The organism is Marinicella rhabdoformis, from assembly GCF_009671245.1.
In the GTDB taxonomy this organism is placed as follows: Bacteria; Pseudomonadota; Gammaproteobacteria; order Xanthomonadales; family Marinicellaceae; genus Marinicella; species Marinicella rhabdoformis.
In genome coordinates, this window is record NZ_VTFS01000002.1 from 1 (window position 1) to 57,671 (window position 57,671).

Annotated in this window: 50 protein-coding genes, 1 rRNA gene and 1 other RNA gene; 31 read left to right on the top strand and 21 right to left on the bottom strand. The window is 42.3% G+C overall.

From position 1 onward, the window contains the following. Positions 1-114: ribosomal RNA gene (gene rrf, locus FET73_RS06265) — 5S ribosomal RNA — on the top strand. Between the two features lie 246 nt (positions 115-360). Here rrf and kdsB read toward each other — a convergent pair. The 6 genes from kdsB to FET73_RS06295 form a co-directional block, all read right to left on the bottom strand. Continuing rightward, the gene (kdsB, locus tag FET73_RS06270; RefSeq protein ID WP_154223100.1) at positions 361-1,125 is read right to left on the bottom strand and encodes a 3-deoxy-manno-octulosonate cytidylyltransferase; all 765 of its coding nucleotides are present in this window, start codon (positions 1,123-1,125) and stop codon (positions 361-363) included. Continuing rightward, positions 1,122-2,042: a tetraacyldisaccharide 4'-kinase gene (gene lpxK, locus FET73_RS06275; RefSeq protein WP_218944285.1), complete on the bottom strand. Its 921-nt coding sequence runs from the start codon at positions 2,040-2,042 to the stop codon at positions 1,122-1,124. Before lpxK ends, kdsB begins: the two co-directional genes overlap by 4 nt. Positions 2,043-2,110: 68 nt before the next feature. Beyond that, positions 2,111-3,901, bottom strand: coding sequence for a lipid A export permease/ATP-binding protein MsbA (gene msbA, locus FET73_RS06280; protein ID WP_154223102.1), 1,791 nt, complete (start codon positions 3,899-3,901; stop codon positions 2,111-2,113). Further along, positions 3,898-4,317 carry an ExbD/TolR family protein gene (locus FET73_RS06285; RefSeq protein WP_154223103.1) on the bottom strand — a complete coding sequence of 140 codons (420 nt, stop codon included), beginning with the start codon at positions 4,315-4,317 and terminating at the stop codon, positions 3,898-3,900. The genes msbA and FET73_RS06285 overlap by 4 nt, the downstream gene beginning before the upstream one ends. Continuing rightward, positions 4,314-4,919, bottom strand: a complete 606-nt coding sequence (locus FET73_RS15230) for a MotA/TolQ/ExbB proton channel family protein (protein WP_179952147.1) — start codon at positions 4,917-4,919, stop codon at positions 4,314-4,316. Before FET73_RS15230 ends, FET73_RS06285 begins: the two co-directional genes overlap by 4 nt. A 147-nt stretch (positions 4,920-5,066) precedes the next feature. Beyond that, entirely contained in the window at positions 5,067-7,052 is a 1,986-nt protein-coding gene (locus tag FET73_RS06295; RefSeq protein WP_154223104.1) for an SDR family oxidoreductase, read from the bottom strand. An 81-nt stretch (positions 7,053-7,133) separates the two neighbouring features. On the opposite strand from FET73_RS06295, the gene FET73_RS06300 reads away from it, so the two are divergent. Both FET73_RS06300 and FET73_RS06305 read left to right on the top strand, forming a co-directional pair. Then, the gene (locus FET73_RS06300) at positions 7,134-7,391 is read left to right on the top strand and encodes an acyl-CoA-binding protein (RefSeq protein WP_179952148.1); all 258 of its coding nucleotides are present in this window, start codon (positions 7,134-7,136) and stop codon (positions 7,389-7,391) included. Beyond that, positions 7,391-8,014: a TetR/AcrR family transcriptional regulator gene (locus FET73_RS06305; RefSeq protein ID WP_154223105.1), complete on the top strand. Its 624-nt coding sequence runs from the start codon at positions 7,391-7,393 to the stop codon at positions 8,012-8,014. Before FET73_RS06300 ends, FET73_RS06305 begins: the two co-directional genes overlap by 1 nt. Positions 8,015-8,126: 112 nt before the next feature. Here the strand turns inward: FET73_RS06305 and FET73_RS06310 are convergent, their stop codons facing one another. Next, positions 8,127-8,456 carry an ArsR/SmtB family transcription factor gene (locus tag FET73_RS06310; RefSeq protein WP_154223106.1) on the bottom strand — a complete coding sequence of 110 codons (330 nt, stop codon included), beginning with the start codon at positions 8,454-8,456 and terminating at the stop codon, positions 8,127-8,129. A 96-nt stretch (positions 8,457-8,552) separates the two neighbouring features. Here FET73_RS06310 and FET73_RS06315 point away from each other — a divergent pair, with 96 nt between their 5' ends. The 4 genes from FET73_RS06315 (at position 8,553) to FET73_RS06330 (ending at position 14,739) form a co-directional block, all read left to right on the top strand. Next, entirely contained in the window at positions 8,553-11,054 is a 2,502-nt protein-coding gene (locus tag FET73_RS06315) for an efflux RND transporter permease subunit (protein WP_154223107.1), read from the top strand. After that, positions 11,051-11,836, top strand: a complete 786-nt coding sequence (locus FET73_RS06320; RefSeq protein WP_154223108.1) for an outer membrane lipoprotein-sorting protein — start codon at positions 11,051-11,053, stop codon at positions 11,834-11,836. The genes FET73_RS06315 and FET73_RS06320 overlap by 4 nt, the downstream gene beginning before the upstream one ends. A gap of 8 nt (positions 11,837-11,844) precedes the next feature. Beyond that, complete coding sequence (locus tag FET73_RS06325) at positions 11,845-13,185, top strand: hypothetical protein (RefSeq protein WP_154223109.1); 1,341 nt, start codon at positions 11,845-11,847, stop codon at positions 13,183-13,185. A gap of 213 nt (positions 13,186-13,398) precedes the next feature. Further along, entirely contained in the window at positions 13,399-14,739 is a 1,341-nt protein-coding gene (locus tag FET73_RS06330) for an FG-GAP repeat protein (protein WP_154223110.1), read from the top strand. Positions 14,740-14,932: 193 nt separating this feature from the next. Here FET73_RS06330 and FET73_RS06335 read toward each other — a convergent pair whose 3' ends face one another. The 5 genes from FET73_RS06335 to FET73_RS06355 all read right to left on the bottom strand — a co-directional run bounded on the left by FET73_RS06335 (position 14,933) and on the right by FET73_RS06355 (position 23,598). Then, complete coding sequence (locus FET73_RS06335; RefSeq protein ID WP_154223111.1) at positions 14,933-16,666, bottom strand: DUF885 family protein; 1,734 nt, start codon at positions 16,664-16,666, stop codon at positions 14,933-14,935. Between the two features lie 412 nt (positions 16,667-17,078). Further along, a complete protein-coding gene (locus FET73_RS06340; RefSeq protein WP_154223112.1) occupies positions 17,079-18,269 on the bottom strand; it encodes an acetyl-CoA C-acyltransferase in 1,191 nt (396 codons plus the stop codon). Positions 18,270-18,296: 27 nt separating this feature from the next. Continuing rightward, complete coding sequence (locus FET73_RS06345; RefSeq protein WP_154223113.1) at positions 18,297-20,663, bottom strand: 3-hydroxyacyl-CoA dehydrogenase/enoyl-CoA hydratase family protein; 2,367 nt, start codon at positions 20,661-20,663, stop codon at positions 18,297-18,299. Beyond that, on the bottom strand, positions 20,644-22,977 hold the full coding sequence (locus tag FET73_RS06350) for an acyl-CoA dehydrogenase domain-containing protein (RefSeq protein ID WP_154223114.1): 2,334 nt from the start codon (positions 22,975-22,977) through the stop codon (positions 20,644-20,646). The genes FET73_RS06345 and FET73_RS06350 overlap by 20 nt, the downstream gene beginning before the upstream one ends. Continuing rightward, the gene (locus tag FET73_RS06355; protein WP_154223115.1) at positions 22,978-23,598 is read right to left on the bottom strand and encodes a TetR/AcrR family transcriptional regulator; all 621 of its coding nucleotides are present in this window, start codon (positions 23,596-23,598) and stop codon (positions 22,978-22,980) included. A gap of 338 nt (positions 23,599-23,936) precedes the next feature. Between FET73_RS06355 and ndk the strand changes: the two genes are divergently transcribed. The 10 genes from ndk to FET73_RS06405 all read left to right on the top strand — a co-directional run bounded on the left by ndk (position 23,937) and on the right by FET73_RS06405 (position 34,284). Continuing rightward, complete coding sequence (ndk, locus tag FET73_RS06360; RefSeq protein WP_154223116.1) at positions 23,937-24,356, top strand: nucleoside-diphosphate kinase; 420 nt, start codon at positions 23,937-23,939, stop codon at positions 24,354-24,356. A gap of 3 nt (positions 24,357-24,359) precedes the next feature. Next, positions 24,360-25,460 carry a dual-specificity RNA methyltransferase RlmN gene (rlmN, locus tag FET73_RS06365; protein ID WP_154223117.1) on the top strand — a complete coding sequence of 367 codons (1,101 nt, stop codon included), beginning with the start codon at positions 24,360-24,362 and terminating at the stop codon, positions 25,458-25,460. A 1-nt stretch (position 25,461) separates the two neighbouring features. Then, on the top strand, positions 25,462-26,199 hold the full coding sequence (pilW, locus tag FET73_RS06370; RefSeq protein WP_154223118.1) for a type IV pilus biogenesis/stability protein PilW: 738 nt from the start codon (positions 25,462-25,464) through the stop codon (positions 26,197-26,199). Between the two features lie 15 nt (positions 26,200-26,214). Then, a complete protein-coding gene (locus FET73_RS06375; RefSeq protein ID WP_154223119.1) occupies positions 26,215-27,123 on the top strand; it encodes a helix-turn-helix domain-containing protein in 909 nt (302 codons plus the stop codon). A 406-nt stretch (positions 27,124-27,529) separates the two neighbouring features. Beyond that, on the top strand, positions 27,530-28,807 hold the full coding sequence (gene hisS, locus FET73_RS06380) for a histidine--tRNA ligase (protein WP_154223120.1): 1,278 nt from the start codon (positions 27,530-27,532) through the stop codon (positions 28,805-28,807). Positions 28,808-28,810: 3 nt separating this feature from the next. After that, a complete protein-coding gene (locus FET73_RS06385; RefSeq protein ID WP_154223121.1) occupies positions 28,811-29,824 on the top strand; it encodes an SPOR domain-containing protein in 1,014 nt (337 codons plus the stop codon). After that, on the top strand, positions 29,821-30,447 hold the full coding sequence (locus tag FET73_RS06390) for a CvpA family protein (RefSeq protein WP_154223122.1): 627 nt from the start codon (positions 29,821-29,823) through the stop codon (positions 30,445-30,447). The genes FET73_RS06385 and FET73_RS06390 overlap by 4 nt, the downstream gene beginning before the upstream one ends. Positions 30,448-30,450: 3 nt before the next feature. Further along, positions 30,451-31,920, top strand: coding sequence for an amidophosphoribosyltransferase (gene purF, locus FET73_RS06395; RefSeq protein WP_154223123.1), 1,470 nt, complete (start codon positions 30,451-30,453; stop codon positions 31,918-31,920). Further along, the gene (locus FET73_RS06400) at positions 31,913-33,121 is read left to right on the top strand and encodes an FAD-dependent oxidoreductase (protein ID WP_154223124.1); all 1,209 of its coding nucleotides are present in this window, start codon (positions 31,913-31,915) and stop codon (positions 33,119-33,121) included. The genes purF and FET73_RS06400 overlap by 8 nt, the downstream gene beginning before the upstream one ends. Continuing rightward, the gene (locus FET73_RS06405) at positions 33,118-34,284 is read left to right on the top strand and encodes an FAD-dependent monooxygenase (protein WP_154223125.1); all 1,167 of its coding nucleotides are present in this window, start codon (positions 33,118-33,120) and stop codon (positions 34,282-34,284) included. Before FET73_RS06400 ends, FET73_RS06405 begins: the two co-directional genes overlap by 4 nt. Before the next feature lie 55 nt (positions 34,285-34,339). On the opposite strand, the gene rpiA is transcribed toward FET73_RS06405, so the two are convergent. From rpiA to FET73_RS06430, 5 genes are all read right to left on the bottom strand, one after another. Continuing rightward, positions 34,340-34,999 (bottom strand): ribose-5-phosphate isomerase RpiA, encoded by a 660-nt coding sequence (gene rpiA, locus FET73_RS06410; RefSeq protein WP_154223126.1) that lies wholly within the window; start codon positions 34,997-34,999, stop codon positions 34,340-34,342. A 12-nt stretch (positions 35,000-35,011) separates the two neighbouring features. After that, positions 35,012-35,563: a 5-formyltetrahydrofolate cyclo-ligase gene (locus FET73_RS06415; RefSeq protein ID WP_154223127.1), complete on the bottom strand. Its 552-nt coding sequence runs from the start codon at positions 35,561-35,563 to the stop codon at positions 35,012-35,014. An 18-nt stretch (positions 35,564-35,581) separates the two neighbouring features. Then, a non-coding RNA gene (gene ssrS, locus FET73_RS06420) (6S RNA) lies at positions 35,582-35,769 on the bottom strand. 12 nt (positions 35,770-35,781) lie between these two features. Further along, positions 35,782-36,078 (bottom strand): cell division protein ZapA, encoded by a 297-nt coding sequence (locus tag FET73_RS06425; protein WP_154223128.1) that lies wholly within the window; start codon positions 36,076-36,078, stop codon positions 35,782-35,784. Next, positions 36,075-36,278, bottom strand: a complete 204-nt coding sequence (locus FET73_RS06430) for a TIGR02449 family protein (protein WP_154223129.1) — start codon at positions 36,276-36,278, stop codon at positions 36,075-36,077. The genes FET73_RS06425 and FET73_RS06430 overlap by 4 nt, the downstream gene beginning before the upstream one ends. Positions 36,279-36,412: 134 nt before the next feature. Here FET73_RS06430 and FET73_RS06435 point away from each other — a divergent pair, with 134 nt between their 5' ends. The 4 genes from FET73_RS06435 (at position 36,413) to FET73_RS06450 (ending at position 38,807) form a co-directional block, all read left to right on the top strand. Next, on the top strand, positions 36,413-36,961 hold the full coding sequence (locus tag FET73_RS06435; RefSeq protein WP_179952149.1) for a UPF0149 family protein: 549 nt from the start codon (positions 36,413-36,415) through the stop codon (positions 36,959-36,961). 210 nt (positions 36,962-37,171) lie between these two features. Continuing rightward, positions 37,172-37,600: a 50S ribosomal protein L13 gene (gene rplM / locus FET73_RS06440; protein WP_154223131.1), complete on the top strand. Its 429-nt coding sequence runs from the start codon at positions 37,172-37,174 to the stop codon at positions 37,598-37,600. Between the two features lie 9 nt (positions 37,601-37,609). Further along, the gene (rpsI, locus tag FET73_RS06445; protein WP_154223132.1) at positions 37,610-38,002 is read left to right on the top strand and encodes a 30S ribosomal protein S9; all 393 of its coding nucleotides are present in this window, start codon (positions 37,610-37,612) and stop codon (positions 38,000-38,002) included. Positions 38,003-38,075: 73 nt separating this feature from the next. Next, positions 38,076-38,807: a DUF481 domain-containing protein gene (locus FET73_RS06450; RefSeq protein WP_179952150.1), complete on the top strand. Its 732-nt coding sequence runs from the start codon at positions 38,076-38,078 to the stop codon at positions 38,805-38,807. Between the two features lie 55 nt (positions 38,808-38,862). On the opposite strand, the gene tyrS is transcribed toward FET73_RS06450, so the two are convergent. Both tyrS and FET73_RS06460 read right to left on the bottom strand, forming a co-directional pair. Then, positions 38,863-40,059, bottom strand: a complete 1,197-nt coding sequence (gene tyrS, locus FET73_RS06455; protein WP_154223134.1) for a tyrosine--tRNA ligase — start codon at positions 40,057-40,059, stop codon at positions 38,863-38,865. A gap of 83 nt (positions 40,060-40,142) precedes the next feature. Further along, on the bottom strand, positions 40,143-40,355 hold the full coding sequence (locus tag FET73_RS06460; protein WP_154223135.1) for a hypothetical protein: 213 nt from the start codon (positions 40,353-40,355) through the stop codon (positions 40,143-40,145). On the opposite strand from FET73_RS06460, the gene FET73_RS06465 reads away from it, so the two are divergent. Beyond that, positions 40,354-41,562, top strand: coding sequence for a peptidoglycan DD-metalloendopeptidase family protein (locus FET73_RS06465; RefSeq protein WP_154223136.1), 1,209 nt, complete (start codon positions 40,354-40,356; stop codon positions 41,560-41,562). The two genes, FET73_RS06460 and FET73_RS06465, sit on opposite strands and share 2 nt — an antisense overlap. Further along, entirely contained in the window at positions 41,559-42,665 is a 1,107-nt protein-coding gene (locus FET73_RS06470) for an anhydro-N-acetylmuramic acid kinase (protein WP_281347600.1), read from the top strand. Before FET73_RS06465 ends, FET73_RS06470 begins: the two co-directional genes overlap by 4 nt. Here the strand turns inward: FET73_RS06470 and FET73_RS06475 are convergent. After that, positions 42,662-43,366, bottom strand: a complete 705-nt coding sequence (locus tag FET73_RS06475) for a PP2C family protein-serine/threonine phosphatase (protein WP_154223138.1) — start codon at positions 43,364-43,366, stop codon at positions 42,662-42,664. The genes FET73_RS06470 and FET73_RS06475 overlap by 4 nt on opposite strands. Before the next feature lie 86 nt (positions 43,367-43,452). Next, entirely contained in the window at positions 43,453-44,802 is a 1,350-nt protein-coding gene (mltF, locus tag FET73_RS06480; RefSeq protein WP_179952153.1) for a membrane-bound lytic murein transglycosylase MltF, read from the bottom strand. 119 nt (positions 44,803-44,921) lie between these two features. Between mltF and FET73_RS06485 the strand changes: the two genes are divergently transcribed. From FET73_RS06485 to FET73_RS06520, 8 genes are all read left to right on the top strand, one after another. Next, positions 44,922-45,326: a DUF6524 family protein gene (locus FET73_RS06485; RefSeq protein ID WP_154223140.1), complete on the top strand. Its 405-nt coding sequence runs from the start codon at positions 44,922-44,924 to the stop codon at positions 45,324-45,326. Positions 45,327-45,329: 3 nt separating this feature from the next. After that, the gene (locus FET73_RS06490; RefSeq protein WP_154223141.1) at positions 45,330-45,722 is read left to right on the top strand and encodes a DUF6165 family protein; all 393 of its coding nucleotides are present in this window, start codon (positions 45,330-45,332) and stop codon (positions 45,720-45,722) included. 50 nt (positions 45,723-45,772) lie between these two features. After that, positions 45,773-46,747, top strand: coding sequence for a diguanylate cyclase (locus tag FET73_RS15485; protein ID WP_154223142.1), 975 nt, complete (start codon positions 45,773-45,775; stop codon positions 46,745-46,747). An 81-nt stretch (positions 46,748-46,828) separates the two neighbouring features. Then, complete coding sequence (locus tag FET73_RS06500) at positions 46,829-50,644, top strand: exodeoxyribonuclease V subunit gamma (RefSeq protein ID WP_154223143.1); 3,816 nt, start codon at positions 46,829-46,831, stop codon at positions 50,642-50,644. Then, complete coding sequence (locus FET73_RS06505; protein ID WP_179952154.1) at positions 50,644-54,258, top strand: UvrD-helicase domain-containing protein; 3,615 nt, start codon at positions 50,644-50,646, stop codon at positions 54,256-54,258. The genes FET73_RS06500 and FET73_RS06505 overlap by 1 nt, the downstream gene beginning before the upstream one ends. Further along, positions 54,255-56,282 carry an exodeoxyribonuclease V subunit alpha gene (recD, locus tag FET73_RS06510; protein WP_154223145.1) on the top strand — a complete coding sequence of 676 codons (2,028 nt, stop codon included), beginning with the start codon at positions 54,255-54,257 and terminating at the stop codon, positions 56,280-56,282. Before FET73_RS06505 ends, recD begins: the two co-directional genes overlap by 4 nt. A 191-nt stretch (positions 56,283-56,473) precedes the next feature. Further along, entirely contained in the window at positions 56,474-56,746 is a 273-nt protein-coding gene (locus tag FET73_RS06515; protein WP_154223146.1) for an addiction module protein, read from the top strand. A 298-nt stretch (positions 56,747-57,044) separates the two neighbouring features. Then, entirely contained in the window at positions 57,045-57,581 is a 537-nt protein-coding gene (locus FET73_RS06520) for an REP-associated tyrosine transposase (RefSeq protein ID WP_154223147.1), read from the top strand. The last annotated feature ends 90 nt before the right edge of the window (positions 57,582-57,671 follow it).

Genomic DNA, 57,671 nt, shown 5'->3' on the forward strand with positions numbered 1-57,671 from the left:
CTGGTGAAAATAGAGCTATAGAACCACCTGAACCCATCTCGAACTCAGAAGTGAAATGTAGCATCGCCGATGGTAGTGTGGGAGTTCCCATGTGAGAGTAGGACATCGCCAGGATCTTATACTAAAAAAGCCTCAACATATGTTGGGGCTTTTTTTTGCCTTAAATTTATTGAACATCAACAAATGTAAAAAAAGCCTTAATAAAATGGTTAAGGCTTGAAAGGTAAATTCCTTATTTGAGTATGTTATTTTCAGCTGGGGGTATTACCGGGATCGCAGGTTGTAATGAGATGACATGCTGCTATCGTACCCGCCTATGTTGTTTCTAGGCGTTGTTTTAATGGTGATTAAGGCCTACATTTATTGTATTGTTTTCTCAAAAGTAACAATGTCTTCTGGCGTATCAATACCATGAGGCGTTGGTAAAAGTGCTTTTGCTGTGGCAATCTTATGGCCTGTAGAAAGTGCCCTAAGTTGTTCTAGAGATTCTACTCTTTCTAATTCGGTCTGAGGTAAAAGTGAAAAGTCTTTGAGGAATGACACCCTGTAAACATACAAACCAATGTGGTGTTTGTAAGAAACATGTTCTGGAAGTTCAGACGTACCAGTATGGTTGAAAAGATGTTGAGACCAGGGGATAGGGGCTCGCGAGAAAAACAAGGCCTTACCGTTGGTTTCAGTAACGATTTTAACCAAATTAGGGTTAAAAACATCTTCAATGGTTTTTATTTCTTGATACAAAGTTCCAATGCTGATGTCATCATGTTGTTCAAACAGTTGCAGTACCGCGTTGATATTTTCTTTGGGCACCAAAGGTTCATCACCTTGATAATTTAATACCAATGTCTCATCAGGCCAATTCATGATTTGCGCACATTCTGCAATTCGATCAGTTCCTGACTGGTGGTTATTTTGAGTCATTACAACTTTTTGTCCTAGTGATTCAACGAAATCGAAAATTCTTTTATCGTCAGTAGCAACTACCACTTCCAAAGCACCTAATTTGTTGGCGGACTCTATAGCCCATTGAATCAATGGTTTCCCTTTAATCTGAATTAATGGCTTTCCGGGTAGTCGTGTTGATTGATAGCGGGCAGGGATACAAATAACAAAATCTGTTTTCATTTTTTTAAGCCCTCAATCAATCCATTTATTTGGTGTATTGTATCTGGCTTCATTATAATTTTTAGCTGCACAACCCAGATGTTTTTGCTATCAAATTGATCACATTTTACGGCATCTTTTTCTGTAATCATTATAGGGTAATCATCATCAAAGCATAAGTCATCAAATGCTATTTCATGGTGATCTGGTAAAGGTTTTTTAATAATAGCCAAACCTTCTTTTGATAATAAATTGAAAAAACTGTTTGGGTTAGCAATACCAGCAACAGCATGAATTTTTTGGCTTCTGAAAGTTGTTATATCTATTTGTTTTGATGGGTGCCCTAAAGGGTAAATTGATTTAATACCGAGTTCGTAATGGTGTTTATCCGGAAAACTACCTTTGTAAATAACAATATCTGCTTCATCAAGCCGAGTTAAAGGTTCTCGTAATGGACCTGCTGGTAAAAACATGTTATTTCCAGTTTGCCACTTGGCATCTAACATGACTATTTCTATATCTCGCTTTAAGGCATAATGCTGCATACCATCATCTGAAACAATAACATTGACATTGTACTGGGCAATTAGTTGTTTACCAGCTTTAGCTCTGTCCTTTCCAACCATCACGGGTGCTTGTGTTTTTTGTGCCATTAACAGCGCTTCATCTCCTGAAGCATGTGCATCGGCATGTGGTGTTACAAACATTGGCTCGACTTTTCTCTTACCACCATAACCTCGTGAGATGATGCCTGGTTTATAACCCAATGTTTTCAAATGATTCACCAACCAAATGACCATCGGCGTTTTACCACCACCGCCCGCAGTTATATTACCAACTATGATTACAGGTACTTTTAATTGGGTGCTGCGAAGTAAGCCTAATCGATATACCTTCCTGCGAAGAGCAGCTATTTTTTGAAAAGCTTTAGACAACATACGTGCACCAAAGCTCGGTGATTGACCCCCATACCAAATGGCTCTGACTTTATCTTCATTGTGACTCATTAGTTTGTCAGTGCCTGTGCTTGTTGTAATTGGGCGTATAGACCTCGTTTGGCCATCAGTTCTTTGTGACTACCTTGCTCAGCAATTTGGCCATGATGCATCACAACAACAGTATCAGCATTTTCAATTGTTGATAAACGGTGAGCAATGACCAGTGTGGTCTTGTTTTCCATAACATGTTGTAAAGCTTGTTGAATGTGTTGTTCTGATTCTGTGTCCAGTGCTGATGTGGCTTCGTCCAGAATCAATATCGGCGAATCTTTAAGTATGGCTCTGGCTATGGCTATGCGTTGACGTTGTCCTCCGGACAGTCGCGTGCCATTGTCACCTAACATGGTATCAAAACCGTCAGGAAGTTCTTGTATGAATGATAAAGCATTGGCTTTGTGGGCTGCTTCAATGATCTCAGCTTCAGATTTAAGTTGGTTGCTGCCATAGGCAATGTTGTTTCGTACTGTGTCATTAAACAGCACAACTTCTTGGCTTACGGCCGCTATGTGGTCACGCAAGTTACTGAGGGTCAGTTCGTGAATATTTTTGCCGTTGATGTTTATACTGCCTTGGTTGATATCGTAAAATCGGGGTAATAAATTGGCGACAGTGGTTTTGCCACTTCCTGACGCGCCAACCAGTGCCACCACGTGTCCAGCTTTGACTTTCAGATTGAAATCTTTTATTGCCCAAATGGGTTTGCCTTTTTCATCATTTTCATAAGAAAAATATACCGAATCAAAACTCAGAGACATTGGTCCAGGTGCTAACTCTGATTGGCCATGGTCTTCTTCAATCGGTTGTTCAAGTATATACAAGACACTATCAGCTGCTGCCAACGTCGTTTGAATGGCAGCAAAAACTTGGGACAGACGCTTGATAGAAGGCATCAATGCGAGCATCGCTGTCATGAATGCCATGAAAGTACCTGGAGACATATTTGACTTGGCTGCCAAATACATGATGACCGATAATGCAATGGCAATCATCAGATGTATCGTAGAAGAAGTCACTTCTTGTGTGGCTACTATCTTGACTTGTAACTGCCTGTTTTGTTTGATGTTGTGGTTGAATCTTTTGTGTTCATCTGCTTCACCTTTGAAAATTTTGACAATTTTCTGTCCTTTGACGACTTCTTCAACAATTTGTGTGATGCGCGCTACAGACCCTTGTATGCTTCGACCAATTTTACGGAATCTTTTGTTAATTATTCGGATGATTATAGCAACCACAGGAAAAACGATAAAAGCAACGACAGCCAGTTTGGCTGAGTAATAAAACATGACACTGAGGAACATGACAATAGCCAAAGCTTCTCTGAGCATTTGAATTAAGCTTTTGGTGACTCCTGTTGCAATTTGTTCAATATCGTATGTGATGCGTGATATCAATCCGCCCGCGGCATGCTCATCGTAAAATTTTTGTGGTAGTTTTAGGTAACGACTGAATACTTGTCGTCTTAAATCATTGACTATCTTTCGTCCGGTCCAAGTAAAGCCATAAGCGGCAACGAAATTACCAAAAGCCCGAATGATGAATACGCCAATGATCAACACGGGAATCAAGCTGATCCATTTCGGATCTTGTTGGGCAAAACCATTGTCTAATATGGGTTTCAACATGGCAGCAAAAGATGCCTGCATGGCAGCATCAATCAAAGCACCCATGAAAGCCAAAAATAAAACCAGACGATAAGGCCTAGCATACATTAACAGTTGGCTGTAAGAAGCTTTGGGCTTGTTATCTTTGTTGGTGTGCTTCGAGTGTGCTTTTTTCAGCTTGTTACTGTTTTCGTTCACTGTTGTGTACTTTTAGTTGTGGCCATTGATACCGCAGAAAATCCCATGTTGCCCAGCACATCCATAGCGAGTACAACATGCTTGTGGGCCACATTGGCATCAGCTTTTAAGATAACTGGCATGTCTCTGTCGTCTTTTGCAATGGCACGCAAGGCTTTGGTTAAATTAGCTGTTTGTGCATTTGGTACTTCGTTGTTGTTGACATAAAAAGCACCATTTTTACTGATTGATATAACCAAGTCTTCTTGGACAGAAGCCACAGCATCAGCACTGGCTTCAGGCAGCTCAATTTTAAGTTTTGATTGTTTTTCAAATGTGGTGCTGACCATAAAGAAAATCAGCAGCAAAAAAACAACATCAATCAAAGGCGTCAGATTCAGGTTGCGCCTTTCTGATTCTGAACTCGAAATTTTCATTGTTTTTCGCTCATAGAATCAATTAATTGCATGACTTGTTGTTCCATGACTATGGTTTGGTCAGCAATTTTATTCTTAAAGTGCCTGTAAAAAAGAACGGTGGGTATGGCAACAATCAAGCCAGCTGCAGTAGTGGTCAGTGCTTGAGAAATACCGCCAGCCAATTGGTTGGCATCGCCGACACCGAATTCCATGATGTTGGCAAACACTTTCATCATACCAATTACTGTGCCCAACAGACCTAACAAAGGTGAAACTTCGCCTATGGCGCTGAGCCAGTTTAATGGTTTTTCTAATTGATGTGACACATGTCTTCCAGCATCTTCTACTGCTTCTACAATCTGTTCTCTAGGGGCGTGGCGTTTGTGTAAAGCCGCAGCCATTAAGTACCCTAAAGGTGAGTTTTCTGCTAATTGTTCAATGTGCTTGGCGTCTAAATTTTTCTTTTTGGACCAATCTATGACTTGCGCTGGCAAGTCACTTGGAATGATTTCTTTGTCTCGTAGGCTCCAAAAACGTTCGCCAATAATCATCATGGCCAAAGCCATTAAAATTAACAAGAAAATCATCACAACACCGCCACTGGCTACAATTTCAAACACAGGCCACTCCTTTTAAGTTGGGAATTAAAAAAACAGCTATTTTAATCAATTAAATAGAAAAATTCAGTAAAACCTGTAGATGTACTGAATGCTGAATTACAAAGCCCACGCTGAACGTGGTGTTCAGCGTGGGTAGGGCGTCACTGGTTACCAGTGAACACCACGCATTAAGCTGGCAAACGCCATCTGTTCAGGTGAAACTTCTTTAGGTGCAGCAGATTTATCACCTTTAGCTGCAGCAGAATCTGGGAACATGTTGAAAGCAGAATTCATAACAACCTCCATAGATTTAGGCATAACGGCATGCATCACTTGAGCAAATACTCCCAATTTTGTGGCGATTCTTTGAGGACGTCTGATGATGGCATCTTTAATAAACAAGGCCGCTTCTTCAGGAGAAATGGTTGGTACGTTGTTATACATTTTGGTCGGTGCGATCATGGGTGTACGAACCAATGGCATGTTAATTGTGGTGAACGCCACATTCAAATCGTTGTACTCAGCAGCGGCACACCTTGAAAAAGCATCCAATGCCGCTTTTGAAGCCACATAAGCTGAGAATCTTGGTGCATTGGTCAATACACCAATTGATGAAATGTTGATGATTTGACCAAACTTTCGTTCTGACATGCCAGGTAAGAATCCCATAATCAAACGCAAAGAACCGAAGTAGTTGAGGTCCATGGTGCGCTCAAAATCATGAAAACGGTCATATGATAATGCAATTGAGCGGCGAATGGATCGGCCTGCATTGTTCACCAAAATATCAACACCACCTAAATCATTGTTGACATCTTCAACTAACTTCAAAGCAGATTTTTCATCAGATAAATCTGCACTGTACATAGACACTTCTGCGCCTAATGCTTTCGCTTCTTTGGCTGTTTCTTCAAGTTTTTCTAAGCCTCTGGCCACGATGATCAAGTGTGCGCCTTTCTCCGCTAACATCATTGCCACGGCATGACCGATACCAGAAGATGCACCGGTAACCATCACTCGTTTGCCTGCCACACGGCCAGACAATGAACGATCAACAAACAAATCTGGATCGAGGTTACGTTCCCAGTAATCCCAAAGACGGAAAGCGTATTTTTTCAACTTAGGGAGTTTGATGCCAGAGCCTTTTAAAGCTTTCTGCGTTTCACGATCATCAAAGCGAGTAGGGTAATTAACAAACTTTAAAACGCCAGGAGGAATGCCGATGTCATTCATCAACTGCTTGCGAATGCGCCTTACTGGTGAGAGCATCATCAAGCCTTGTTTGACAGCGCCGGGTACAAAATTAAAAACACGTGCATCGATTCGCATGTTCATTTGTGGTGCATTGGCCGCATCTGCAAAAATATTCAAGACTGTCCCAATGCGTTTTGGATTTGAATCCGTGATGTGGAAGCAGCCACCATCCAAACCTTTTTGGTGTGCGATGTGGTCCATGACGTCAACAACATAATCGACTGGAACCATGTTTAAACGACCGCCTTCTAAGCCCATCATTGGCATCCATTGAGGGAAAATTTTTCGCATTTTCTGAATTAACTTGAAGAAATAATAAGGCCCATCAATTTTATCAATCACACCTGTTTTGGAATGGCCTAATACCATGGCAGGTCGATAAATACGAAACGGAATGTTGCAATCTTTGCGAACAATCGCCTCAGAATCGTGTTTGGTTTTGAAGTAAGGGTGGTCTAAACCTTCCGCTTCTTCAAACATGTCTTCTCGGAATACGCCAGGGTACATGCCCGCAGCAGCAATTGAAGATGTGTGGTGAAAACAGCCAGCCTTGATGGCTTCAGCCAGTTGTACGGCGTGTTTTGTACCATCAACATTGGCAGCCAACTGATCTTCCATGCTGGCACTCATGTCATATATCGCAGCCAAGTGGAAAAAGTGCTTGACCTTGCCTTTCATTGCATCGATGTTTTTCTTGCTTATGCCCAGGTTTTTTTCTGTTAAATCACCGGTAATTAGGTGAATTCTCTTGCTTGGTGCTACAATGCCATCCAGCATGTCTTGTAATTTCTTTTTTGACTCTTTTCTGACCAGTAAATAAATTTCACCTTTGCGGGCAAATAATTTTTCTAATAAATGCCTGCCTACGAAGCCAGATGCGCCTGTTAAGAAATACGACATAGAGTTTTCTCCTGTAATTAGATTGACCCGACCTCTAAAATCGTGTCAAATGAAGCGGAATAAATTTGCTAATATCTTACCATGACTGATTTGAATGATGCATTTGAGAATGCACAGAAAGAGATAAAAACTTTAAGCTCAAAACCTGACGATGGCACTTTGTTGAAGCTCTATGCTTTATACAAACAAGGGGCTGTTGGAGATGTTCAAGGTGACAAGCCTGGATTTTTTGACTTCGTTGGCGCAGCCAAATATGAAGCCTGGGAACAATTAAAAGGCACAACCAGCGAAGATGCACAGCAACAGTACATCGACCTAGTGAACAAACTGGTAGGCTGATGAAAACCAAAGACCGCATCATTGCCACTGCATTGCGGTTGTTCAATGAAGAGGGTGAGCCCAATGTCACCACGAACCACATTGCCGATGAAATGGACATCAGTCCAGGAAATTTGTATTACCACTTTAAAAGCAAGGACGACATCATTTGGCAGATTTTTCTTCAATATGAAGGAAAAATAAAGGAAGCTTTGGTGGTGCCAGAAATTCAAACCGCTAGCATGAAATCTATGTGGCTATATCTGAACATGGTTTTTGATGTCATCGTAGAATACCGTTTCCTTTATAGAAACTTGATTCAGTTGATGAACCGCATAGAGTTTCTTAAGCGTCATTTTCGTCACATTTTGGCACTTAAGTCACAAACTGCACTGGCCATATTGGAGCAACTTCAAGAGCTTGAAGTGGTTAAAGCTGATGACGCAACGGTGCGGAATTTGGCGGATCAAATTGCACTGACTTCAACTTTTTGGTTGAACTATTCTATCGCGATTTTTGATGATGAGTTTGATGAGCAAAAGAAATTATCTCACGGTATCTTTCACATTTTACAAATGATTGCACCTTTTCTTGATGACAAGCAAAAGGCTTTGCTTAACCAGTTGTCAGCTCAGTTTTTATAAGTATTAAGCTTTAATCTCTGAACGTCTTTTATCAAAGCTGTCTTTTTTCGAGGGTAGTTTTTCGTGAAGGTAACCTTCTTACGAAGGCAAGCTTTTTACGAAGGCAGGCTTTTTACGAAGGTATTTCGGCACCACAATACATGTCATGCAATAAGTGGATGATAGATACGGCTTTGCTGTCAGTCAAAGAGTAATAAATACTTTGTGAATCACGGCGGTTTTGTACCAAATCCGCTTCCCTGAGTTGGGCCAAGTGCTGAGATAAAGCAGATTGACTTAATTGAGGTATTAACTCATTGATGTCACTCACTGAAAGTTCTTGATCATGTAACATACACAAAATCATAAGCCTGTGCTGATTGGCCAGGATTTTCAGCAAAGAAGTGGCTTGTTGGGAGTGTTCCAACATGCGCTCTAATGGAATGTTACTGGTTACGTTCATGCGGGCATTATGCCTATTTTTTTGCTCATTACAAGTTTTTACTTGCCATATTAGAAAATTCTAATATAATGGCGTAAAACAACAAGTCGAGATTTTATGAAGTCATTTTTCTTATATTGGGCACTGAAAAGGCCAAAAGTGGTGTTTTGGGCGGTTGGTCTGGTGACTTTAATCACAGCTGCACTGATTCCCCTGATACAAATAGACACGGATCCTGAGAATATGTTGCCTGAATCGCAACTTGATCGGGTGTTTCACAACCAAATTAAGACAAAATTCCAGTTACATGACATGATTGTCATCGGTATGGTAAATGAACAAGGTGTGTTCAATCCGAAATCATTGGCAAATATGACCGAAGTGGCCAACAAAGCTGCAAACACAGCAGGTGTGATTGCTTATGACTTGATGGCCTTATCACATGTGGACAATGTCAGCCAAACGGAAACTGGCGCATTAAAGTTTGAGTGGTTGATGAAATCATCACCTGAAAATGAGATGCAAGCACAATGGGTCGCAACTCAAGTGGAACGCTTGCCTTTGTTGAAAAACACTTTGGTTTCTGAAGACGGTAAAGCAGCAGCCATTTATGTGCCAATAGAACGCAAAGATGAATCACACCGCATAGCCACGGAGATCCAACAAACCATAGATGCATTATCTGGTGATGACGTTTTTCACATCACGGGATTGCCGGTTGCTGAAGACACTTTTGGCTACCAGATGTTTGTACAAATGGGAATATCTGCACCCTTGGCGGCTTTGATGATTTGTATCATGATGTGGTGGTATTTCAGAAATTTAAAATTCATTGCTGCGCCCATGATGGTGGCGATGGCGACATGCATCATGATCATGGGTGTGATGATTGGTATGGGGTACACCGTTCACATCATGAGTTCAATGATCCCTATATTCCTGATGCCGATTGCTGTTGTTGACTCCATTCACATCATGTCGGACTTCACAGAACAGTATCAAAAAGGCAAAGACAAACGAGATGTGGTTGAACAAGTGATGAACCATTTGTTTAAGCCGATGTTGTTCACCTCTGTGACTTCAGCTGTTGGTTTTGCTTCCTTGATGCTGACACCGATTCCGCCTGTACAAGTTTTCGGAGCCTTTGTCGCTTCAGGTATTTTCTTGGCTTTTGCTTTGACCATGTTGTTTGTTCCTGCTTATTTAATCAGTTTAGATGAAGCGGCATTGAAAAACCTGCAAACACGTAAATCAACAGGTGTTGGCCTAAAACAATGGAACTTGAAAAAGTGGGGCATCTTTGCGCTTAATAAACGGATGTCCTTGCTGTTGTTTTTTGTGGTGCTCAGTGGTTTGAGTGCCTGGGGCGTGAGTAAAATCCAAATCAATGACAATCCCGTGCGTTGGTTCAAAGCAGACCACCCGATTCGAATTGCTGACGAGGTGTTAAATGAACATTTTGCGGGCACTTACGATGCTTATATTGTGTTGCAACACAGTGACCCTGATTTAATAGCACAAGTGAACGCGTCATTATTAGAAGTCAATGATGATGCCATTAAAGCTGCTGTCACCCAGTATTTAGCAGGTGATGAACCGGTCACTGTTCAGTGGCAAAACTTGCTGGCCTGGGCAGATGAAGCTGCTTTTGATGCAGAAGATACTGACGCATTGGATCGGGTCATTGACATTGTCAGCGAAGGCTTGAGCCAAAGTGGTTACTTTCAGAATCCAGAAGCATTAACATATATCGAGCAGTTACAAGAAGCCCTTAAACAAAGTGGTTTGGTTGGAAAAAGTAATGGTTTGCCAGAAGTGGTTAAAACCGTTTATAGGGAGTTGTTGACTGGAACAGCAAGTGATTACAGACTGCCTGATTCCAAAGCAGGGGTGGCACAAACTTTATTACAATACCAGTCATCACACAGACCACAAGACTTGTGGCATTTTGTCAGCACAGACTATAACCAAACCGTATTGTGGCTTCAGTTAACCAGTGGTGACAACCAAGACATGAGCCGTGTTATAGACGCTGTTGATGCTTTTGTTGCGACTCAGCCATTACCTGAAAACGTCAGTTTACAGTGGGCAGGTAAAACCTACCTTAACCAAGTCTGGCAACAAGAAATGGTGGCCGGCATGGCGATGAGTTTGGCCAGTGCCTTTGTGGTGGTTTTTGTCATGATGGTGTTGTTGTTCCGCAGTGTTATTTTTGGTGTGTTGGCCATGTTGCCTCTGACCATCACGATCACCTTTATATATGGATTGATTGGCTGGTTGGGTAAGGATTATGACATGCCCATTGCGGTGTTGTCTTCTTTGACCTTGGGCTTGTCGGTCGATTTTGCGATACATTTTTTGCAAAGGGCGCGAGATTTGTATGCTGAGCATCAAGATTTTGGTATCACCATGCGTTTGATGTTTGAAGAACCGGCCACTGCCATCAGCCGCAATGCGGTCGTTATTGCCTTAGGGTTTACGCCCTTATTGTTGGCGCCGCTGATGCCTTATGTAACGGTGGGTTTTGTTTTGGCCTTGATTATGGCCGTGTCGGCTTCGGTGACTTTGTTGTTGTTACCGGCGATGTTGATGTTTGTTAAAAAGTGGGTATTTAAATGATTAGATTGATATTAATGGTATTGAGTATTTCAATATGTGGGCAAGTGTATTCCAATGACTTGTCTGTAGAAGAAATCATTGCGCGTGCCAATCAGGCATCCTTTTATGCCGGTGATGATGGCCGCAGTGATGCGCGCATGATGATTGTTGATGCCCAAGGCAATAAACAAATGCGTCAATTTGTTATCTACAGAAAAGACATCATGAGTGGTGAAGTGGATAACGGTGATCAAAACTTTTTGGTGGTGTTTTCAAGACCCAGTGACGTCAATGGCACGGTTTTTTTAGTCCATAAAAAAGCCGAAGGCGATGACGACAGGTGGTTATATTTACCCGCATTGGATTTAGAAAAGCGCATTGCGGCCAGTGACAATCGCAGCAGTTTTGTTGGCAGTGACTTTTTCTATGAAGACGTTTCAGGCCGTCACCCTAAAGCAGATGTGCATGAAGTCACTTCACAGGATGGTGATTTTTATGCCATCAAAAGCACGCCAAAAGATGCGGATGCTGTTGAGTTTTCTTATTACACCATGAACATAGATAAGCAGACCTTTTTGCCGATAGAGGTCAGTTACTTCGATAAACAGGGTAAAAAATACCGCCAAGTCGAAGTGTTGAAGGTTGAAGAAGTGCAAGGCCATGCGACGGTGATGCAATCGAAAGTAAGCAACTTGAATACCGGCGGACACACACTCATGGCTTTTCGTAATCCACAATATGATGTGGGTTTGACTGAAGCAGACTTCACCAGCCGTGCTTTAAAAAATCCACCACGCAAATAAATATAATCATGGTTAAGATACAATCATTGGCTTTAGCACTGTTATTGTTCACCTCAATGGTTTTTGCCCAAGACAGCAAGGATGTTCAAGATAAGCAAGTTACTCAAGATAAACAGGTTGTTGAAGACGCACCTGTCATTCAAGAAAGCGAAGCTGACTTGTGGGGTGACGAGGCTTGGGCCGAAGTAAGTGATGAAACAAGTGGTGATGAAGCGACTTCTGACTTGCAATGGACGGGTTTTGTGGCATACGGCTTGGGCATGCGAACATCAGATGATGATTTGTTCAAGCGACAACAGACCTTGCATGACTGGCGTTTCCATGGAGAAATGTTATATCAAGTCGATGGCTATGACTTGAATGTCAAAGCCGATGTAATGTATGACGATGTGTTGAGTGAAGCCCTTGTGGATTGGCGTGATGTGTCGTTGTCGTTCAGTTTGGGCAAAAATACAGATGTCAGTCTGGGGCGACAAATCAGCACTTGGGGCACTGGCGATTTGTTGTTCTTGAATGATTTCTTCCCAAAAGATTGGCAATCTTTTTTCTCAGGCCGAGATGTGACCTATTTAAAAGCACCCGCCAATGCACTGCGAATGCAGCATTATTTCAAACCATTCAATGTCGATTGGGTCATCACACCAGAATTTGAACCAGACCGATACATCAATGGCGAACGCTTTGCCTTGTATTCACCAGCGGCTCAAAGCTTAATCGGTGGTCAAGAAGTAATCAAAGCCGACAAGCCCAACAAACCTGAATACGCATTGCGCCTGTTCAAGCAGCACAAAGGCATTGAGTATGCTGTTTATGCTTACCATGGTTTTGAAAAAACACCAGAAGGCAGTAATAACGAGGGCTTACCGACTTTTCACCGCAAGCAAAGTCTGGGCTTCAGTGTGCGTGGCAGCTTGTGGGGTGGATTGTTCAATATTGAAGCGGCACAACACAGAGCCCTAGACGACAAATTAGGCAAAATGCCCAATGTAAAAAACGGACAGAACCGTTGGTTGTTAGGCTATGAACATGAATTGGTAAAAAAGCTCAATTGGTCAACACAGTATTATGTCGAACAAACACATGATGTGACCAGTCGCGCGCACCGCGAAGTGTGGACGCAAAGATTAAACTACATGACACACCAAGACAAAACAACGTGGTCATTATTCGCTTTCTACTCACCCACAGACGAAGACAGCTACCTGCGCCCCAACATACAATACCGCCACAACGACCACTGGCGCTTTGATGTCGGTGCCAATTTATTCGATGACAAAAGAAACAACAGCTTTTTTGGTCAATTTGAAAAAAGCAGCAATGCCTATTTCAATGTGAAGTATCAGTTTTGAATGGCTTATTTGTTTCGTTATGAAATAAAGGGTACTGAACCCTTTTACTATTTCATCCCTTTACTATTTCAATATGTTGAACGGGATGCCTGTCCTGGTTTGTTCTCCCACTTGTAGTAAATTCACTACAATGTGTTTAAAGAGATGCATGTCCTTGGTTTCCCAGTGGCTTTTTGTAATATAATTTCTGTTCTATGAAATGTTTTTTTAGCGATGTTTGAATTTTTTATAATGACAGGTCTTGCAGTACTATTTTTTGGGAATCCTGTTTATTCAAATACAACAGACAAAAATGTAAGAGTTAATAAAACCCCAAGTTTTAATGTTTCAAACACACAGGACATATCACAAGCTGTCCCTATCGAAAAAAAGTTGGTACCTTCAGACCCTCAAAGCAATGCTCGATTTGGTTCTGCAGTTGGCGTTTGGGAAAACCGAGCTTTAATTTCAGCTAAAAACCGTAATAACCCAGAAGACCAATCAGGTGCAGTCTATGCCTATGAATTTGATGGTGCAAATTGGATACAGACACAAAAAATTAACGCCAGTGATGCAGCTGCCTTTGATGGTTTTGGTTACTCAATTAGTATGAATGCAAATAGAGCATTGATATCATCAGCAAGTCCGGTTAATGGTATACAGTCAGGTGCAGTTTATTATTATGAAAATGTTGATGGATTTTGGGAGGAAAAACAAAAGTTTTCATCATCTGATGGAGTACTGGGTGATAGGTTTGGAATATCAATGGAATTAGATGGAGATCGTGCGATATTTGGCGCAATTTACGACGATGAAAATGAAAATGACTCCGGGTCGGCATATATCTTTGAGTTTAATGGCAATCAATGGACCGAAGTCCAGCGGTTAAATGCAAATGATGCTTCTGACAATGATAGGTTTGGATATTCTGTGAGTTTGTCTGGAAATAATGCTTTAGTTTCTGCAATATTAGATGATGATAACGGTTCTGCTTCTGGTTCAGCATATGTTTTTAAGTTTAATGGCAAAGCCTGGGTTCAAGATCAAAAACTTACCCCAACTGATGGGAGTACTAACGATAGGTTTGGGATTTCATCAACAATAAATGGAAATAATATTTTAGTCGGTTCTTCTTTTAGCGATACAAGTGGGCTTGACTCTTCCGGCTCTGCATACATTTTTGAATTTGACGGTAAAAACTGGATAGAGAAACAGAAGCTTTTTTCAGGTGATCCATCCGCTGAAGACAATTTTGGAGATTCTGTAAGTTTAAATAAATCAAGAGCTTTGGTATCAGCACCAGGAACAAGTTATAATGTTGATCCATTACCTGGTTATGTGTATGTATATGATTTTAATGGGGTTAACTGGTACCTTTCACACATATTAACTGCATCTGATCGAGAAGAAGGTGACATGTATGGATCGGATACCAGCCTTTTTGGAAATACTGCTTTGATAGGTGATTTTCTTAATGAGGATGCTTATATAGATTCTGGATCATCATATATCTATTCATTACCAGTCAACCCCTTTGAAAGAATATACATGGATGGTTTTGAAGGTGAAAAATAGATCAAATTGGAAATAAAGGAGTCAGTATGTAGCTCCCCCAATTTACTGGACACTAGGTTCTATTAAAATACCTATTTTCAAAGTAAGTTGGTGATCCGTTTTTAAATAGTTGCAATTAATTTTAATGGCCGGAGCCCGATCTACGAACTGTTGAAATGGAGTATCCTGGTCTTATTTCGATACGTTTCATAGTTTAATTGGGTGTGGTTAATACAAAGATTTTGTAAAATTCATCAATTGGAATGGGGCCAGCTTTCATGATTGTATCCATGAAAAGCTTTAAACTAAATTGGCTTCCAAGGCGCTCTTTTTCAGCATGTAATAATTTTGTGAATTGGCTTCCACCTAAAAAGTAGGATGTTAATTGCATGGGTGAACTCATGATCCTACCCCAAAGGCTTTTTGCAAATTGTGGTGCCAGTAAAGATGTCTCGGTTGAAAATTTCATGACCTGATCTTGACTCCATCCATTGCAATGTACTTGCATTGAGGTGTATGCCCGGTTTGCATTTTCAAGCCGTTTGCGTAAATGTGCCAAATAGGTCAAGTGATTCTCTTTTTCCCAGCCAGCATCAAGCAGTACTTTTTCTGTGAATGTCGCCCAACCTTCTATGTAAGTACCATAAGGAAATAACAAACGAACTGGGTGCGCAGTTTCTCTGCTTATTTTGAGCTGCATGTAATGACCCGGAAATAATTCGTGGATGACGATCATTCGATTGAATGGCTTATTGAATGATGCCCAGAAGTCTATTTGCTCTTGCTTTGGCAGTGTTTCAGGAATAGACGGTAGGTTCAATGTGGTGATTGGGTTTGGGTCAAAAGGCGGTGCACTGGCTACCCAGCCAATTCTGGCGGCAGGACCCGCGCTTTCAAGAGCAGTTATGATGCGCAGGGTGTTGTTCTTTGGCAATGTAACGATTTCATTATTTTCGATGAATTGAACAGCCGCCGCCGAGAGTTGGTTCCAGAACTGAAGGTAATCTTCAGCGTTTAAAGGCGCATCCTTTTCCATGTCACCAAGTGCTTTGGCAGTAAGCTCATTGTAATTATCTGGTATAGGTTCGTCAGGGTAGGTCGCTTTTAAATACGTTTTTGAAACGTCACCCATTAAGGTTCTAACAAGTTCTATTTCTTCCAATGCCATTTGAGCAAGCGCTTCGGGTGTCAATTCGCTGTCTGTGTACAATTTAAGCCTTCTGGCATATTCATCGTAACCAATAATTTTCTTAGGTTTTAAAGCGTTTGTACTGAGTTTGCTTGTTGCAAATGAATGTAACTCATCCAAGCTCTTTATTGCATTTTGTCGTTTCAAGTTGAAGTCTTGACACTTTATTGTTGAAATTTCAGGTTTAAGAGATTGACTCAAGTTATTTTTGTAAAACGCCAAAGTGGCACTGAGACTTTTGATGCCTTTGGATAAATCATCTTCGGCAACCATTGTGAGGTTGCTTTTTGCAGCATGACTCAGTTTTGTTACTTGCTGAAGCCGATGACAAACCAAATCATTTTTTTCAGGTGCAATTAAATAATCTGCTTTTGATATGGGATTGAAAGCACGAGCAATTAGCCTTGTGTACAGCTGCAGAGAACTTTTGTGCAAAGACAACTTTTTCCACTGATCTATTTCTGACAGCACTTGAACACGCAGTAATCGGGCATCAATTGCATCAATATCAGCGTCTGTATCAGCATCGATTTCTGAAAGCTTTAATAAAACTTGTTCATTAAAACCAAGCCATTTTTCAATGTTGCTTTTGGAATAATCTTCAAACTGAAATATGGAAGCATGAATTCCTTTTGATAATGATTTTGATGGATAGAACTTTTTCCATTCACTGATGTATGTCTCATCAAGGCCATGCGACCACGATGTGGTGCTCAGGAAAAAGAGCAGTGTAAAGAGTGTTTTTTGTGCGGATTTCATTTTGATAGAATTTCTATTATTTAGAGAGTGGCTAAGGTATTTATTTCAATATCAATATCAATCTTACATCTGCGACTGAGTAAAATCCACGTCCAATAATTTTAATACTTCCAAGGAGTCAGCTTCAGCGGTGCGTTCATTAACAGGCAGTGGCAGCACTCAACATTTAATTTGCTTACAGTTTTTGGGAAAAATTATTGTTGGTATGTTTGCTTTGCAACAGTACGGTAGGTTGAGCCACCAACAGTAGGGGCTTTAGGCGAGCAACGCACAGGCCAACACTAAGTTTCGACTTAACCAAGTTGTTGGGATTAGCTTCGCTCAGAGCCAACCTACAGAATATTCACTGTTATTTTATTGTAAAATCAAAAAGGCCGCATCAGCGGCCTTTTTAGTTTCTGCTGAAGCCAACTTACAAGGCTTCGATGATGCCTGCGGCACCCATGCCGGTGCCGATACACATGGTGACCATGCCGTATTTACCTCCGGTTCTGCGCAAGCCGTGGATGGCTGTGGCTGCACGACAAGCACCTGTGGCACCCAGTGGATGGCCCAAGGCAATCGCGCCGCCGTTTGGATTGACTTTTTCTGGGTTCAAGTCTAACTCGCCCATGACCGCCAATGACTGTGCGGCGAAGGCTTCGTTCAACTCGATCCAATCCAAGTCGTCTTGTTTGATGCCTGTTAAGCTCAATACTTTAGGTATCGCTTTGATTGGGCCGATGCCCATGATTTCAGGTGGCACACCGGCCACTGAGAAACCGTGGAAGACGGCAATCGGTGTTAGGTTGTCGCGTTTCAATACTTCTTCGTTACATAACAACAATGCGCCCGCACCGTCTGACATTTGTGACGAGTTGGCTGCGGTGACTGAGCCACCCATGCGGAACACAGGGCGAAGTTTGGCCAAAGTTTCTGGTGTTGAACCGGGTCTTGGGCCTTCGTCTGTGTCAACCATGCGGCTTGATGTGATGATGCCACCGTCGCGACTGTTCAGGTCAGGTTTTGATGACTTGATTTCAAAGTCGATGATTTCTTCATCGAAGTAACCATTTTCAATCGCGTGAATGGCTTTTTCGTGTGACTTGGCAGCAAAGGTGTCTTGTGCTTCACGGCTCACTTCCCACTGTTCGGCCACTTTTTCTGCTGTGATGCCCATGCCGTAGGCTATAGCCACTTGGTCATCTTCGAATACGGCCGGGTTCATGGCAATTTTGTGCCCCATCATGGGTACCATGCTCATGCTTTCAGTACCGCCGGCTATTGCTGCGTCCATTTGGCCCGTGGCAATTTGTTGAGCGGCAATCGCCACTGCTTGGATGCCGGATGAACAAAAGCGGTTGATGGTCATGGCAGGTACACTTTCTGGTAAGCCGGCCAACAAGGCGGCAATTCGAGCCACGTTCATGCCTTGTTCTGCTTCTGGCATGGCACAACCGATAACGATGTCGCCAATGCTTTGTGGGTCGAAAGATGGGTTGCGACCAATGATGGTTGACAAACAACGTGCCAACAAGTCATCTGGACGGGTTTTGTTGAACATGCCACGTGGCGCTTTACCAATCGGCGTTCTGACAGCTTCTACTATATATACTGGTTTCATTTTGATTCTCCTATCAATTACGCACTATTAGTTACGTAATGGTTTGCCGGTGGTTAAAGTGTGTTCAATTCGTGCCAATGTTTTCGGCATTTGAATCAGCTCCATAAAGTATTTGCGCTCAAGATCGAGTAAATACTGTTCAGATACCATCGAATCGGCATCGACATAACCGCCAGCAATCACAATCGCGATGCGTTTGGCAATTTGGTAATCATGTGGAGAAATCATGTGGCCTTCTAACATGTTGGCCAAAATCATTTCCATATTGGCAATCGCCGGTTTACCCGCGACGCGGATGTTTTGTTCTTCAGCTGGTGATACATACCCTTTGTCTGCCAAGTAAGTCACTTTGGCTTTGGCCACATGTAACAACTCATGCGCATTGAATACGATGTCAGTACATGGTTTCAAAAAGCCCCAAGCTTTGGCTTCTGTACCGCTGCCTGCCACTGCGGCCATGGCCACTTTCTTGAAGTAATGTTCAAGCATGGGGTAGAGGTCTTTACCAAATGATTCAGCAGCTGTACGGCGTGCAATTTCTTTTAAACCACCCCCGGCTGGTAACAAGCCCACGCCTGCTTCAACCAGGCCAATGTAGGTTTCAAATGCCGCGACAACAGATGACACCTGCATTGAGAATTCACAACCGCCGCCCAAAGCCATGCCCCGAACAGCGATGACTGTTGGCACCGATGAGAAGCGTAATGATTGTGATGTTTGTTGGAACACGTCGACCAATTCATCAACTTGTGCCACTTGGCCTGAAGCAATCGCTTGTGCTGCAGGAGCCAAATTAGCACCCAGAGTGAACGGCTCTTCTGTTTGCCAAATGATCAGGCCTTTGTAGTCTTGTTCTGCAATTGATACCGCTTTTCTGATGCCATCTAAGACGTCACGAGAAATGATGTGTTTCTTGGTTTTGAATGAAGCAATAGCGATGCCATCACCTTGGTGCCACATCCTGAAATCATCATTTTCAAAAATGGTTTCGCCATAATTGGCTTGTTCAGAGATCAAGCGATCTGGGAACAGCTGACGCGAATACACTTCAGCGTTTGAGCGTGGTATGAATGTGTTTTCGGCTGCAGAATATGAACCTGCTGCCATGTGAGCGCCTTCAACTTCATTAACCCAAGCCGGCAGGTCAGTGTTCGCCATGGCCAATCCATTGCTGATGTCTTGTTGAATCAAGGCGGCGATGTCATTCCAGCCTGAAGCTTGCCATGTTTCAAAGGGGCCTTGCGCATAACCGAAGCCCCAACGAATAGCAAAATCGATGTCGCGCGCCGAGTCGGCGATGTCTTCTAATTGTGTTGCACAGTAATGAAACAGGTCGCGGTAAATAGACCACAAGAACTGTGCTTGCGGTGAATCTTTCAATGCCTGTAATTTAAGCAAACGTTCTTGTGGTTTGCCTTTTTTTAGAATTTCTAAAACTTGTGGGTCGATTTCGGCATTTTGCGGTCGGTATTCACCTTGCTCTGTGTCCATGACCAAAATGTCTTTGCCTTTCTTCATGTAAACACCTGCACGTGTTTTTTGACCCAAAGCGCCTTTTTCAATCAGGGCTGTCATCCAAGCAGGGTGTTCAAAATGTGGCTGCCAAGCATCATCAGGCAAACCATTTTTCATTGTTGTTATGGTATGCGCCAAGGTGTCTAAACCCACCACATCAGCCGTTCTGAAAGTGGCCGATTTGGGTCGTCCAATTAAGACACCAGTCAATGCGTCAATGGTTTCAAAAGGGATGCCAAAGGCCGCGCCATGGTGCATGGTTGAAACGATTGAGAACACGCCTATTCTGTTGGCAATGAAGTTGGGTGTGTCTTTGGCAATGATGACGCCTTTGCCCACAACCATGGTCAACACGGCTTCTAAGTCTGATATGACTTGTGGGTTGGTGTTGTTTGTCGGAATGATTTCAACCAAGTGCATGTAACGCGGTGGGTTGAAAAAATGAACGCCACAGAATTTACTTTGTAATGAGGCGGGAAGTACTGAGGCCAATTCATTGATGCTCAGTCCTGATGTGTTGGTGGTGAAGATGGCATCTTCAGCGATGTAATCTTCGACCATGTCATAGACTGATTTTTTGATGTCCATCCGCTCTGCAACGGCTTCAATAATCAAATCAGCTGATTTTAATTTAGCCAAATCTTCTTCATAATTAGCCGCTTCTATCAAGCCTAAAACTGAAGCGTCACCTAAGGGTGCAGGCTTGAGTTTTTTTAATCCTGCCAAGGCTTTGTTGACAATGCCGTTTTTAGGACCTTTCGTTGCTGCGAGGTCAAACAATAATGTGGGTATGCCGGCGTTTGAGAAATGGGCTGCAATCTGCGCGCCCATCACGCCTGCGCCTAAGATGGCGACTTTTTTAATTTTCTTGAGTTTCATCTTTATTTCCAAAATGGTTAATCAGTTGAATATTTAATATGGCGTCATATGCGGCCCTGATTTGTTCCGCTTGTTCGACGCTGATGATGCCTGCGGCTAAGGTGCGGTTAATCAGCACCTGGTGATTCTTTGTTGTTAACGCCGTGCCAGTGGCATTGCTCACGGCGTGTTCTATGCTTTGTACTGCAGACAATTGCTTTGAGGCATCGGCGATTTGTTGCAATATGCTGTGTGGCTTGTTGCCATTGGCTTCTACTTGTGACAGGTCATAATCACCCTTGGGTGAAAAGCTGGCCTGATGAAAGGGTTTGCCAAAAGGGAATATCATGACTTTGAGGGCCAAGGCACCAAAGCGAGAAAAAGCACTGTTTATGCACTGGTTAAGTGCCCTTTGACTGAGGTAGAAACTGTCTTTTAATGATTGTTTAAGCAGCCATTTTTCAGCTGGGTTATCACTTTGTTGTTCGTAAGCTTGGATCAAGACCATCAACATCAATAAGTGTTGGTTGCATGTCGCTAAATACCCTGTGAATTCGGTGTTGCTGTCTTTTTTTAATGACCACTTAATCAATGCCAAGTCGGCAATGAAAGCATAACTGGCACTGATGCGTTTGATGAAGTTTTGGCGTTTTTTCCTGCGCCAAAACAAACGACCAAACCATGATGTGCGGACGGCATAAACCCAGACCTTAGCCAATTGGTGCATAACCCATCCCATGTGTTTGAACAGGTAACGGTCTAATAGTTTGGGGTCAACCTTAGGTTCCGACATCAATGCAATTTCCTTGGCATACCAAGGATGTGAAGAGAGTGCCACTTTTTTCATCAATGGCAATTGGTTGATCTCATGGCTGTCACCATCCAGCTCCATACTTAAATGCTTGATGCGGAAGTATTGGTTGAGGTTATTTTCACCTTTGATGTTATGTGCGTGTGATCCCAATATGGTGCGCAACCACGTCAACTGGTCTAAAGAGGCATCAAGGATAGAGTTTTTAAACAGTATGTGACTGTAACTCATGTTTTTGTTGTTGCCGGACATGGCCATTTGGTTGAGTAATTTGAGTCTTTGACTGTGGCTGAATTGTCGGATTAATTGTTTCTTCACCAAACGGTAATCGAGCAAGGCACGGCTGTTTTGTTTTTTGATGTGAGAAAAGTGCCACGAAATTAACGTACCACTTCGATGTATCGGCAATGATACTGCAGCGGGCCAAATACCTGCTGCAAATGATTGTAACTGGTAGAGTTGTTTGATGCCTTGGTTAACCGCACCAAAGCCCCCAATGATTTGGCTTAGGGGTATGAAAATGTTATCTGCTGACAGGTGGTAGTACTGAAACAAACCTTTGAAAGTGGGGTTGCCGTGGCGCACTTTAATGTCATCTCTTTCAGTATCAAAGAGGCACAAGGCGGTGCCGAGTTTGGTTTTTTTACTTAATTCATTGGTGAAATCTGTGACATGAATGGCCAAGTAAAACACCGATGATTTGTTTGTACCCATGACAATAACATCATCAAAACTCAGCCTGATGCCATGAATGGTTTTGTTGTCGTGAACTTCGCTGTCTATTCGACCTTCAATTGAAGACTGGTTGTTTTCCAGTAGTTCATATAAAAAAGTTGGATTCAGAAAAACTTGTTTTTCAGCTTGAGCAAATGCTGGTAAATATTGTCTTTTTTGTTCTTTTGAACCATGGTGGTTAATCAAAGTAATGGCAGACTCGCAGCTTAAAATGCCCACAGCTGCACCCAGTAAAGGCTCATGACTGGCAATGCGTTCAATGACTTGTGTGCATTCATATGGAGTCAATCCCAGTCCATCGTATTGTTCAGGAGTTAAAATTCCCTGCAATCCAAGTGATGCCAAATATTCTGGAAAAGCAGAAGCAGTCGTTGTGGTTTGTTTTTCTATGGCATTGAACAGTTGTTTTACTTTTTGAGATGTCGCAGGAGAGTGGAGCAGTGCTGTTTTGAAGTCAGGATTGCCATTGAACAAGTTCTTCTCAAACTTTGTAGTTAACCAACCGTCATCAATGCGACTGAATTTACGCCAGGCATTTTGATCTTTGTTATTGAGTCCATGAAGCATAGGGATGGTGACTAACCATCGCCGAATGGGGCGAATGTTAATCAAAGCCATCGCATTGAGCAGCAAGAACAAGGTAATGATGCCTTGTGTATTGGTGATGAACTTGAGTTTGTAAAAGACAAAAGGCGTTAAAAACCACAACACAGAAAGCAGCCAAAAAGGCAGGCGATAATAAGCCGCTGTGACTGATAGGGTAAAGAGTGCGAAGAAGTAGCTTAACATTTAAGCCTGAAGTGATTGCAGAGCGAACTTAATCAATTCCTCAACAGATTTGTTGAAATACTCAGACTCTGTCATTTGTTTTGACATGCTGGAGGCGCCAAAATCGCTCATCGCATAGGTCAGAGAGCCAATGATGAAGTGAAACCGCCAAAAGACAGTTTCTTTATCCAAATGTGGTGCCGATTGATGAATTGCGTCGGCAAAAGCCTTGATGGTGTCGGTGTATTTGGTCGTCATCAATTGATGCAAATGCTCACCTTGTTCAGCATAGGCGCGAGCCAAAACAATCATGAACGTTTTTCCGCCTTGGTTTTTGTCATTGATCATAAACAAGGCGGGTGCAATAAAAGCATGCAGCACTTGTTCAAGAACACAGGCTTGTTTTTCACCCTGATTTAATTCATCTAACATGCTTTGCCTGATGGCAAAGAGGTTATTCAAGCGGCGTTCTAATACTTCGTTTATCAACTGTTGTTTGTTACCAAAGTGGTAGTTGATGGCAGCCAAATTACTTTGTGCTGCTTGGCTGATTTTTCTGATTGAAATGCCGGAAAATCCATGTTCTGCTATCAGTTGCTCGGTGGTGTTTAGGATGCGGTCTTTGGTAGATAAAGTGGTCATGCTAACAAGCGCTTTTTGAAATTGATGGCATTGTATCGAATGGTCGCATCAAAGGCAATTCAAACGTTCGTTTAATACGTTTGAATTGTTTGGTGATTTTAACCTCAATTTCCGGAAGTTTGGTGCAATAAAAGAGTGGCTTAAACTCAAGCATTTCAAGCATTAGCGGTTTATTTTGGACGGCTTTGTTGTTATACTGCGCGGGTTTTTTAACGTGGGGTTTGTTAATTGCGGCTTAATAGCACATAACAAATCCTTATAAGTAATATTGACTTTTCTTTGTAAATCACAGATTTTAAAGAAAAAACCTTGAATAAATATCCAGTTTGGAGTAAAAAATGTCACAAGAAAGAACTTTATCAATCATTAAGCCCGATGCGGTTGCGAAAAACGTCATTGGTCAAATCATTCAACGTTTTGAAAATGCAGGCTTAAAAGTCGTTGCAGCTAAAATGAAACAATTGAGTACTGCTGAAGCTGAAGGCTTTTATGCGGTCCATAAAGAAAGACCTTTTTTCAATGATTTGGTTTCTTTCATGACTTCAGGCCCTGTGTTTGTTCAAGTTTTAGAAGGCGAAGGTGCCATCTTGAAAAATCGCGACATCATGGGCGCAACAAATCCTAAAGAAGCTGCTGCTGGTACCATTCGAGCTGACTTCGCTGACAGCATTGACGCCAATGCGGTTCACGGATCTGATGCACCTGAAACAGCAGCCGTTGAGATTGCATACTTTTTCTCAACAACAGAATTGAGTTAATACTTGAAAAAAAGATCCACGCATTTGCTCGATTATGATAGAGCCGGATTAGAAGCGTTGTTCCTTCATTTGGGGGAGCAACGTTTTCGCGCGTCTCAAGCCATGAAATGGATTTATGGTGAGCGAGAAATGAATTTGGATGCATTCAGTAATTTCAGCAAAACATTGCGTGAAAAGTTGAAAGCGGTATTTACATTGGATGTACCAGAATTGGTCAGTGAACAAAAATCAGTTGATGGCACCATCAAGTGGCTGTTGAAAGTTGATGAAGTGAATGCTGTAGAGGTTGTTTACATTCCTGAAAAAAATCGAGGTACTTTATGCGTGTCTTCTCAGGTAGGTTGTTCATTAAACTGTACTTTTTGTGCCACCGGTGCGCAAGGGTTTAACAGACATTTGACCACGGCTGAGATCATTGCTCAAGTTTGGGTGGCTGCCAAGCAGTTAGACCATCATCCTGTAAAAAATCGACGCATCACTAACATTGTTATGATGGGCATGGGTGAGCCATTGGCCAATTACAGCAATGTTTTACCTGCTTTGAATATCATGAGGGATGATTTTGGTTTTGGGTTTGCTAATCGACGTGTGACAGTGAGCACTGCTGGTATGGTCTCAAAAATTGATCAGCTTAATTTGGATGCTGATGTGTCTTTGGCGATATCTTTGCATTCACCTTTTGATGACTTGCGCGATAAACTGGTACCATTGAATAAAAAATACAACATTGAAACACTCTTGGCGTCCTGTCGTCGATTTATCAAAGACAAGAAAAAAGCCAGAATCACATGGGAATACACTTTAATTGACGGTGTAAACGACCAACCTGAGCATGCACGAGCTTTGACCAAGTTGCTGTCAAAAATTCCCAGTAAAATCAATTTAATACCTTTTAACCCGTTTCCAGGCACCCTGTTTAAGCAGTCAAAACCTGAAAACATCGAACGGTTCAAAGAAATATGTATGAAAGCTGGCTACATTACGACTGTACGCAAGACCAGAGGTGATGACATTGCCGCAGCTTGTGGGCAATTGGCTGGTGAGTTTATGGACCGAACCCGACGATCGGGTCAGGTGAACAAGTTGGCATTGGAGTTAGTGTAATATGAAATACAGTTGGATTTTGGTTGTTGTTCTTTTGTCTGCTTGTGGGTCAAACCCCAGTAAGCCGAGCGGGCATTTATACCAAGAAAATGACAGTCAAAACATTCCAGCTGACAGCAAAGAGATGCTGAATGTTCGTATGGGTGTGGCTTATTTTGAGCGAGGTGATTACGACACTGCCTTGGAAAAATTAAAGCGGGCATTGTCATATAATTCGAAGCTTGCGATTGCCCACTCGGCTATTGCAACAGTTTATGCCACATTGAATGCTCAGTTGGATGCTGAAAGGCATTACAAACTGTCTGTGAAATACGGACCCAAAGACCCAACAATTTTAAATAATTACGGTACTTATTTATGCCAAAAAGGTGAATATGAGTTGGCTTTAAGTTATTACGAAAAAACTTTGGCTAATCCTTTTTACAAAACGCCAGAAACGGTACACGAAAATATGGGTGTGTGTTTGGTGCAGTCAAATCAACACAGCAAAGCGGAACCTCATTTCAGAAAAGCTTTGCAGTACAATTCGAAACTGCCTGTGTCTTTGTACAACATGGTGGTTGTGTCATCTGCTAAAGGTGACTATATGAAGGCCAGGGCTTTTTTACAAAGATTACAAAACGTTGCAGCATTGGATGAGCGAATTTTAAAAATAGGATATGAAGTTGAAACCGAGATGGGTAACAAGCGTGCAGCTAACCGATACTTGGGTATGATAAAGCAAATAAAAAGAAACTAACCAGACCCCAAAACAATGAAAACCATAGAACCTAATAAAATAACCCTTTCTGAATTGGCCGGTTACAGAAGCCAAGCTGGGTTTTCAGCAAAACAACTGGCTGACAATATGCGTGTCAGCTTACCCATCGTAGAGCACATTGAATCTGGTGCCTTTGAAAAAATTGGAGCAGCACCATTTATACGTGGGCATGTGGTCAATTATTGCAAAGCATTAAAATTGGATTCTGATTTGGTTTTGGGTCAAATTCCAGGTCAATTACTCACTCATAAAAATGTCCAGCGGCCTGATGCATTTTTACCTGCTTCGGTTTCAAAAGTCAGGTTGAGGACGAACCATTATGGGCGTTATGCTTTTGGTACGACTTTATTAGCAGTTCTTAGCTTGAGTGCCTACTTTGTATGGGACAAGTGGGGTGTTATACCTGGGCAAAACGATTCATTGCAGTTGTTGAGCTCTGATAAAGAATCGGTGACTTACTCTTCGATCATTCCACCGGTTCACAAAGTGGGCAAGGGTGTGGTGACAGAGCAAGCAACACCTGTTGATTTGCTTGAGAGCGAAAGTGAAAAAACGCAAGGTCTTACTGAAAATGTGGGTTCAACAGTAGAGAGCTTAACGGCAGCAGATCAAGCTGATGACACTGAAGTGGATAACGCAGAAGCACCTGAAGTACAGTTGGCTTATGTTCTTGAGTTTGATTTACAAGAAGCTGCTTGGGTTTCAATCAAAACTGAGGCAGGTGAAAAAGTGGTTCATGATTTAATTGGTCCTGGTTTGCGACGTTATGAGTCTGATCAGCCGATGTCTTTACGGATTGGAAACGCTGAAAAATTGTCATTGTCTATCAATGGAGAATCCGTCGACGTGGTTCAGTTTGCGGATAAAAATTTAGCTAAATTCTCTTGGCCTTTAGACTCTTAAGGTCATCAATTTAAAATGAAAAATTTCTTAAAAATCATCAACATATTGTTGGTGATTTTTTCGTTTGCGCTATTGCTTACGCCCTGGTTTGTCGCTAGCTCTAAAGGTTTTGATTGGGGTTTTTCTGCTTTTATGGGTGTCACAGTCCCGTTGATTTATTGTATGCCTCTGTTGTTGCTTGTTCAGATGGTATTACTGGTAAAGGCTCAAGGTAAAAAATTGTATTGGTGGGTTTTAAGTGTGTCAGTGCTGATTTATTTATCTATCTTGTGGTATGTGTTGGCTTGGGCTTGATTAAGTTTTAGCCAATTGTTATTGTCCAAATATATTGAAAAAGAATTCTAATCTGGGTTTATGTGTGGCCTAACGTCATATAAAATACACACTTTTTCTAAGGCGCAGTATTTTGGCTAATAAAGTTACCCGTTTACGTGGCATGTACGATGTCACTCCCGAAGAAGTTTGGATTTGGCAACGATTAGAGCAAACCATCACTGGCCTATTACACCAGTACGGCTATCAAGAAATCAGATTCCCTGTATTAGAAAAAACGGCTTTGTTCCATTCTGCCATTGGTGAAGTTACGGATGTGGTCGAAAAAGAAATGTTTACCTTCGAGACACGCAAAGGTGAATCCATCAGCATGCGTCCAGAAGGCACAGCGTCTACTGTTCGTACGGTTTTACAAAATGGCATGATTTTCAATGACCCACAAAAACTGTGGTATTTGGGACCCATGTTCCGATATGAGAAGCCTCAAAAAGGGCGCAACCGCCAATTCACTCAAGTAGGTGCAGAGGTGTTTGGCTTTGAGGGGCCGGATGTCGATGCGGAATTGCTGCTGATGACCAGTCGCATGTGGGAAGCTTTGGGTTTAAAAAATGTGCGTTTGGAATTGAATACTTTAGGAACACAGACTTGTCGTGAAGCGTACAGGAATGTGTTGATTGAGTTTTTTGAGCAACACATTGATGTGCTGGATGATGAGGCAAAAAATAGATTGCACAGCAATCCGTTGCGAATACTGGATTCTAAAAACCCTGCCATCAAGGCCATCATCAAAGATGCACCACAGATTGCTGATTATTTAAGTGATGAGGCCAAATCACATTTTCAAGGGTTGCTTGATGCATTAGATGCTTGTGGTCTCGATTATGTGATTAACCGCAATTTGGTTCGTGGCTTAGATTATTACAGTCACAATGTTTTTGAGTGGATTACTGAAGATTTAGGTGCACAAGGCACGATTTGTGCTGGTGGCCGCTATGATAAGTTGGTTGAAATGCAAGGCGGTAAACCGACACCTGCGACAGGTTTTGCTATGGGTGTTGATCGACTGGTTGAGTTGATTAAAGACCTCAACCTATGGCAGGCTGATCGACTTGCCGATGTGTATTTAATTCGAGACAAGGCAGTCAGTGCACAACATGGGCTGAAGTTGTCTGAAGTTATCAGGAAAGCATTGCCGAATGTTCGCTTAGTCTGCAACATGGGGGAAGCGTCTTTTAAATCACAATTCAAAAAAGCCGATAAATCAGGTGCCAGGTTCGCTATAATATTGGGTGAAGCAGAGCAGAATGAAGGTGTCGTTTCAGTGAAATCTATGGTTGACCGTGAATTTCAACAGCAAACCATGGCGCCAGACGCTTTGATTGATTTTTTATCAAAACAATTTGAAAGGTGATTCATGGATCAAGAGCTGAAACAACGGTTAATTGGCGCGTCAGTTATCATCGCATTGGCGATTATATTTGTCCCGATGCTATTTGATGGTGACGGGGTCAAGCAACAAAACCAAAACATCAGCATTGAGATTCCAGACTCGCCGAGTGATTTAGAGGTTAAAACCTTTGAAATCGATAAGCCTGTTACAGATCAGAAGCTTAACTTGCCAGAAGGTGATGTAACGCTGGCACAGCAAAACGTGTCAACGGCTGAAAACCAAAAGCAACAATCAGTAGTTCAACCTGTTTTGATTGACAAGGCTGAGGAAGAAAAGCAAGCTGAAGAGCAAACGGCACGAGCGGTGGTAGAAGCTGAACCAGATCCAGTTGTTGAGGTTGAGGCCAAACCTGACACCAAGGTGACTCAAAAAAATAAACAAAATGAAACCACAGTAAAGCCAGCAGCTGAGGATAAGCCGAAACGTTCTGCGCCTGTTGAGGCCATTGGTTTGGCATATCGAGTAAAATTAGGCAGCTTTTCAAAGCAAGCCAATGCACAAAAAGTCAAAACACAGTTATTGCAAAAGAAAATCAGGTCATTGGTAGAAAAAGATGCGACCAGAAACTTATATCACGTTTGGTCTGCAGACATGTATCAAAGCAAATCCAAGGCTGAGGTGTATGTGAAAGCGGTTAATGCTTTGAAGCTCAATATTGGTCAACCCTCTGTGCAAAGTATGGATGCCAAGCAAGTCGATGCATTGGCGCAAACTGGGCAGTTGGGCTGGGTGGTTCAACTGGGAAGTTTTTCTGCCAAGGACAATGCCATTGAATTACGGAATAAAGTCAAAGCCGCAGGCTTTTCGGGCTTTGTAGACAGAATCAAAAACAGCAAAGGTGAAAACCGTTTCAGGTTGCGAGTGGGTCCTTTGATGGAAAAAGCGGATGCCCAAAAAGCCCAAGCTGACATCAGCAATCGATTGAGAATCACTGGATTGATTAAAACCCATGAGCCTGGTCTGCCTGTTGAATCATGAATTGGTTTGATATAACCATCATTGGCATCCTGACACTCTCAGTCATTGTCAGTATGTTCAGGGGGTTGATTAGAGAAGTGTTGTCACTTTTGATTTGGGTAGGTGCATTTTGGGTTGCCTGGACCTTTGTTGACAATGGAGCTACCGCTTTAACACCCTATATAGAATTGCCTTCAGCGCGACATTTGATCGCTTTTATTGCTTTATTTTTGGTCGCATTGATTATTGGTGGTTTGATAAATTATTTGGTCGGCACGATGGTGAAAAAAACCGGATTAGGTGCCAGTGACCGTTTTTTTGGTATGTTCTTTGGCTTGGGTAGGGGTGTGGTTGCAGTGACTGCACTGGTGCTGTTTTTAAAAGCAACGCCATTTTCACAAGACCCTTGGTGGACTGAAGCCAAATTACAACCACATTTTTCTAAGTTGGCCGATTGGGTCAAACAAAAAATGCCAGATGAAATGTCAGAATATTTTAATTTCATCAGTCCAGAAGCATTACAAAAAACATTGACTCCAGGATTTCCTGAGTCTACAGAACCAGAAGCCGCTGAGCCGCCTGTACAGAGCGACCCAGAAGATACAGAAACAACCAAACCAGAGCAAACTTCACAGGACATTTAAACTATGTGCGGAATCGTAGGAATAATCAGTAACAATGATGTGGCGTCAACCATTTATGAATGTTTGACCATACTACAGCACCGCGGCCAAGATGCTGCCGGTATGGCGACTTGTGACCAAGGCAAGTTAGAGTTGGTCAAGAACAACGGTTTGGTCAGCGATGTTTTCAGTTCTGAGGCAGCACAAAAACTGAAAGGAAAGTCAGGCATTGGTCATGTTCGCTATCCAACCGCGGGTTCGAGTAATTTTGAAGAAGCACAGCCTTTTTATGTGAACTCACCTTTTGGTATTGCCTTGGCACACAATGGTAATTTACATAATGCCGAACAATTGAAAGAAGAGCTGTTTGTTGAAGACCGCAGGCACATCAATACGCAGTCTGACTCAGAAGTATTACTCAATGTGTTTGCCCATGAATTACAAAATGCATCAGGCTTACACATCACGCCTGAAGCGATATTCCATGCCGTATCTCGCGTTCATAAGCGCTGTCAAGGCGCCTATGCCAATGTGGCGATTATCCCGGGCTACGGGATCGTGGCTTTTCGTGATCCAAATGGCATCAGGCCATTGGTTTATGGCGTGCGTAAAAGCGAAGCGGGTGATGAATACATGGTGGCTTCTGAGAGTATTGCTTTAGATTCTCATAATTTTGAGTTGATTGATGATGTGGCGCCAGGTGAGGCCATTATCATCACCGAAGACCGCCAGTTGATAACCAAAGTGTGTGCCACAAAAACACAACTTTCTCCCTGCGTTTTTGAATACGTTTATTTCGCCAGGCCAGACTCAATGATTGATGATGTCTCGGTGTATAAAGCCCGGTTGCGAATGGGTGAAAAACTGGCAGAAAGAATTTTAGAACGCTGGCCTGATCATGACATTGATGTGGTGATTCCAATTCCTGAATCTTCACGTGTTAGCGCCATTCCATTGGCCTACCATTTGGATGTGAAGTTCAGAGAAGGGTTTATTAAAAATCGATACATAGGCCGCACCTTCATCATGCCAGGGCAAGAGCAAAGAATTCAATCCGTTCGCCGCAAATTAAATGCGGTACCCTTGGAGTTCAAAGGAAAGAATGTGTTGTTGATTGATGACTCCATCGTACGCGGTACAACGTCACAGCAAATCATACAAATGGCCAGACAAGCCGGCGCCAATAAAGTGTATTTTGCATCAGCTGCGCCACCAGTCCGCTACCCCAATGTTTATGGTATAGATATGCCGATTTCAGAAGAGTTGATCGCACATAACCGAACGGAAGAAGAAATCTGTGAATTGTTGGGTGCCGATGGTTTGATATACCAAACTTTGGAAGATTTGGAGGCGGCTTGCAAAGAAGGTAATCAAGAGATCGATCGCTTTGATTCGTCATGTTTCTCTAATGAGTATGTTACGGGTGTCGATTCTGAGTATTTCAATCAAGTGAGTGACAAGCGAAACGACCAAGCCAAAAAAGGAAATGGCTGAACCTGAAAACGATATTTGGTTTGACTTCGCCATAGTTGGCGGCGGTATGGTGGGCATGGGCTGTGCTTTGGCTATGGCTCAGGCTGGATTGAGCGTGTTGTTATTAGAAGCACAGGCAGAAGATGCCTTTGCAGTATCGGCGGCTTCTTTTGATGACAGAACTTTGGTTGTCAACCCTGCCAGTATGTCTTTTTGGCGTGATTTAGGGATTTGGCAAAAGCTTGAAGATCAAGTGGTACCTATTGAATATGTTCATGTCAGCAACCAAGGTCATTTCGGTGTGGTTAATTTTTCAGCGTCTTCCTTTGGTCTGTCTGAGTTAGGTGCTGTTGTTGGTGCAAAAGATTTAGCTCAAGTGCTGTGGCAAGCAGTCAATGCACATGAAAGCATCACCACAAAAACATCTGCACAACTCAACAATTTTGAAACCAATCAAAACGGCGTTCAATTATCAGTCCAACATAACAATCAAGCTTTAACCTTCAATGCAGCTGTTATGGTTGCAGCAGATGGCGCACGATCTGCAGTGCGTGAACAATTGAGTTTAACCAGTGAAGTCAAGTCTTACAAAAGAACAGCATTGGTTTGTAATGTACTGTTTGATAAGCGCCATCAAGGTTGTGCTTTTGAACGATTGACACAAAGTGGTCCATTGGCATTGTTGCCTTTCCATCAGGGTCGTTGTGGACTGGTGTGGTCAGTAGAAAGTGATCAAGCACAGCAGTTGCTTGAGTTGGATGAACAGGATTTTATATCGGCGCTTCAGCAACAATTGTCTTTTCGAATGGGGCGGTTGACTCAATTAGGGCGTCGCAGCAGTTACCCTATTTACCAAGTGAAGGTGCCTAATCAAATTGCTCAATCTGTTGTGTTAATGGGGAATGCAGCTCATGCGGTCAGTCCAGTTTCAGCGCAAGGATTGAATTTGGCGGTGCGAGGCATCAGACGTTTGGTTAACATCATGGGGGAGGCGCACCTAAAAGGTCAGTGTTTGAGCGATATGAAATTGTTAATGCGCTACCAATCAGACTCTGAAGAAGATCAAAAGGCCACATTGAATTATACCGATGACTTGATGACATGGTTTCAAATCAATTCGCCATTGGTCAATGGCATGCGTTCCGTTGGTTTGTTAACGGCTGACGCTGTGCCAGCAATTAAAAACTATTTATTTGAAAGGGCAGGAGGGCTGAAAACATGAGTCAAACTTATGATGTGGTCATCTCTGGTGGTGGCATGGTTGGTTTGGTTGCCGCATTGGCCTTGTCTCAACAATTTGACCGTGTTTTGTTGGTTGAGCGAGGTACTAAGCCAGTATGGGATGGTTCCCAAGAAAAACAGCTTCGGGTGTCTGCCATGGCTGAAAAGCATTGGCAGTGGTTTGATGCTTTGGGGATGGGGGCGCATTTCAATCAAAGTCGCTTAGGTCCTTATCGCCACATGTCAGTTTGGGATAACCGATCCGATGCGGCTTTGAAGTTCACGCAGGAAGGTGGTAAAAAGTTGGGCTCGATTGTTGAAAATAATCATGTGGTTGCAGCTGCTACAGCCGCTTTGGCTACTCAAAATGGGGTGACAATTTGCTATCAAACTGAAGTTTTAGCGTTTGAAGATTTAGGCCGTAAAGTGCGGGTAAATTTGTCTAATGACACACACATTAATGCAGGTCTTTTGCTTGCAGCAGAGGGTGCCGGTTCACCCATCAGAAACAAAGCGGGTATTGACATAAACCAATCTGATTATGGGCAGCAGGGTATTGTTTGTTATATCAAATTAGACAAGGCTACAGCTGAAACGGCTTTTCAGGCATTTAACCCCACAGGTCCTGTTGGGATTTTGCCTGTTGGTAACGGTGTGTTTTCGATTGTTTGGAGTCTGGCGAATGATGCGGTGGACACATGGTTGACTTGTGATGATCAAAAGTTTTGTCATGGACTCAAGGCGCACATTAACCGTGACATGGGTATGCCTGAGTTAATCTCAAAACGTGCGGCATTTCCGTTGCGCAAACAACAGGCCGCTCAATATGTCAAAGGCCGCGTGGTTTTACTTGGTGATGCGGCGCATGTGGTTCACCCGCTGGCTGGTCAGGGTGTGAATCTGGGGTTGTCCGATGTGGCTTGGTTAACAGAACAATTGTCGAAGACATCCCTTAAAGATACAGATGCATTGAACCTTGTGCTGAAAAAATACCAAAGGGTGAGAAAGTCGAAAGTCACTGAAAGTATGTTGATGATCGATGCGGTACATCATCTGTTTACTCAGCAGAAAGCGCCTTTGCCTTGGATTCGTGCCATGGGTATGAACACCATCGACAGAATCAAGCCGTTGAAAAATTGGTTGATGTCACAAGCAGGCAGCTAACTTGTGAAGTGCCTGCGAATTCATGGTATTTGAATCGCAGGCATCAGTTTGATGTTTATTGTTGTTTGATTTCGCCGTCTTTCATTGCGATTAAAGTGGTATTGGCGCCGCGAAGTGCAAACAAACCATTACATACCACACCTGGAATTTGATTGATTTTAGTTTCAAGTTCAACAGGGTCTATAATTTTTAAATTGTGTACATCGAGTATCCAATTACCGTTGTCGGTAACGAAGCCTTCTCTGTATATGGGTTGACCGCCTAGCGCCACCATTTTTCTGGCCACCATGCTTCTGGCCATGGGAATGATTTCTATGGGTAAAGGAAATGAACCAAGTAAATCAACCATTTTGCTTTCATCAACGATACAAATGTATTTTTGAGAAGCTGCTGCGATGATTTTTTCACGTGTTAATGCGCCGCCGCCGCCTTTGATTAAGCGGTTGTGTGCATCACATTCGTCTGCACCGTCAATATACAAAGACAAGCCGCCGGATTGATTCAGTTCTATCACTTCAAAGCCCAGTGCTTTTAAGCGCTCAGTTGAGGCTTCAGAGCTTGATACACAAGCGCGGATGTTATCTCGGACTTGTGGTAACAGGTCAATAAAAGCATTAACAGTTGAGCCAGTCCCAATGCCCAAAGTCATGTCATCTTCATTGATGTATTTTATGGCAGCTTGTGCCACTTTCTTTTTCAGTTCGTCTTGATTCATGTGGTGGTTGGTTTATTTTTGAAAAATGAGGTGTTGTGACTCAGTCACTATACCGTCCAGTGTAACATCCCAGTCATCATGGGGCAATGATGGCCAAAACTGACAATCATGCGCGACACCAATGAGCTTTGTGTTGTGTCTGTTGTTTTCAAAGTAACGGTCATAGAAGCCGCCACCCATGCCGAGTCGATTGCTCTGTTTGTCATAACCTAAAAGGGGCATGAAGCAAATGTCTAACTCTGCTTCAGGTAAGTTGTCGATAAACAACGGTTGTTTCATGCCAAGTGAATGCGGTTGTATCTTTAAGCTTTCAGTCCATAATTGAAACTGCATGTTGAGCTTGTTGATGCTGGGGATGTAACAGCTGGAATCTGTTGATAACAAGGGTTGTAAGTTCACTTCATTGCCAAAAGGGAGGTAAATGCCAATGTGTTTGTGTGTACCATCTAAATAAGTATTAATGATTTTTTGACAGATAGAATGGCTGTGTTGAGTGACTTGGTCAGCGGTCAAGGCTTGTCTCTTGGATTTGAGTTGTTGCCTGATGCTGTTTTTGTCATTCATGGTTTAAAAGGGGTAGAGATGTTAACCACTTGTGCCGTATTGAGCCCGCGTCCCTGGAACCAAAGGTTCAAGGCGGATGCCCTTCAAATTCTAAGGCTTCTCACTGCAATGGTGAGCATGCACACTGAAGTTTGAAAAAGACACCCTGTTAAGTATAATTAGGGCCAAGGCATATGCAAACACAACCTCGAACACTGCAGTTAACATCTGTGCTCAAATTATACGCCTTGGCTTAAAGCTTGTTCAAGTTTCTCATTCAGTTTTTTGATGGGATTCACGATTTCACTGTTATGTTGCTCTAACAGTTGCTGGGCTTTAATTAACTCATGAGCTATATTCATGGCAGCCATTAATGTGACTTTGTCATTACTCATGGTGCTGTTCATGGATTTAATGCTTCGCATGGCATTGTCTAAACAGTCGGCCGCAGCAATCAATGAAGCCCTTTCGTGATCTTCACAGGCGAACTGGTATTCTTTATTAAGTATACGTACACTGATTTTTTGTTGACTCATGCGCTTTGCTCTAAAGTTTTTAATCGTGAAATCATTGACTCTAAGCGATTTTTTGCTTGGTCATTTTTTAATAATAACTGGGATTTTTCAGTATTTATGGTCAATAGTTTTTCTTTCAACAGGTTATTCTCTGTCTGGCATTTTTGAAATGCTTCAATTAATTGACTGACTGATGCTTCTAATAGTTCAATGTCTTTCATGACGTCCAAAATTAACAAATACGGGCTCAAATACTATAGGGTTTTATGAAATCAAGGTCAACAAATAGATGAGAAATAATGCCCAAGTTTTTGAAAAATATCATAAAATATGGCCATTTGTTAAGAGAGTGTACATGATACCTTATCAACCTTTTGCAGAACACCTTAAAAAGTTACAAGTTTTGGCCTCGCCAAGTGAATTACAAGCGCATGCTACAGGAATGTTATGTGTCAATCAGTCGATGGATTACAAAATGTGGTCTAAATGGGTGATTAATGAATATTGTGTAGATGGTCAGGCTGGTGAGGGGTTGGACATGGTTTTATCTGCAGTGTTTGATCATACAAAAGACATGTTAAATAAAGAGGACTATTCGTATTCTTTGCTTTTACCCGAGGATGAGCCCAGTATATCAGCCCGTTTAGGGGTTTTGTCTGAGTGGGTAACGACTTTTTTGTCGGCTTTGGGTTTGGCAGGTTATTCAGGAAAAGAGCATGTTTCGAAAGAAGTAGTGGAATTTGTTGAAGATTTGGATAAAATTGCGCGGGTTGAACAGACAGCAGAAGATACCGAGGGTGAAGAATTAGACCTCATGGAGATAGTTGAATATGTCCGAACCGGTGTGATGATGTTAAGCGCGGAGTTGAATCAATTGAAACCCGCCAATAACACCATAAATTAAGACTGTAGATACTGTTTCAATTGGATGTTCAGATTTGTTGTAAAGAAGACCTCAGGAAAAAGCTTTGGCAACCAGTCTCAGGACGAAAATAATTATCAAATCGCTTGCATCTGAAGACGGAATTAAGTACCATTCCCGCTCTTTGTAAATGGCGGTGCTTCAAAACATGATTTTTGGGGCCAAAACCACGGGTAAAAACAACAGAATAATATGAAAACATTTAGCGCAAAAGCAGAAGAAATCAACCGCGAATGGTTTTTGATTGACGCAGAAGGAAAAACATTGGGTCGCATGGCATCTGAGATTGCCTTGAGATTGCGTGGCAAACATAAACCTGAATTCACACCTCATGTAGACACAGGTGATTACATTGTTGTCGTGAATGCGGAAAAATTGCATGTCACTGGTAACAAATTAAATGACAAAATGTACCATCACCACACAGGTTATGTAGGTAACTTAAAATCTATCGCATTGAAAGATTTGTTAGCCAAACACCCTGAAAGAGTGATTGAGAAAGCAGTCAAAGGCATGTTGCCAAAAAATAGCTTGGGTCGCCAAATGTACCGCAAGTTGAAAGTTTATTCAGGTTCTGAGCATCCACATGCTGCACAAGAACCTAAAGTATTAGATATTTAAAGGTTTATTATGGCTAATCAACAGTATTACGGAACAGGCAGAAGAAAATCTTCATCAGCTCGTGTTTTCATCACTCCAGGCAGTGGTAAGATTGTCATTAATGACAAAGACATCAGCGAATATTTCAGCAGAGAAACTGCGCGCATGGTTGCAAGACAGCCTTTAGAAGTGCTTGGTATGGCTGATCAATTTGATATTAAATGTACAGTTGTCGGTGGTGGAACTACTGGCCAAGCTGGCGCCATCAGATTAGGTCTTTCTCGTGCATTATTGGAGACTGATGAAACATTACGTCCTCAATTGAAAGAATACTCATTCTTGACACGTGATGCGAGAAAAGTGGAAAGAAAGAAAGTCGGTTTGCGAAAAGCCCGTCGTTCTGTACAGTTCTCGAAACGTTAATTCGTCGAGTACATGTATTCAAAAGGCCGGTATTTACCGGCCTTTTTTGTATTTAAAATTTGAGGTAATGAGTATGACTAATAATAAATTAATTTGGATAGCAGGCGCGTTGTTGATTAATGGGTCTGTGCATGCAGCAGATAATGACGCAGAAGGAAAAGGTACTGTTTGGTCTGGTAAAGGGCAGCTTGGCTTTTCAATGGCTTCAGGGAATTCAGATTCAGACAATTTGAACGGCTCTGTTGAATTAAAAATTGAAAGTGAAAAGTGGGTGAATCAATCGAAATTAGAAGCCCAGTATGCTTCATCTGATGGTGAAACGACAACTGATCGCTTTGTCTTCAGTGGTAAGACAGGTTATAAGTGGAGAGATGCTGATCATTTCTTCTATGCTTCTCGTTATGAAAATGATGATTTTTCTGGCTACGATTACACCATGTCAGCTTCTGTTGGCTGGGGACATAAGTTTTTTGAGTCTGATAAAAGTAAATTATTAACTGAGTTGGCTTTGGGTTATAAGGTGCAAGCGGTTGATGCTGATCGCTCAGAGGTCAGTGGGGCAATCTTGGTGGGTAAGATGGATTACATGCGTCAATTAACTGAAACAACCAAATTTGAAGATGTGCTGTTGATTGAGTCGGGCTCTGATAACACTTACATTCAAAATGACATGGGCGTGGCCTTGAAAGTTAATGAAGCCTTTGCGGTCAAATTAAACTACCAGTACAGGCACAACACAGATGTTCCTGCAGGTAAAGAAAAGACAGATGAGTTGATTTCAGCGAATTTGGTTTATGACTTTTGAAAATTAAAGTTTAAAACAAGCCCGCATAAAAGCGGGCTTTTTTTGTCCTGGAAAATTATGACAGTGTGATTTTAGCAAATTTTCTTTTGCCTACTTGGAATACACCTTCAGTACCAGCAGGAAAAGATTGTTTGGGGTCGGTTAATTTTTCACCGTTCAATTTAACAGCACCTTGTTTGGTCATGCGCATGGCATCAGAAGTACTTGAACATAACCCTGAGTTTTTAAGTATGTGTGCCAAACCCATTTCTCCACCTTCTGTGGTTAATGTGATTTCGTCAATGTCATCGGGTAAAGCACCTTTTTGAAACTGTGCTTTGAAACCTGCCAGTGCTTGTTCTGCAGCTTCTTTGCTGTGGAACCGTTCAATGATTTCTAAAGCCAATTCAAATTTGGCATCTCGTGGGTTCTTTCCAGCTTCAACCTCAGCTTTGAGTTGGGCTAAATGTTCATTAGATTTAAAGCTTAACAAGTCAAAGTAACGCCACATCAAGTCATCAGAAATGGACATGATTTTGCCAAACATTTCTTGTGGCGCTTCATCAATACCAATATAGTTACCCAGTGATTTAGACATTTTCTGTATGCCATCTAAGCCTTCTAATAAAGGCATAGTGATAACAATTTGAGGGTCCTGTCCTGCTTGGTTTTGCAAATGCCTGCCCATCAATAAATTGAACTTTTGATCTGTGCCACCGAGCTCCACATCAGCCTCAAGTGCCACAGAATCATAGCCTTGAACTAACGGGTACATGAATTCGTGGATGGCAATCGGTTGACCCGATTTGTAGCGTTTATCGAAGTCATCACGTTCTAGCATGCGTGCAACAGTGTATTGAGACGTTAATTGAATCATGTCTGCAGCGGTCATTTTGCCAAACCAATTTGAATTGAATTCAATGATGGTTTTGTCTTTATCTAAGACTTTGTAAATTTGTTCTTGATATGTTTCGGCATTTTCTAAAACTTGTTCGCGGGTCAAAGGCTTTCTGGTGACATTTTTCCCTGTAGGGTCTCCAATCATTCCAGTAAAGTCTCCAATCAAAAATATCACATCATGTCCTAAGTCTTGGAATTGACGCATTTTATTTATGAGAACCGTATGACCAATATGCAAATCGGGTGCTGTTGGATCAAAGCCTGCTTTGATTCTGAGCTTTTTGCCGGTCTTGAGTTTCTTTTCCAGTTCTTCTAGTTTGATGACTTCATCTGCGCCACGGCAAATCAAATCCAGTGCATCTTGTACTGACATGTTGTTAAAATCGTTAAAAAGGGGTTAATTCTACTCAAATTAGCATGAATTTAGAACCACAATTGATTCACAGAGGCAAAAAATCATCTATAATTCGTTTCAGTTAATTGTTGAGAAAGAACCATTAAAACGCATGCCATCCGTAAAAGTGCTTCAAAAAGCCAATCTTTCACGTTGTCTGCTGTTCCTGCAAAGAAAATAGCAGGCCAGGCTTTTTCGTTGATAAAAAAAATCACAAATAAAAAAGCTGTGGTGGTAGCCGCTGCCATATTTTCATTTGTTGCCATCAATGACATGTTAACTGTCGAAGCAGAAGCAAAAGTGCCAAAGGCTGATGTTTCAGCGCAAATTGAATTGCCTTCTATGCCTTTATTGAGTTTTTCTGAAGCTGGACTGATTGGTCAAGAGCAATTTGAAACACTGAATCATAAAGTTAAAAAAGGCCAAACCATGTCTGGTATCTTTACTGACTTAGGGTTGTCTCAAGCGTTGTTGTTAAAAATCATTAAACACAATGAAGACGGTAAAAGGTTGACTAAGGTTATGCCTGGCACGGTTCTTAATTTTAAGATTGATGCACAAAAACAACTCAAATCTTTACAGTTTGACCCATCCGATAAAGAAACATTGTCGATTGTTGTTAATGAAGGTGAAGTTTCCACAGAATTAGTTGCCCATGAATTACAAACCCAGTTGGTTACTGCCAAGGGCAGCATCACGCACTCTCTGTTTGGCGCAGGGAAACAAGCTGGATTAACTGACAAGATGGTCATGCAATTGGCCCATATTTTCAGTTGGGATATTGATTTTGTTTTGGAAATCCGTCAGGGTGACAGTTTCAGTTTGATTTACGAAAAAGTTTATAAAAACGGCGAATACATCACCGATGGCAAGATCTTAGCCGCAAGCTTTACTAATCAAGGTAAAGCGTATGAGGCGGTATATTTTGAATCGGAAGAAGGTGATGGTGCTTATTATGCGCCGAATGGTCGCAGCATGAAAAAGGCTTTTTTACGTGCGCCGTTAAATTTTTCTTACATCAGTTCAAACTTCAATCCCAGACGCAAGCACCCGATTACCAAGCGAATCAAGGCCCATCGAGGTATCGACTATCGAGCGCCTAAAGGCACGCCCGTTTTTGCTGCAGGTAACGGTAAAGTGATTCAATCTTCATATAATAAATTCAACGGTAATTATGTGTTTGTTCAACATCCGAATGGGATTGTGACTAAATACTTGCACTTCAGTAAGCGTGCAGTTAAGAAAGGTGCGCGTGTCAAGCAAGGTCAAACCATTGGGTATGTGGGATCGACAGGTATGTCAACAGCATCACACCTGCATTATGAGTTTGTTTATAACGGGGTACACAGAAACCCACGAACAGTTTCACTTCCAAAAGCAGAGCCTTTAGCCAAGAACAAAATGCCAGCGTTTGAACGCATGGCTTCACCGCTGTTGGCGGAATTGTCTGGCTTGAATCAACGATTGGTGGTTGCCAATTGATCTACCTGGGACTGATGTCAGGAACATCATGTGACGGCATTGATGCAGCTCTGGTTAACATTGACGACTCAGGTATTGAATGTTTGGCGACTTACCATGAAGTCTATCCGAACAAGTTAAAAACAATTTTGTTGTCAGTCATTGCTGGCAAGGCTGCATCAGCACGTCTGTTTTCGAACTTAGATTGTCAGTTGGCGACCTGCTATGCACAAGTTGTCAAATCCATCCTGAGTCAAGCCAATGTCAGGCCTGAACAAGTACAAGCCATAGGGTTACATGGTCAAACCATTGATCATAATCCTCCAGTCAATACTTGGCAGTTAGGGTCGGCGGCTCATGTGGCTGCACTGACAGGCATTGATGTGATTGCAGATTTTCGCAGTTTAGATGTTGCTTACGGTGGACAGGGCGCACCTTTGGCGCCAGCATTGCATAAAGAAGTTTTCTATCAAGGAAAGCCTTTGGCGGTGCTTAATTTAGGTGGTATAGCCAACCTGTCTTACATAACTGAGCAAAGGGTGATTGGGTTTGATACGGGGCCTGCCAACTGTTTGATGGACTTGTGGGCCAATAAACACCTGCAAATTGATTACGACCAATCTGGCCTGTGGGCAGCAAAAGGTGTTGTTTGTGATGATTTGCTACAAGCTTTATTAAGTGAACCCTATTTTTCCAATAGACCACCTAAAAGCACAGGTCGAGAACTGTTTCATTTAAAGTGGTTGGAAAAGCATTTGGCCGATTTAGAAACCTTATCGCCACAAGACATTCAGGCCACACTGTTGGCCTTGACAGTGATGACCATCTCCAATGATGTTGATACATATGCAGCGGATGCATCCCAATTGATTGTTTGTGGAGGCGGAGTCCATAACACCACGTTGATGTCTCAATTAGAAAAGCAGCTCCATATGCCTGTTATAAGCAGCCAAAGCGTAGGCGTGAACCCAGATCATGTGGAGTCAGTGTTGATGGCTTGGCTGGCTTCAAAATACCAAGATCCTTTGGATTTGATACAAATTACTGGAAGCAAGGTTGCTCACAGGTTTGGGGTGTTATACAAAGGTAAGGTTGAGACTAAGTCAAAGGAAGCGGACAGTTAATTAATTTCGATCACCAAAACAGTGATGTTGTCGGAGCCGCCATTTTCTAAGGCTTTAATCAATAACTGATCTGCTAATTCTTTTGGGTGTGCATTTTGAGACATGATGGCTTCAATTGCCATGTCATCAACTTCTTCGGTTAAACCATCGCTGCACAGCAAGAACTTGTCACCTTTTTCAAATGAGGCGTTTTTAGATGCAACTTTAATTTCGCTGTTATCAGTTACCCCTAAAGCTTGTGTCACAACATTCCTGTGAGGATGGGACCTGGCTTGTTCGGTGGAGATTAATTTTTGGTCTACCAATTCTTGAACATAAGAATGGTCAGAGCTGATGGCTGTTAAAGATTTGTTTTGATAGATATAGGCCCTGGAATCGCCAACCCAAGCACAATGGTAATCATTTTGGTCCAGTTTGACGATAATGACTGTGGTTCCCATTGGCAAATCGCCTGGCTTTTCTGAAGAACTGTTGATGATTTCTTGGTTGGCAGTGAGGATGGCTGTTTCTAAATCCATGCCTTGTTCTATGGCAGAAAGGATGTTGTCTCTGGCCAAGGCGCTCGCAATTTCACCATGGTCATGCCCGCCCATGCCGTCAGCAACCAAATAGACATGCTTAGGATTATTTACACCATAGGTATCTTCGTTATGATCACGTTTGATGCCAGAGTGCGTGGTATGTCCAATTGTTATATTCATTCAATAAGAAGTGTTTTCCCCTTTGTTTTCATAATATACCACAAGCCATAACGGTTGTGGCGCAGGAATCGTTTCTGTGAAGTTTGTCACGGATTATCGGCTATTTGACTCCAGGAACCTTTTTGTTCTTTCCATTTAAGTAGTTGCTTATAAGTCATGATGTTTTCTACATATAAAACCGCCGTTTTTCCATCAGCCATACCGTGTTTTAAATGCTGTGCAACAATCGGGTTGTTGAGCTCAGGCAAGAAAAGTGACACATCTTGCCATAAATCTGGATTTTTTCCGTTGCGCTGCGTTAATATCCGTGCATCTTCTAAATGACCATAGCCTACATTGTAAGCGGCCAGAGCAAAAAGTGTTCGGTCTGGTTCTTCAATTCGTTCAGGTATTTTGTCTGACATTTTTTGAAAATAAGCAGCTCCACCTCTTAAGCTTTGTAGTACATCAGTGCGGTCAGTTATACCTACATCTTTAGCAGCCCTGCGGGTTAACATCATCAAGCCTTTTACGCCAGTTGGAGAGACGGCCTTTGGGTTCCAATGAGATTCTTGGTAACTGATGGCGCCTAACAGTAAATAATCAAAATCAAGTGCTTTTGAAACTTGCTTTACCTGGGTCACGATTTTTGGCCAACGGCTGTATAAATAATCTAAAAAAGTGACGGTATTTGCCGTGTTAATTTCAGGAATATAGACACTTAATTGATTTTTTAATTTTTGAACTTCACCTGTATCAACGCTGGTTTTGATGAAAGGGTTTAAGTGATTCAGCACTGATTGGCTATTGGGTCTGAGCATCCAAGCAATGTCTATTGATGGGGTTAATTGGATTGGGGTGTAAAGTCCGGGTATGAACTGTTGATAGATTGAAACAATAGAAGAATCTGCCAAAGTAAAATCTATTTCTTTTAAACTCACCATTTTGATCAACTCAAAGAGCGATGAGTGCTTGTCTATACTTAATTTTTCTAAATTAAACTCAGGGTGATCATCGAGAAATTCTTGGTTGCTGCTGAATGAAGTTACCCGCCCATCGGCTTGGTTTAATTCTGACATTTGCTTGATGTCTTTATACCTGTAGTGAGTAACCAGATTAACATGTGACTCATCAATTGGAGCGGAAAATAAGTAGCTTTTCATGCGAGAATTGGTCACGCTGAGGTGACCGCCGGCGATGTCAATTTTTTGTTGATTCAGTGCTTGAAACATCGCCTGGTTGTTTCTGAATGTTCTGACTTTTAGGGTTAAGCCGTGCTGCTTACAAAAGCGTTTTAACAGCTGGTATTCAACACCAATTTTTTCTTCGCCGTTATTGAAATAGGACAGTAATGACGTGCGAGTGCCATAATTAATGTACCCCCTTTCTTTGATTTTTTGCCAACTGTTTCGGCTTTGCCAAGGGCTGGTGAAAATCAATACCAGGGCAACAGTCAAAAGCAGAAACCATTGCTTTTTTGCGTAGAAATAATGAGGCTTCAAATCACACCAGTTACAAAATTCATTATGTTTGATTATAATGCATGCGCTGAATAATGTCGAAAAATGTTTAATTTATGAAAGTTACAGGTTTTTTAGTTCGTTGGTTTTTTGCCCTTTTGCTTGTGTTTATCACCTACAATCCTACAGGTTATTCTTTGGCCCATTGGGTTTGGCCTTTCGGTGGAGAGCAATTACCTCTAAAAATATTGGCTTCATTATTGATCTTGGGTGGTTATGTGATTTATTTAACGGCTACTTTCAGGTCTTTAGGGTGGATTGGAATCATATTGGTGTTTGCTTTTTGTGGCACACTGGTCTGGCTCTTTGTTGATCAAGGTTGGATGGATATCAGTAACCCAGGTATTTTGTCATGGGTGATGATACTGGTTTTAGGGACTGTGATGGGTCTGGGTATTTCGTGGTCACACATCAAGAAAAAATTGACCGGACAGTTTGATACAGATGATGTAGGAGAATAAAGGATGAGTTTGATTAATACCCCAATTTCAGTGGGCGAGTTACTGGATAAAATAACCATTTTAGAAATAAAATCGGAAAAGATAAAAGACGCTGAAAAATTAAAAAACATCAATCATGAGCTTTCTTTGTTGACTGAAATTTGGTCGCAAGGTGGTTTTGATGGTGAAAAAATGGCTGAGTTAAGACGTCAACTAAAAACAGTCAATCAAACACTTTGGGTTATTGAAGATGACATCAGAATCAAAGAAAAAAATCAAATCTTTGATGACTCCTTTGTCCAATTAGCAAGAAGTGTTTATTTCGAAAATGACACCCGAGCCCAAGTAAAAAAAGACATTAATAAGCTTACTGGCTCTGAGCTGGTCGAAGAAAAATCATACGAAGATTACAAATAAGATGATAGCGAGTTTGGTATACTGAAACCTCATGAATCAAGGTGACATGCGTGGATAAGGACCTAATACATACTAAAAGGACTGCCAAAGAAAATTTGGTGATTGGTGTTTGTGCCGCCTATGGTATTTGTATCTCTTTTTTTGCCATTATCAGGTTCATATCACAAGATTGGGTGATTGGTACAGTCGACTCTATTTTGGTCTTGTTTTCTTTTTATGTTGGCTATCATGTATATTCGACCAGGCAAACACTCATGGCCAGCCACGCGATGGCGGTCATTGCGGTATTAGGGACACTGGCATCTATTGTTTTGAAAGGCAGTGTACAAATTTATTGGGTTTATCCAACCGCGATTTTGGTGTACTATTTGATTCCACCAAAGACAGCATCTTATTTTAGCTTGGTGTTTATGGCGCTTGTGGCCTATTTGGTTAGGGATTTACCTGCCTTTACATATATAACTACTTTGATGTCAATTTTGGTCACTGTCTATTTTTCCTACTTGTTTTCCATTCAGTCCATTGCGAGCCATGAAAAATTAAAAATCATGGCAACAGAAGATATGTTGACCGGAATTGGTAACCGCAGAGCCTTTTATGAAATGATAGAAAAGATCAGATTGAATAGTTTGTCTGCATCTGCAATTGTTATTGATGTAGATAATTTCAAGAAAGTGAATGATTTATTGGGTTATCAAAAAGGTGATGACATATTGAATGACACAGTTGATATCATAGATTGTCAGGTTGCTGATGATGACATTTTATATCGATTGGGTGGTGCCAAGTTTATTTTGATTTGTCAGAACAAAGATTTTGATTATGCCTATAAGGCTGCACAACGAATACGCTGCGCGTTCAATGAGTCGCATTTATACCAATCAAATGGAGTTTCTTTGTCAATGGGCGTGGCCAGGAAAACAGCTCAAGATTCAACTTCTGAATGGATTAAACAATTAAATTCAGCCGTATTCAAAGCCAAAAAGACAGGCAAAGATCGCATCATTAAAGCGATTAATTATTGAGTTTTAAAAATCTTTTATATTCTCAAGTTTTGAGAAAGCCTGCCGTGATAATATGTACTTGTCTTTGCCTCACATGGAATCATGCACCAACGTCAGATTAAATTATACTTCAGTCATTCGGTAGAACACTTGGCTGATAGATTGAATCATCAGTTATCGCTACAGCGCCAAAACAGCAGCAACATCCTCAATCCAGCCGAAGTGATTGTGCCCAATGGCAACATGCAGAAATACTTGCAGTTGAATATGGCATCACGAGACGGTATTTGTGCCAATGTGGCTTTTCCTTTTTTGGAAACGGGTCTGTTCCAAGCGACACTGAAGTTGCAAAATAAAGCTGCTGTTCGGATGTTGAATCAAGGTGATTTGGCATTGAAAATTTGGCACAAGCTAGCTGACAGTGATGATTTAGATCCAAAAGTTTATCAACCGATACAACACTACTTTTCATCAGAAGAATCAGCCGCTTTGCAAAGCAAGAAGCATTGGCAATTGAGCCAAAGGTTGGCTTTGTTGATGATGGACTATGAGCTTAAACGTCCTGAAATGGTGCAAGCTTGGCTGACCGGTGGTTTGATTTTTGAAAGCAGCCAAGACGAACGGTTGCGAGCCCTTGAGGTGATGCAAAAAGATTTGTATTTGAGCCTGATGAATGCCCAGCAGCTACAAAGTGATGGTGCGGAAAATGAGGTTCAACAATTGACCTTGTTTCAGTTGTGGCAACAGGCAGATTGGTCACAGGTTTCAGTACCAGATAAAGCCACTGCCATTCACATTTTTACACCCACCCGTTTGTCACAATTTCACCGCCAATTGTTGTGTGATTTGGCGCGCAGTTATGAAATTCACATTTACCAGCTGAACGTGTGTGCCGAATATTGGCAAGACATGCAAACCGAAGGTGAAGACATTTGGCACCAAAGGTTATTGGCACAGAAAGTCTCGGCCACTGATTCAAGTGGTGAGCCCATATCAAACGACACGAGTGACATTGAAGTCGCAGAAAGTTTTTTTGAGATGGACGATGCCCTGATTGAAAACCCTTTGCTTAAAGCCTGGGGCAAGCCGGGCAGGGAAGCGCTCAAACTGTACAGTGAGCTTGAGGAAGATGCGATTCATTTCGATGTCAGTTTCAGTGATGAATGGTTGGATTCAGAGCAACGAAGAGAGGACACTTTATTACACTTGCTGCAGGATGCGATTTTATTCCGCAGCCAAGGTGATAAAGAGTTAACCCAACCGAATCAACTGGCCAGTTTACAAATCACCCAAGCACCTTCAATTTACCGTGAAGTGGAATCGGTTTATCACAACATTTTGTGGCATTTGAAACAAGATGAAACGCTGGAACCGTCAGATGTGGCTTTGTTGGTCACTGACATGGACAAATACCGCTTTGTGATTGAGCAGGTGTTTGGTGAGTTGAACCGCCAGCAAGGCGTCCATTTGAACTATGCTTTGGTCGACGCCTCTGTGACGGTGGAATCCAGTTACGCGCGCGCTGTGTTGTCTTTGTTTGATTTCTTGGCAAACGATTTCATGCGTGCCGAGGTGTTTCAATGGTTACGCAATCCTTGTGTCATGTCGGCGTTACAGCTGACAGATGGTGATTGGGATGATTGGTTACAAACTGCCAGCCAGTTGGGTATTTTTGCTGGTTTTGAACAATTGTATCAAGCTGTAGATGAGGCGACTGAAGACAATGATGACCTGGGCAAACGCTTCACTTGGTCTCAAGGTTTAAGGCGCTTGCATGTTTATTTGGCCAATGAAACCACAGAACACAGTTTATTGGATGCCGATGGCATCGGTAAATTGAGCGTATTGTTGGATTATTTGCACCACCAACACCAACTGCTCACACAAGCGCGCAGTGCCCAAGCATGGGAAGCTTTGTTAAGCCGTTTGTTCGACACGCTGTTGGCGATCCCTGAAACATTACCCAGAGAGCAATCGGTACAAATGGCCTTGTCACAATCGTTATTGAAATTATCCAAACAAGTGCCAGACATGACTTTGAATTTTCATGATGTGCGTAATTTTATAGAAGCTGAGTTGAATGATTTGTCAGCCAGCAAAGGGCATTACCTGACCGGTGGTGTGGTTTGCGCTGCCTTACAACCGATGAGACCAATTCCCTTCAAAATCACCTATGTTTTGGGTTTGGATGCACCGAGTTTTCCGGGCGGCTTGCGTTTTGATACCTTGGATTTAAGTAACCGGTCACGCCGTATCGGTGACATCAATCAAATTGAAAACAAGCAGTATTTGTTTTTGGAAACTTTGATGTGTAGCCGTGAAAAACTGTACCTGTCCTACGTCGGTGAAGATTTACGCAAAGCGGAGCAAATTGAACGCTCATCGGTGTTGGATGAATTGGCTGATTTTGCCATGACATTCATTGATGAAGCGCAAATGGGCCAATCTTTAGCTGTGCCTTCAAATGCACCTTTAGCTGCTTTTCCAGAAACAAAATTACCATTGGACAGCAAAAACAGTGCGCCATTCAGGTTTGATGACAGCAGCTTTGCAGACATGTCAGTGAATTTTTCATTGGCCGATCACTATTTGGCTTGGGCAGAAACTGCACCCATGCAAGCCCAAGTACATGCAAAGGCACATGCCAAGGACATGCTCGTTCAGGGTGACCGCCAGCAACAAGCTGCCGCACAGCAGTTTTTGGATTTATTCGAAGCATCAGATGGTTCTGAAGTTGGTGCTGTTACAGCTAAAGACAATGAAACTAAAAACAGCAAGGTCGATGTCAAAGCCGACATCAAAGTCGATATTGGGGATTTGGCCAAGTATTTAGAAAATGCGATGTCAGAAGTGTTGTTGCGCCAAGGCATGGTGAGCAAGCACCCAGATCAAGAAGCCTTGGTGGAACATGAGCCGTTTGAATTGAATGGCTTAGATAAGCACATACTTTACCAGCAAGCCGTTTGGGATGTGGTGAATGCAGCAGATACCTTGTCGTTGGCGGGCAGCTTGCGAGCCAAATATCAGCAAATGGCAGCACAATCGACGCTGCCTGTTGAATTTTTTGTTGATATTGACGAATTATCAGAAGTGGCTGAAGAACCAAGTTATCAGTCCATGATGAAGGATTTATCGGAATTAACTGCCTGTTCTGGCCCTTTGGTTTTTGGAGAAGCGGTGACCGACGCCACGCCAGTTCAAAGCACATCAGCAATAAGCATTCCATTGCCTGATGGTCGAAACATTCAATTACATGGTGTGGTAGATGGTTTGTTTTTAGCTGGTGAAACATACCAAGCACAATTGGTGGTCAGTGGTGGGAAAATTAAGGCCATAAAAAGTGACACATTGTGGGATAAAAAGTTAATCAGGCCGTTTCTTAATTGGTGCTTGATGCAGTTATCAACTGACGTTAAAACAGCAGAAAATATGATGTTGCACTTATTTTATGCTGACCATTGTCATACCAAAACATTACAGTTTTGGGCGACGGATGAAGTTTCATTTTCAGGGCCTGCTTATGTGCGTCAATATCTGGCAGATGTATTACAAGATTATTTGGCCTTGGATGGGACTTTTATCAATTGTGAGCAAGTCAACCAAGCGAAAATGCCAAGGACTGATGAATTAACGACTCAGATTCCTTATTTACCAGCTAAATCAAAAGCCAAAACTGTTCACCCTTTCAATTATCAAATAGCAGATATTGATCCCTACACCATAGCTGCCATTCAAAGCACTTATAAGGACAAAGCGCAGTTCAAGGACTATGAGGAAATTGCCAAAATTGTTGAGCTCAAAACTTTTGATGACGTGTTACCGGTGATGCACAAACGCTACTGGCCTTTGCATGCCATGATGTTGGCGCAATTGCCCGATGAAACGTTTTTAGTCAACAAAGATAAGGAGGTGAAATGATGTCTGAATTTATTTTCATTGATTCACCAGTCGAAATCGATTTGAACCAAGATGCGGTGATTGAAGCCTCTGCTGGAACCGGAAAAACCTACACCATCATTGAGTTGGTGTTGCGTTTGCTCACAGTAGAAAAAATGTCTCTGGATCAGATTTTGTTGGTCACTTTCACAGACAAAGCCACTGCTGAATTAAGGTCCAGGATTCGAGAAGGTATTCACGATGCGATAAAAAAGTTTGATGAAAATGGTTCAGGTGTTGCACCAAATGCTGTTGCAATTCAGGCACATTTGGACAGGGCATTAAAGCAAGTCAGCAGCGCGCCAATTTATACCATCAATGCTTTTTGTCAAAACATGCTGCGCGAATTTGCTTTTGAACAAGGCGGCGTGTTCGAGTTTGAATTGGTCGATGACCAAGAGGTGTTTAAGCAACAATTAAACCAATTGAAACGCCAATGGCCTTCAGATCCTAGCATCAAAAAAGCCTTCAATAAATTGGGCAAGTCAGCGAAAGAGGTTGAAGAGTTGTTGCTTGATTTGTTGGGCAACATCAATTTAGAACGGGATTTGTTGTGGCCTGCATCAACTGAAAATTTGGCTGTTACCAGAGGAAAAATATCAGCTTGGCTTGAGGACTTTGATTTTGATGCTTTTACGCAAGAATTGGAACCATTAGAAAGCATAACAGCCAAGGTGAAAACGAACATGTTGAAAAATGTCACCACAGCTTGGGCGACTTTAAATGAACGATTAAAGCATGCCACAGATGACAGTGATTACGCCGCCGAATTTAAGTCGGTTTACAGTAGCCACCTTGATATTTCTAAAGCTTGTTTATTCAAATATCACAAAGACTGGTCAGCTAAAGCACCAGAAGATGAACAAAGCAATGCGCCGAAGTTCAATGAAATGATTGAGCAATTAAGCCATGCAAATCAACAGTTTGTCGGAGCCGACTTCGACATCATTCAGTCATTGCTGAAAGACATCACTCAAAAAGCAATTGATTACAAGCTGAATAATGGCCTGATCAGTTACGATGACATGATCAACCGACTGCATGAACAAATCATGGCTGAGCGCCGTTTGCCTGTCGATGAACAGTTGTTGACGCAACAATTAAGACAGAAGTTCACTGTGGCAATGATTGATGAATTCCAAGACACCAGTTTCAATCAATGGGAAATTTTCAAAACCTTGTTCTTTGAGTCCACTGACCACCAACTGACCGTGATTGGCGACCCGAAGCAGGCGATTTATGCTTTCCGTGGTGCCGATGTACACACCTACATAGATGCCAAAGATGACATGCTGGGCATTGGTCAGGCCAAGGGTTACCGTTTGGCGACCAACTACCGGTCCTTGCCCGATTTGCTTGAAAGCTTCAATCAGTTTTTTGGTGATGAGCTGGTTGAACAAGGTTCTTGGTGGCAGGCTGATGCAGTGGCAGTGAAATCAGCACCTGATGAACACATCGCGCAGCAAGGGCCGATGCTGCTGCTTGATTCAAATTCAAACAATGATACTTCCGCCACACAGGCCATCAATGACCATGCCATCAATAGTTACGGCATTCAAGGTGAGGGCTTTCAAGCCGAAGATTTTAAGCAGTCCATGGCCAATCAAGTCGCTTTATTGGTACAACAACATATTTTGAGCCAGCCCATTCAGGTGAAACTCAAAGGCAAAAACAAAACCTTGGGTTTGTCTGATGTCTGTGTTTTGGTTAATGCAGCCACAGAAGCTGAATTTCTGGAAAAGGCCTTCACGCAATTAGCCATCCCTTACAACTACCACAAGAAGAAAGACCTCTACAGTTCCGATGAGGCATTACATTATCAAATCGTACTGACCGCTTTGGCGCACGACAACGACCGCAGGCGCGTAAACAATGCCTTGGTTACTTTGTTCTTTGGTTTGAAGCCCGCACAATTACAAGATTTTGCCGATGAATTGTTGCCCGAAGTGAACCAGCACTGGTTGGCTTTGAAAGAGGCTGCAGCGGATGGTGATTGGTTGCGTTTGTTTGACCTGTTATTGCATGAATCTGGCGTGTTGATGCGTGCCAGCCACCAAGGTTTGACCCGACGTGTGGCGAACCTCAAACACATCAAACAACTGTTGTGTGAAACCGCTTTGGCACAAAACTTAGACGTCAAAGGTTTGTTACAGTGGTTGATTGAAAAACGTGAAGCCAAGGCGTCAGAAGACTTGCATCAAAAAGACAACGACCGCCAAGCGGTCAACATCATGACCATGCATGTGAGTAAAGGTCTGGAGTTTCCTGTGGTGTTCCTTTTTGGAGGTTTTGGCTCTGGTAAGAGTACAACACAGAAGTACACCAAATACCGTGATAAGAAGTCAGGTCAGATTGTCTATGACGTGAACAAAAACACCGAGGCTGAGTTTGCTTATGACGCCGAAGAACGTCAGCGTTTGTTCTATGTGGCGATGACGCGAGCGGTATTTAAACTGTTTTTGCCGGTGTATGACAAAGCGCAATATGGTGAGGCTGATAAATCACATTATTGGCACAAAGTGGTCAACCGTTTAATGCAGCTGCGCGAAACCCAAACCGAGTCATGGTCACAGCCCATTATCAAGTTGGATGACAGCGAAATGAAGCCGTTGAAGCCAGCGGTATCGAAACAAGGTTCGATGCCAAACACATCTTTGTCACCTTTGTCACCACCCAAAGGTTTGTGGCAACGTCAGCGCAAAGTGTATTCTTTCTCGTCACTCAGTCACAGCAAACAGTCCAGTCGAGTCAAAGATGGCGCCAGTTTCGGTGAAGCCAGCCAGAATGAAAAAACAGCGATTACCGGTGATGCCGTGGCGCAAGGGCCACAACTGGTCACTGAAGCTGCAGATTGGACCAAGGTTTTGCCCGGCGGGGTCAAAACGGGTCATGTCTTGCACGGCATTTTTGAGCATGTGGATTTCCAGCGCTTCAATCAGATCCCAGATTTAGCCAGCCTGTGGCAAGATGAACGCATCATGTCTGTGGTTGATGCACAAATGGAACAATTCAGCATGGACAACGGGGACATTTTGAATGACGAAGGTGAAGTGGTAAGGGAACACCGACAAGAGTTGGCCGCTTGGGTATGGCACACCCTGAAAAAACCATTGGCAGCACTTAACGGTGGCACTTTGGCTGATGTCTTACCCGAAAACCGTTGCCATGAAATGTCGTTCTTTTGGCAAAAGGAACAAACCCATTTAACTGGCTTTATTGATTTGTTGTTCGGTGTCAAATGTGACCCCAAAACGGATAAGGGCAGCATGGATTATTTTATCCTCGACTGGAAAAGTAATTTCAGTGCAGCAGGTTATGCGCCTGAGGTGTTGAACCAAGAGGTGATGGCGGCGCATCAATACCATTGGCAATATGAATTGTATGGCATGGCAGTACAAAAATGGTTCGACTCATTGGGTTTGGAAAATGCGCGTTTGGCTGGGGCCATTTACTTGTTTTCACGTGGTATTGATTGCCAAAGCGATGACCAAAATGGTGTCTATTATGATGATTTTTCACAGTCAAACTACGATGATCAAAAAATCGAAACAGAACTGCTCACCATCACGCAAAGTCGCATAGGAGGTCAATCATGAAATTCAATGTCACCACAGCCGATCTCAGGCGTGTTTTTCCTGGCCTCAATCTGCCAGCAGAGCATTTGGTCAATCAGTTGAATTTGGACCTGGGGCATTTACAGTTGTTGCGTGACTGCTATAAGACATGGCAGTTTGATGCAGCTCCCAAAAACAATATGGATGCTAACACCTTAAATCAAAACAGGGACTTTTGGATCATGCTGTTGACGCTCATCAGCGAGGTCAATGAAGGTTCTTTGTGTTTGCCAATAGCCGCACAAGAAAACGCTACCCCAGTGCTTTTTAATCAAGCCCAAGCCATGACGGTGTTCAATAGCCAGCCCTTAAGTTTTTACCAATTGGACGGTGCGCAAATCCTGTCTTTTGATGGCGAACGTTTGTATTTTTATAAATACCACCAAGCCGAGTTGGCTGTTATGGATGCTTTGATTGATTTGGTGGGCCATGGCCAAGCTCAAAGCTTTGCTGCCGATGAGGTGAAACAAGCCATCTCAACGGTACAGCAATCGGTTTCATTTGCCATGAGTGGCGAACAGGTATTGGCGATGGCAACCTGCTTAAGCAAGCCGTTCAGCATCATTTCTGGAGGTCCGGGCACCGGTAAAACCACTATTATGGGCAGTGTGTTGCGCTGTTTGGTGCGCTTGGGCTTCGATGCCTCTGATATCGCCTTGGCTGCGCCGACAGGCCGTGCGGCTTATCGCATGACCGAATCGTTGCGCCATGGCTTGATGTATGATGTTAAAACAGCGCTGACAGCAGCAGAATTGGCTTTACTGGATGCTGAAGCCACCACCATTCACCGTTTACTGGGCGCTAACCCGAGCCGAAAACAACACCGCTACCACCAAGGTAACTTGTTGCCGTATCAAGTCATTGTGATTGATGAAGTCTCGATGGTGGACATGATGCTGATGAAACAATCATTGCAAGCGATACCATCTGGCTGTCGTGTCATATTATTGGGTGACCAGTTCCAATTGCCCTCGGTCAGTTCAGGTGCTGTGTTGGCCGATTTGATGCCAGACGTGAACCAAAAGTTGGCGATGTCTGCCGCCCAAAAAACCCTGATGCAGCACGTGTTACCCGTGTCTTGTGTTGATATTCTGGATAGGTTTGATGCATGTGATGGTTTAGAAATGCAAAATAATGGTGCCGTGTTACTGGATTGTGTCACGGTATTAACCGACAGTAAACGTTGCCAAGCCGATATTGCGCATTTGAGTGAGTTGGTCAGAAAAGGCGATGTTCAGGGTTTTATGCACAGTTCAAAACTACAAACCGTGGCAGAACCAAGCCAAGGTGCTGCCGGTTTTTACTGGAACGATGCCATCATGAGCAACAACTCTAAAATATGGCAACAACATTACCTCGACTGGTTGGCAAGGCATTATTTTGAACAAGGTGACTATCAAAATTTGATGACCCAGTTAAAAGGCATGGATTACCAACAATTGCCTCAGCACACAGACGCCATTGACCAAGTCTTCCAATGCATCCAAAGCAACCGTATATTGACCTTGGTTAATCAAGGCGAAGTTGGTACACAAAACATCAACTACCATGCCTGTGAAATGATGAAACAACGACTGGATGTCACCGGCCATGAACACCTGTTCCATGGTGCCGCCATCATGGTCAGGCGAAACGATGCCAGCTTAAAACTGTTTAATGGTGATATTGGATTCCTGCTTGAAATCGAACAAGGTCAACTTAGAGCCATTTTCCCAACAGCGAAAGACAGCAACGTAACAGCCTATCAAAGCTATTCCATACATGTCATCCCCGAATTCACTGCCGCCTTCGCCATGACCGTACACAAAAGCCAAGGCTCAGAATTCAACCACGTGCTGATGCCATTACCCCACGACACCGACCACCGCCTGCTCAGCCGCGAAATCATCTACACCGGCATGACCCGCGCCAAACAGTCTGTTGAACTGGTCGCCAATGAAGCCGCCCTGAAAACAGGCATACAACGCAAAAACCACCGCCAAACGGGGTTGAAATTGTGGGAATAGTTGAACAATATAGCGTGTAGGGTGGGCTCTGCCCACCACAAAAGAAGTATGAAATCAGGGCTGTGATTAATCGCCTTACAAGCCGGCATCCAACGCAAAAATCACCGCCAAACCGGGTTGAAATTGTGAGGTGGTTGAATGTATTCAACAAAAACGCTTAAAAAAAGTGAGTCAAGACATGAGGAAGCATCATGAACACATCCAAAGATATAAATAATTTAATTGCTGAAGAGAAGTTACAAGTATTGGATCAAGTTTGGGAAAGTTTGATTTCCCATGGAGCCGAAATTCCAACGCCACATTGGCATGAAGCGGTACTTGAAAACAGGCTGTCAGGAGTTGAAAGTGGTGAACTTAAATTTAAAAGTTTAGATGACGTTAGTAGTGAACTGCTTTCTGAAACTTTTACACCTGAGGCGTGTCTAGTACACTCAGACCTTACAAGAGATAACAAATTAAAATGAGATATGTGATTGCGAACTTTTCTGTAGTTTTAACGCTTATGCTTCTTAGTTATCAGTTATTAAATCATTTTCTTAATTTAAACCTGTTTTTTTCTATTTTACTGATTGTTGTCTTGTATTTTATTTGTGGCTTTTCGTAGAGAAGAAGTTGTCAAATTATATCAATAAAGGCATAGATGTATTTTTTAAAGATAAAAATGTTTAACAGAGTATTTCCGATTTCTGTTTTTTAGCGTGTAGGGTGGGCTCTGCCCACCACAAAAGAAACATGAAATCAGGGCTGTGATAAACTCTTTCAATGCCAAATTATAAAAGGATTTTTATTGAAAACAGTTATGTTTTTATCACTGTTGCTATCAACAATCGTAAACGCAGTCTTTTGACTGAATATATTGATGAATTCCGAATGGCAATAAAAGCAGCTAAACGTAAAGTTCGGTTTGAGATTTATGCCATCTCAGTTATGCCTGATCATTTCCACATGATCATTAAGCCCAATGTTATAGCTGAATTCCCAAAGGTGGTTTCCTTAATAAAAATACATTTCACGAAAAGTTTGCCAGAACAATTAAAATTTAAACTATCAAAAGAAATTTCTACGAGTAAAGTCAATAAAAGAGAGAGTGGGGTTTGGCAAAGAGGGTATTATGAACACACCATTCGTGATGCATCAGAATTAAATCATTTAACAGATTACATCCACTTTAATCCTGTGAAACATGGGTATGTAGATAAACCATGTGACTGGGCTTATTCATCGTTTGCAAAATTTGTAGAGAATGGGTTTTATGATAAAAATTGGAGCGATTTCACTCAATTGAATGAGTATCATTGATTGGTGGGCAGAGTCGGGCCTCCAGGTTTGTTCTGGAGCAGTGGAAATTAAACCTTGGCTTGGGGGGTGGTGGGCGGAGCCCACCCTACC

Excerpts from the sequence above, each read along its gene's own strand:
- recD (WP_154223145.1), top strand. The coding sequence starts at position 54,255 with ATGAAATTCAATGTCACCACAGCCGATCTCAGGCGTGTTTTTCCTGGC.
- pilW (WP_154223118.1), top strand. The coding sequence starts at position 25,462 with ATGAAATACAGTTGGATTTTGGTTGTTGTTCTTTTGTCTGCTTGTGGG.
- lpxK (WP_218944285.1), bottom strand. The coding sequence starts at position 2,042 with ATGTTGTCTAAAGCTTTTCAAAAAATAGCTGCTCTTCGCAGGAAGGTA.
- FET73_RS06520 (WP_154223147.1), top strand. The coding sequence starts at position 57,045 with ATGCCAAATTATAAAAGGATTTTTATTGAAAACAGTTATGTTTTTATC.
- FET73_RS06325 (WP_154223109.1), top strand. The coding sequence starts at position 11,845 with ATGGTTAAGATACAATCATTGGCTTTAGCACTGTTATTGTTCACCTCA.
- FET73_RS06460 (WP_154223135.1), bottom strand. The coding sequence starts at position 40,355 with ATGTCATTGATGGCAACAAATGAAAATATGGCAGCGGCTACCACCACA.
- rpiA (WP_154223126.1), bottom strand. The coding sequence starts at position 34,999 with ATGAATCAAGACGAACTGAAAAAGAAAGTGGCACAAGCTGCCATAAAA.
- FET73_RS06375 (WP_154223119.1), top strand. The coding sequence starts at position 26,215 with ATGAAAACCATAGAACCTAATAAAATAACCCTTTCTGAATTGGCCGGT.
- FET73_RS06400 (WP_154223124.1), top strand. The coding sequence starts at position 31,913 with ATGGCTGAACCTGAAAACGATATTTGGTTTGACTTCGCCATAGTTGGC.
- FET73_RS06430 (WP_154223129.1), bottom strand. The coding sequence starts at position 36,278 with ATGAAAGACATTGAACTATTAGAAGCATCAGTCAGTCAATTAATTGAA.
- rpsI (WP_154223132.1), top strand. The coding sequence starts at position 37,610 with ATGGCTAATCAACAGTATTACGGAACAGGCAGAAGAAAATCTTCATCA.
- FET73_RS06320 (WP_154223108.1), top strand. The coding sequence starts at position 11,051 with ATGATTAGATTGATATTAATGGTATTGAGTATTTCAATATGTGGGCAA.
- FET73_RS06405 (WP_154223125.1), top strand. The coding sequence starts at position 33,118 with ATGAGTCAAACTTATGATGTGGTCATCTCTGGTGGTGGCATGGTTGGT.
- FET73_RS06295 (WP_154223104.1), bottom strand. The coding sequence starts at position 7,052 with ATGTCGTATTTCTTAACAGGCGCATCTGGCTTCGTAGGCAGGCATTTA.
- kdsB (WP_154223100.1), bottom strand. The coding sequence starts at position 1,125 with ATGAAAACAGATTTTGTTATTTGTATCCCTGCCCGCTATCAATCAACA.
- FET73_RS06415 (WP_154223127.1), bottom strand. The coding sequence starts at position 35,563 with ATGAATGACAAAAACAGCATCAGGCAACAACTCAAATCCAAGAGACAA.
- FET73_RS06310 (WP_154223106.1), bottom strand. The coding sequence starts at position 8,456 with ATGAACGTAACCAGTAACATTCCATTAGAGCGCATGTTGGAACACTCC.
- FET73_RS06425 (WP_154223128.1), bottom strand. The coding sequence starts at position 36,078 with ATGAGTCAACAAAAAATCAGTGTACGTATACTTAATAAAGAATACCAG.
- FET73_RS06485 (WP_154223140.1), top strand. The coding sequence starts at position 44,922 with ATGAAAGTTACAGGTTTTTTAGTTCGTTGGTTTTTTGCCCTTTTGCTT.
- FET73_RS06385 (WP_154223121.1), top strand. The coding sequence starts at position 28,811 with ATGGATCAAGAGCTGAAACAACGGTTAATTGGCGCGTCAGTTATCATC.
- FET73_RS06390 (WP_154223122.1), top strand. The coding sequence starts at position 29,821 with ATGAATTGGTTTGATATAACCATCATTGGCATCCTGACACTCTCAGTC.
- FET73_RS06475 (WP_154223138.1), bottom strand. The coding sequence starts at position 43,366 with ATGAATATAACAATTGGACATACCACGCACTCTGGCATCAAACGTGAT.
- FET73_RS06335 (WP_154223111.1), bottom strand. The coding sequence starts at position 16,666 with ATGAAATCCGCACAAAAAACACTCTTTACACTGCTCTTTTTCCTGAGC.
- FET73_RS06315 (WP_154223107.1), top strand. The coding sequence starts at position 8,553 with ATGAAGTCATTTTTCTTATATTGGGCACTGAAAAGGCCAAAAGTGGTG.
- FET73_RS06355 (WP_154223115.1), bottom strand. The coding sequence starts at position 23,598 with ATGACCACTTTATCTACCAAAGACCGCATCCTAAACACCACCGAGCAA.
- FET73_RS06285 (WP_154223103.1), bottom strand. The coding sequence starts at position 4,317 with ATGAAAATTTCGAGTTCAGAATCAGAAAGGCGCAACCTGAATCTGACG.
- FET73_RS06515 (WP_154223146.1), top strand. The coding sequence starts at position 56,474 with ATGAACACATCCAAAGATATAAATAATTTAATTGCTGAAGAGAAGTTA.
- FET73_RS06340 (WP_154223112.1), bottom strand. The coding sequence starts at position 18,269 with ATGAAACCAGTATATATAGTAGAAGCTGTCAGAACGCCGATTGGTAAA.
- tyrS (WP_154223134.1), bottom strand. The coding sequence starts at position 40,059 with ATGTCAGTACAAGATGCACTGGATTTGATTTGCCGTGGCGCAGATGAA.
- FET73_RS06300 (WP_179952148.1), top strand. The coding sequence starts at position 7,134 with ATGACTGATTTGAATGATGCATTTGAGAATGCACAGAAAGAGATAAAA.
- FET73_RS06465 (WP_154223136.1), top strand. The coding sequence starts at position 40,354 with ATGTTAACTGTCGAAGCAGAAGCAAAAGTGCCAAAGGCTGATGTTTCA.
- FET73_RS06490 (WP_154223141.1), top strand. The coding sequence starts at position 45,330 with ATGAGTTTGATTAATACCCCAATTTCAGTGGGCGAGTTACTGGATAAA.
- FET73_RS06305 (WP_154223105.1), top strand. The coding sequence starts at position 7,391 with ATGAAAACCAAAGACCGCATCATTGCCACTGCATTGCGGTTGTTCAAT.
- rplM (WP_154223131.1), top strand. The coding sequence starts at position 37,172 with ATGAAAACATTTAGCGCAAAAGCAGAAGAAATCAACCGCGAATGGTTT.
- FET73_RS06330 (WP_154223110.1), top strand. The coding sequence starts at position 13,399 with ATGTTTGAATTTTTTATAATGACAGGTCTTGCAGTACTATTTTTTGGG.
- FET73_RS06435 (WP_179952149.1), top strand. The coding sequence starts at position 36,413 with ATGATACCTTATCAACCTTTTGCAGAACACCTTAAAAAGTTACAAGTT.
- purF (WP_154223123.1), top strand. The coding sequence starts at position 30,451 with ATGTGCGGAATCGTAGGAATAATCAGTAACAATGATGTGGCGTCAACC.
- FET73_RS06450 (WP_179952150.1), top strand. The coding sequence starts at position 38,076 with ATGACTAATAATAAATTAATTTGGATAGCAGGCGCGTTGTTGATTAAT.
- FET73_RS06505 (WP_179952154.1), top strand. The coding sequence starts at position 50,644 with ATGTCTGAATTTATTTTCATTGATTCACCAGTCGAAATCGATTTGAAC.
- FET73_RS06500 (WP_154223143.1), top strand. The coding sequence starts at position 46,829 with ATGCACCAACGTCAGATTAAATTATACTTCAGTCATTCGGTAGAACAC.
- FET73_RS06345 (WP_154223113.1), bottom strand. The coding sequence starts at position 20,663 with ATGAAACTCAAGAAAATTAAAAAAGTCGCCATCTTAGGCGCAGGCGTG.
- FET73_RS06350 (WP_154223114.1), bottom strand. The coding sequence starts at position 22,977 with ATGTTAAGCTACTTCTTCGCACTCTTTACCCTATCAGTCACAGCGGCT.
- ndk (WP_154223116.1), top strand. The coding sequence starts at position 23,937 with ATGTCACAAGAAAGAACTTTATCAATCATTAAGCCCGATGCGGTTGCG.